This window comes from Pseudomonas sp. URMO17WK12:I12, assembly GCF_000514395.1.
Classification (GTDB): Bacteria; Pseudomonadota; Gammaproteobacteria; order Pseudomonadales; family Pseudomonadaceae; genus Aquipseudomonas; species Aquipseudomonas mucoides.
The window spans coordinates 227,018-283,723 of the sequence record NZ_KI911392.1; the positions used below are offsets into that span (position 1 = coordinate 227,018).

Consider the following 56,706-nt stretch of genomic DNA (forward strand, 5'->3'; position numbering starts at 1 on the left):
GGACAATCGCGCTGCCGATCAGGCCGCCAAACGCCTGGTCGAGACCGAATGCGCTTTTAACGATGGTCATCAACATCGCCGGCACGTGATCGAATTGCAGCACGATCACGTAAATGGTCACGCCGATGTAGACCAGGGTTTTCACCGGCACCAACAGGTCGGCGACCTTGGCGATGCGCTTGATCCCGCCGATGAACACCAGGCCCAGCAATACCGCCAGCGCGATGCCGGTGTAAGTGGTGTCGAGGCCGAAGGCGTTGTTCAGCGAGTGGGTCACGGCGTGGGATTGCAGGCCGTTGAAGGCGAAGCCGAAGGTGATCAGCAGCAGGAACGCCATGATCATGCCCAGCCAGCGTTTTTGCAGGCCGTGCTGGATGTAATAGGACGGGCCGCCACGGTAGGTGCCGTCGGAGTCGCAGCGCTTGTAGAGCTGGCCGAGGGAACATTCGAAGAAGCTGCTGGACATGCCGACCAGCGCGGTCACCCACATCCAGAACACCGCACCGGGCCCGCCCAGGGTCACGGCAATCCCGACACCGGCGATGTTGCCCGCGCCGACGCGGCCGGCGAGGCTGAGCATCAAGGCCTGGAACGAACTGAGTTGCCCGGCGCTGCTTTTGAGGCTGTCGCCGAAGACCGCGAACATGTGGAAGAAGTGGCGCAATTGAACGAAACGCGAGCGGATCGTGAAGTAGCTACCGAGCCCGACAATGAGCACGATCAGTACTTTCCCTGAGAGGAAGTCGTTAATGACTTCGAGCATGGATTATTCCTCGCTGTTTTTTGTGTAGGCAAATGTTGGGCAGGCAGCAACATCGAGTTACACCGCTGTGCGCGTGGCACAACAGGTGAGGCGCGTGTTCGTCCCGGTCCCATTTCGCAGGTTTGTTATTAGTTCGGGTTTCGCATGGGTTTGGGCCTCGTTACCGACGACCGCTCATGCGAAGAGGGGCGGCACTATACCTAGGAGAGTGCCGTCCGTCTGCACAGTTGTGGTGCAAGCGATGACGAGAAGCCTTTGAAACACCTGACATTTTTGCGCCAGGCTTGTGTAGGCGTGAGCCTGCTCGCGATGCAGACACTGCGGTATTTCAGTGACACCGCGTTATCGTTCATCGCGAGCAGGCTCACTCCTACAGAAGACGGTTGTTCTTTCAAAAGTTAAAAAAAAGGGCCTGGGGAAATATCCCCAAGCCCTCAAAAGGTGAGAGGTGTCTAGTCCCTCGACCTGGTGAGCGGTGCTACAAGTAACGCGTCCGTTCAGGCTTTAAGCGGAACCAGACGCGGAGCAATCATGTTTTCCGGGCGCAGGATGTCGGCGAGCATGGCGTCGTCGAGCAAACCTTCTTCGCGCACCAGTTCCAGCACGCCGCGGCCGCTTTCGAGGGCGATACGGGCGATGCGGGTGGCGTTTTCATAGCCGATGTACGGGTTCAGTGCGGTGACCAGGCCGATCGAGTGCTCGACCAGTTCGCGGCAACGCTCTTCGTTCGCGGTGATGCCGGTGATGCAGTGCTCGCGCAGCATGTCCATGGCGCGTTGCAGCAGACGGATCGAGTCGAAGATCTTGAACGCGATCAGCGGCTCCATCACGTTCAGTTGCAACTGGCCGCCTTCGGCCGCGATGGTCAGCGCCAGGTCGTTACCGATGATCTGGAATGCCACCTGGTTAACGGCTTCCGGAATAACCGGGTTGACCTTGCCTGGCATGATCGAGCTGCCTGGCTGACGCGCTGGCAGGTTGATTTCATTGATGCCGGTGCGTGGGCCGCTGGACAGCAGGCGCAGGTCGTTGCAGATCTTCGACAGTTTGACCGCGGTACGCTTGAGCATGCCGGAGAACAGTACGAAGGCGCCCATGTCGGACGTGGCTTCGATCAGGTCGGCGGCCGGAACCAGCGGTTGACCGCTGATCAGGGCCAGGCGCTGAACGGCCAGGTGCTGGTAACGCGGGTCGGCGTTGATGCCGGTACCGATCGCCGTACCACCCAGGTTCACTTCGGTCAGCAGCTCGGGTGCCAGTGTTTTCAGACGCGCCAGGTCTTCGCCCAGGGTCGTGGCGAAGGCACGGAATTCCTGGCCCAGGGTCATCGGCACGGCGTCTTGCAGCTGGGTACGACCCATCTTCAGGACGTGGCTGAATTCTTCACCTTTGGCGGCGAACGACTGGATCAGGCTGTCGAGGCTGGCCAGCAACGCGTCGTGACCCAGCAGCAGACCCAGGCGGATCGCCGTCGGGTAGGCGTCGTTGGTCGACTGCGCCATGTTCACGTCGTTGTTCGGGTGCAGGTATTGGTATTCGCCTTTCTGGTGACCCATGGCCTCCAGTGCGATGTTGGCGATGACTTCGTTGGCATTCATGTTGGTCGAAGTGCCAGCGCCGCCTTGAATCATGTCCACCACGAACTCTTCGTGGAAATCGCCGCGGATCAAACGTGCACAGGCTTCGCTGATGGCAGCGTGCTTGGCTTCGCTCAGGTGACCCAGTTCGCGGTTGGCGTCAGCGGCGGCCTGTTTGACCATCGCCAGACCGACAACCAGCTTCGGGTAATGCGAAATCGGAACGCCCGAGAGGCGGAAGTTATTCACCGCTCGCAGGGTCTGGATGCCGTAATACGCTTGCGCAGGTACTTCGAGTACGCCAAGCAGGTCTTTTTCTGTGCGGAAAGATGCAGCGGAGGACATGATAGAAATCATCTCGATATGGACCCGGTCTGTGCCGGAACACTGCAAATGCTAGGCTTGTGGAGAATTTTCGGCCAATGCTGTTAAACACTGGCCTATGCACATTCGGCATAATGCCCATGTGACGCCGCGTCTGTGGCGAGCGTGTGACCTAAATTGGTGCGTGTCCGGGAGGGCGTGATGAATCTGGAAAGTAAATGGCTTGAGGACTTCAGCGCCCTGGCCGCCACTCGCAGCTTCTCCCAGGCTGCGGAACGACGCTTCGTGACGCAACCGGCGTTCAGCCGGCGGATCCGCAGCCTTGAAGCCGCGCTGGGGTTGCAACTGGTCAATCGCTCGCGCACGCCTATCGAGCTGACGGCGGCGGGGCAATTGTTTCTGGTGACGGCGCGGACCGTGGTCGAACAGCTGGGCGAAGTACTGCGCCATCTTCATCACCTCGAAGGCGGGCAGGGCGAAGTCATGCAAGTCGCCGCCGCTCACTCATTGGCGCTGGGCTTCTTTCCGCGCTGGATCGCGCAGTTGCGTAACGAAGGTTTGAACATCGCGACGCGTCTGGTCGCGACCAACGTCGGCGACGCGGTGCATGCCCTGCGTGAAGGCGGTTGCGATTTGATGCTGGCGTTCTACGACCCGGATGCGGCGTTGCAGATGGACCCGGAAATCTTCCCTTCGCTGCACCTCGGCCATACCGAAATGCTCCCGGTGTGCGCGGCGGATGCGGACGGCAAGCCGTTGTTCGATCTGGAAGGCGAGGGCAGCGTGCCTTTGCTCGCCTACAGCGCTGGCGCGTTTCTCGGTCGTTCGGTGAACATGCTGTTGCGCCAGCGGGCGCTGCGCTTCACCACTATTTATGAAACCGCCATGGCCGACAGCCTGAAAAGCATGGCGCTGGAAGGCTTGGGGATTGCCTGGGTGCCACAACTCAGTGTGCGCGCCGAACTGGCTCGGGGTGAGCTGGTGGTGTGTGGTGGCCCGCAATGGCATGTGCCGCTGGAAATTCGCCTGTACCGCTGCGCACTGGTGCGCAAGGCCAACGTGCGATTGCTGTGGCGCAAGCTCGAAGGCGGCGCCGCGCAAGGCACTTGAACACACCGACGCTCCCACAAGGGATTTGTGGTGTAGTTGGCTGACTCGCAAGTCAATAAAACCGGCCCTTTGCGCCGTATGACAGATGGTCGTTTCGGGGGCTGTTTATCTGTGTCATTACGGTATACTGCGCGGCCTTCGGCCGGTTCGCCCGGCCATAATTCGTACAATCAAGCCACGCATCCTGCGTGGCTTGTTGTTTTTTGACGCGCCTGCGGGCGCCCAGAGAGAAGAGGCACGACGATGAGTGCACTGGTTGGCGTGATCATGGGCTCCAAGTCCGATTGGTCCACCCTTAGCCACACCGCCGATATGCTGGAAAAGCTCGGCATCCCTTACGAGGTGAAAGTGGTCTCTGCCCACCGCACCCCGGACCTGCTGTTCCAGTACGCCGAAGAGGCTGAGGCCCGTGGCATTGAGGTGATTATCGCCGGTGCCGGTGGCGCAGCCCATTTGCCAGGCATGTGTGCGGCCAAGACCCACCTGCCGGTGCTGGGCGTGCCGGTGCAGTCGGCGATGCTGTCCGGCGTCGATTCGCTGCTGTCCATCGTGCAGATGCCGGCCGGCATCCCGGTTGCGACCCTGGCCATCGGCAAGGCTGGCGCGATCAATGCCGCACTGCTGTCGGCGAGCATCCTGGGCGCCAAGCACCCGCAGTTCCACGAAGTGCTGAAAACTTTCCGTGCTGAGCAGACAGACAGCGTCCTGGACAATCCAGACCCACGCATCGCCTGAGGTTGTTGACGATGAAGATCGGTGTAATCGGTGGCGGCCAGTTGGGTCGCATGTTGGCGCTGGCGGGCACCCCGCTGGGTATGAACTTCGCTTTCCTGGACCCCGCGCCGGATGCTTGCGCAGCCGCGTTGGGCGAACACCTGCGGGCCGATTACGGCGATCAGGATCACCTGCGTCAGCTCGCCGATGAAGTCGATCTGGTGACCTTCGAGTTCGAAAGCGTCCCGGCCGAAACCGTGGCGTTCCTCTCGCAATTCGTGCCGGTCTACCCGAGCGCCGAAGCCCTGCGCATTGCCCGTGATCGCTGGTTCGAGAAGAGCATGTTCAAGGACCTGGGGATTCCGACCCCGGCGTTCGCCGACATCCAGTCGCAAGCCGATCTGGACGCCGCCGTGGCTTCGATCGGTCTGCCGGCTGTGCTGAAAACCCGCACCCTGGGTTACGACGGCAAGGGCCAGAAAGTCCTGCGCAAACCGGAAGACGTGGTCGGCACCTTCGCCGAGCTGGGCAGCGTTGCTTGCCTGCTGGAAGGCTTCGTGCCGTTCACTGGCGAAGTGTCGCTGATCGCCGTGCGCGCTCGCGATGGCGAAACCCGCTTCTATCCACTGGTTCACAACACCCACGACAGCGGCATCCTCAAGCTGTCCGTGGCCAGCACCGATCACCCGCTGCAAGCCCTGGCGGAAGACTATTCCAGCCGCGTGCTCAAGCAGCTGGAGTATGTCGGCGTGATGGCGTTCGAATTCTTTGAAGTCGACGGGGGTCTCAAGGCCAACGAAATCGCCCCGCGCGTACACAACTCCGGGCACTGGACCACCGAAGGCGCCGAGTGCAGCCAATTCGAAAACCACCTGCGCGCCGTTGCCGGTCTGCCGCTGGGTTCGACGGCCAAAATCGGTGAGAGCGCGATGCTCAACTTCATCGGCGTTGTACCGCCGGTGGAGAAGGTGATCGCGATTGCCGATTGCCATCTGCACCACTACGGCAAGGCGTTCAAGGCCGGTCGCAAGGTTGGTCACGCCAACCTGCGCTGTGCAGACCGCGAGACACTGGCGGCACAGATCCTCAAGGTCGAAGCGCTCATCGCCGAATAAGATAGTTTCATGTGGCCGCGGCGGAACCATTCTGGGGCCGCCGTTCTCTCATGGCAGGATGCCAAAGTCTGACTAGGCTTTCGCATAACCAACCAATCAGAGGGAAATGCCATGGGAATTATCGGAACCATCTTTATCGGCTTGATCGTTGGCCTGCTGGCTCGGTTCCTGAAACCGGGCGATGACAGCATGGGCTGGATCATGACCATCCTGCTCGGTATCGGCGGTTCGCTGGCGGCCACTTACGGCGGCCAGGCTCTGGGCATCTACCACGCGGGCGAAGGCGCTGGTTTCATCGGTGCGCTGGTTGGCGCGGTGGTGTTGCTGGTGATCTACGGTTTGATCAAAAAGAACTGATCCAAAGCGACAAAGCCCCCTCTGCGCCGCACGCAGAGAGGGCTAGAATGCTCGGCGACTTATCGCCTCTCCCTTTACCGAGCACCTCAATGCGCCGTCTTCTGTTGACTCTCTTTTTTCTGGGCAGTGGTTTGGCCCATGCCGGCGAACTGCCGGAAACCGACTGGCTGGAACTGATGCCCAAGTCGGACCAGAAAGCCCTCGAAGCCATGCCCGAAATCGACCACAACTCCCCTGAAGGCGATGGCACCTTTACTGCGAAAGGTGGCATGAAGCAGAGCAAAGGCTTGCCGGCGGTGATGTATTCGACCAAGACCGTGCCGTCGATGAACGACAAGAACATCCGCATCGGGGGTTACCCGGTGCCGCTTGAGTCCGACGCCAAGGGCCGCAGCACGCTGTTCTTCCTCGTGCCTTACCCGGGCGCCTGCATCCACGTGCCGCCACCGCCGCCGAACCAGTTGGTGCTGGTGCGTTATCCGAAGGGGTTGAAGCTGGATGACATCTATACACCACTGTGGGTAACCGGCACGTTGAAGATCGAGAAGGTCAACAACGACCTGGCTGATGCGGCGTATGCGCTGGATGCGGCGAAGGTGCGGGTAGTAAAAGAATCGGATCTGTAGGTGATCAAAATGTAGGAGTGAGCCTGCTCGCGATGGCGGTGTAACAGTCAACATTGATGTTGGATGTTATGGCTTCATCGCGAGCAAGCTCGCTCCCACATTGTTTTGCAGTGTTAGAGGGATTTGCTGGCGATGCTTACGCCCAAGGTATGGCTGGCACCCGGTGCCAGTGTCACCACATCACCCATCACATTCGCCGTCTCGATGCACAGCATCCGCTGCCAGCCATCGTCGGCCATGTCGCTGAACGCTGCCGCACGCTCGATCCACGGGTTCCAGATCACCGCTGCGCGCGACCCGCTGCTGGTCAGCTCGATGCGTCGCTCCCACGCCGGATCGACAATGCTCAGCGTCGTCGGGGGATCGAGGTAAATGCGATCAGTCTCGCCGGTAAACTGCAGGTCACCAGACTGAGTGACGGTTTTCCAGTCATCCAGCGTCTCGATGTAGCTCAAGCCATCCAGCCCTTCAACCTGCACGTTGCGTACATCGCTGACCGCGAAATAACTGTGCAGCGCCTGGCTGAGGGTGACGGTATCCGTGCCCTGGTTATGGCTGGTCAGGCTGATGTGTAGTTGCTCATCCAGACGAATGCTCAGCTTCAAATCCACCTGATGCGGCCACTGCGCAAAGCCACCTTCAGGGTAGGGCAGGACAAATTCCACCTTGAGGCTTTCGCCTTCGGCCTCAATGCCGCCCAACTCCCAATCCATTGCCCGGACAAAACCGTGGGCGCTCGGCGCTTCATGGCTGACGCGCATCGCCTGAACGCTCTGCGGGTTGCGTGCAAGGTTGCCGAACCACGGCCAGCACACCGGCACGCCGGCGCGGATGCTCTTGCCGGTCTTGAACACGGCCTCATCGTTGAGCCAGATCAGCGGCGGTTGGCCGGCCAGTTGATAACTGAGGATGTGCGCGCCTTGCTGGGCGACCAGCAATTCAGCCTGACCGTGGCGGATGCGCCAGCAGTTCAGTTCATCCAGTTTCACGGCTTCAACGTTGGGCGTGTTCATGGGACAACTCTCGATCGGGAACAATGACTGCAATGGACCGCAAAACCGCCTCAGCGTTTAACGCGCGCGGGGCGGAACCGAGCGAGTACGGCCGCTGCCGTCGATGGCGACGAACACAAACACCGCTTCAGTCACTTTACGCCACTCGCTGGACAGCGGATCGTCGCTCCAGACCTCGACCATCATCTTGATCGAGCTGCGGCCGATTTCCAGGGCCTGGGTATAAAAGGAGAGCTGGGCGCCCACCGCCACTGGAACCAGGAACGCCATGCGATCAATCGCAACGGTGGCAACACGCCCGCCAGCAACCTTGCTGGCCATGGCGGTGCCGGCCAAATCCATCTGCGCCACCAGCCAGCCGCCGAAAATATCGCCGAAGCCGTTGGTTTCGCGAGGAAGCGCGGTGATTTGCAGGGCCAGATCGCCTTGCGGGATTGGATCTTCTTGTTCGAGCTCTATCATGCCGGGGGTGCCTCTGACCCGTGACTCTTCGTTGGTACTTCAGGTGAATAGCCGCTTTCAAGAAAAACGATTCAGCCCCGAACATACTACGTTCGTCACGTTTTTCGTAAGGCGCCTAAAGGGAAACTCTGCGAAATCGACTGGTAGAGCCAGCAGCGTCTTCGCACAGCAACCCTTTCAAACTGTTGCAAGATCCCGAGTATATCGGTCGGTAGACTCCGAGACGACCGCCGGGTTCTCATTTTGACCGTCAAAAACGCACCTCTATGTGCTTTTTCGAACAATTTGTTATGGTGCCGGACCTGCCCAAGCCTCCGCCAGCGTTGTTGAGGTTGCAGATTCGACTATAAGAGAAGCCCTTGCCATGACCACAGCGCCCTCGAGCATCGCGCAGCCGACTCAACCCGCACGTCCCTTGACCCGCAACGACTACAAGACTCTATCGCTGTCTGCCCTGGGCGGTGCGTTGGAGTTCTACGACTTCATCATCTTCGTGTTCTTCGCCACGGTGGTGGGCAAACTGTTCTTCCCGGCGGACATGCCCGAGTGGCTGCGGCTGATGCAGACCTTCGGCATTTTCGCTGCCGGCTACCTGGCGCGCCCGTTGGGCGGCATCGTCATGGCGCACTTCGGCGACCTGCTGGGACGCAAGAAGATGTTCACCCTGAGCATCTTCATGATGGCGGTACCGACCCTGATCATGGGTTTGCTGCCGACTTATGCGCAGATTGGCATGTGGGCACCGATCCTCTTGCTGCTGATGCGGGTGATTCAAGGCGCAGCGATTGGCGGTGAAGTGCCCGGCGCGTGGGTCTTCGTTTCCGAACACGTGCCGCAACGGCATATCGGCTACGCCTGCGGCACCCTGACCAGCGGTCTGACGGCAGGCATTCTGCTGGGCTCGCTGGTCGCCACGGCGATCAACAGCATCTACACCCCCGTGGAAGTCTCGGATTACGCCTGGCGGATCCCGTTCCTGCTCGGTGGTGTGTTCGGCCTGTTCTCGGTGTACCTGCGCCGCTGGCTGCACGAAACCCCGGTGTTCGCCGAACTGCAACTGCGCAAGGCCCTGGCTGAAGAAGTGCCGCTACGCGCCGTACTGCGTGACCATCGCGGGGCGATCCTGATTTCCATGCTGCTGACCTGGCTGCTGTCCGCCGGCATCATCGTGGTCATCCTGATGACCCCGACCGTGTTGCAGACCGTTTACCACTTCTCGCCGACCACGGCGTTGCAGGCCAACAGCCTGGCGATTGTGTTCCTCAGCCTGGGCTGTGTGGCGTCCGGTGCGCTGGCGGATCGCTTTGGTGCCGGACGGGTGTTCGTGTTTGGCAGCGCCGCGTTGCTGATCAGCTCGTGGACGTTCTATCACAGCCTGTTCAATCACCCGGACTGGCTGTTTCCGATGTATGCCTTGACCGGTTTGCTGGTGGGCACCATCGGCGCGGTGCCGTACGTGATGGTGAAGGCCTTCCCGGCGGTGGTGCGGTTCAGCGGGTTGTCGTTCTCGTACAACCTGGCCTACGCGATTTTCGGTGGTTTGACGCCGATGGTGGTGACGTTGCTGCTGAAGGAGAGCCCGATGGGGCCTGCCTATTATGTGGCGATCATTTGCGGGGTCGGGATTGTGGTGGGTGGGTATCTCTGGAAGAAGGGGCGCTAACCGTCGCCATCAAGGCTTTCGCCAGCGCGAAAGCCTTGCCTCACACTCGCCTCACGGTAAACGTGCTCCGCGCATAAGCATGTCCTCCAAAGCATCCGCAGCCTGCTGCAATCCAACAACCTGGCAGTCAACCATCAGGTCCAGCAGCCAAAGTGCACCGTGTACCTGTAGCCCATCCTTTTGTGCCTGCTTTCTAAGTTTGCCGTCCCCCGTCAATAACGGTCGACCTGTTTGCTGAGCCAGTAGATAGCAGGAAACGTCTGCCAGAGAACTGTTGTTATGTTCGATTTTCAGACTGAACAACCGTGCCACTTCCGGACCCTCGAATGATTCGACAATTAACCCGTGGGCTAGCAATTCGTCGTGCGGAAAATCTTCGAGCTCGTGCAGTACGAAATCTGTGCAGCAAAGAGTGAAGGCAGTCTGAACATCTGTTCCAGCAGCCCTGCATTCCTGAAATCGATCCAGATATTCGTATCGCTGATGTAGATCGGAGTCATGCACTCTCCAGTGAGCCCAGGAAGTTGGGATCTAAAGCGCTCACTGGTTTGCGTAGAAGTTCAGCTGCACGGGATTTGGTGATCAATCCTTCGGCCAATCCCCAAAACACCAACGACTCAAAACGTTGTGGAGGTTTGCACGGCAATGGCTCTGGCTCGGCCTTGCGCCAGCCGTTCGAGCTGAATTGAATGGTGAGGGATTTGTAACCGCCGTCGCTGAGAAGATTTAAATCCTTGAGACGCCGCAGTGCTGCGTGCATCGAAATTCCATATTGGCGCTTGGCGATGAGCAGTTCCCGGGGATGAACCCTGGTGCGAGGGTGGTTACCAAAGTCACTGGTGACACCTTTGGCTGGATAGAGGAAGGCCCCCGCAAAACGATGGCAGCAGTTTTCCTTTTCTCTTTCGGGCATTTCTTCGGGTAACTGCATGACCCAATGACCCAGCTCATGGGCAGCGGTGAAGCGTATGCGTTCGTCAGGACGCTCGGCGTTGAGCGCGATCAGGACATGACGACCGTCACCGGTAGCGGCGCAGGCCCCATCAAAGTCATCTGGCCCCATGAGCATGGCTACCTTGATGCTGTGCTCTTCCAATTGCTCGGTAAGATTGGAGATGGGATCACTGCCGATCTTCCAGAACTCACGCAGTTGTTCGGCCGCGCGTTCTGCTTCCTCTATAGAGGAAACCGGTAGCATTTGCGCTGGGGTGGCCGGAGTATGGATGTCTGCCGGGTCGAAGCAATCCTCCAGAGCGATGTAGCGCTCGAGATGCTCACGAATCTGTTCTCGTGGTTGACAAGGCTGTCTTCTAGTTATGATTTGTCAACCTGCGCTGCAAGGCTGGATGTATCCGGCACTCGAATGCTGGCCTTTCATCCAATTGTCATATTTCAGCCATAGAGTGTTCACACGGCCTGCTGATACTTGGCCCCGACTTAACACACCCTATCTGCTAGGAGTAAGGCATGAAACTGAAGCGTTTGATGGCGGCAATGACTTTTGTCGCTGCTGGCGTTGCGACTGCCAACGCGGTTGCCGCTGTTGACCCTGCTATCCCGAGCTACACCAAGACCACTGGTGTGTCGGGCAACCTGTCCAGCGTCGGCTCCGATACCCTGGCCAACCTCATGACCCTCTGGGCTGAGAACTACAAAAAAGAATACCCGAACGTCAACATCCAGATTCAGGCCGCGGGCTCCGCCACCGCGCCACCTGCGCTGACTGAAGGTACCTCTAACCTGGGCCCGATGAGCCGCAAGATGAAGGACACCGAACTGGCTGCCTTCGAACAGAAGTACGGCTACAAGCCAACCGCTATCCCGGTTGCCGTGGACGCCCTGGCTGTCTTCGTTCACAAAGACAACCCGATCCAGCACCTGACCATGGAACAAGTCGACGCGATCTTCTCGTCCACTCGTCTGTGCGGCGCTAAAACCGACGTCAAAACCTGGGGCGACCTGGGCGTGACCGGCGACCTGGCCAACAAGCCGGTTCAACTGTTCGGTCGTAACTCGGTATCCGGCACCTACGGCTACTTCAAAGAAGAAGCCCTGTGCAAAGGCGACTACAAGCCAAACGTGAACGAACAACCTGGCTCGGCTTCGGTCGTGCAGTCGATCAGCTCCTCGCTGAACGGCATCGGTTACTCGGGCATCGGCTACAAAACGGCTTCCGTGAAGACAGTGGCTCTGGCCAAGAAGGGCAGCACTGAGTTCATCGAAGACAGCGAAGAAAACGCACTGAACGGCAAATACCCGCTGTCGCGTTTCCTCTACGTTTACGTCAACAAAGCCCCGAACAAGCCTCTGGCCCCGCTGGAAGCCGAGTTCGTGAAACTGGTTCTGTCCAAACAGGGCCAGGAAGTTGTAGTGAAAGACGGTTACATCCCACTGCCAGCCAAAGTCGCAGCCAAAGCACTGGCTGACCTGGGTCTGTCGGAAGGCGGCGCTGAAGTCGCAAAAAAGTAACAAATTGATTCGAGGTTAACCTCGGATCCTGTGGGAGCGTGGCTTGCCCGCGATGGCCGTAACCCGGTCTCCCGGCAAGCCAGGGCTCTTGCTCCCACACCCCCAAATTTCCGGTCCTCTGCCAGTTCCCGCTGGCGGCGGACTTGTTGCGTCACTGCATTGTCATCTTTCTGTCATACAGGATCGCTAGGGTGTGCGCATGAATGATCTGGCCAATTCCACCATGACTACGAATCCCCCCAAGCGAATTGATTTCAATACGCCTGAGCTGCAACGCAAGCGCCGCATTCGCGCGCTCAAAGATCGCCTGACCCGTTGGTACGTCCTTGTTGGCGGCCTCGCTGTCCTCGGCGCGATCACGCTGATTTTCTTCTTCCTTGCCTACGTCGTCGCGCCCCTGTTCCAGGGTGCCAACCTGACCGCCAAGGACGCCATCACGCCCGCCTGGATGCAAGACGCCGGCAAGCCGTTGATGATCTCCCTCGAAGAACAGAACCAGGTCGCCATGCGGGTTTCCGACAAGGGCCAGGCGCTGTTCTTTGATATCGACAGTGGCGCTGAACTCAAGCGATTCGATCTGCCGTTGCCCGCCGGTGTCAGCGTGACCTCCATCGGTGAAGACCAACCGGGCCATCCATTGGTGGCTGTGGGTCTGTCCAACGGTCAGGCACTGGTGTTCCGTCACACCTATAAAGTCAGCTACCCGGACGGCAAGAAAACCATCTCGCCGGCCATCGAATACCCGTATGGCCAGACGCCGATTGCCCTGAACGAAGCGGGCGGCGCGCTGGAGCACATCAGCCTCAACGCCAACGATTCGACGCTGATGCTGGTCGGCGCAACCGGTTCGCAACTCAATGTTTTGTCGCTGACCAGCGAAGAAAACATGATGACCGGTGAAGTCACCAACGAGCAGAAGCGTATCGACCTGCCGCAGATGACCGAGGCGGTGAAGAACATCTTCGTCGACCCGCGTCAGCAGTGGCTGTACGTGATCAACGGGCGTGCTCAGGCCGACGTGTTCAGTCTGCGCGACAAGAGCCTCAACGGTCGCTACAAACTGCTTGAAGACGGCGAAGCGCAAATCACTGCCAGTACCCAACTGGTGGGCGGTATCTCGCTGATCCTCGGCGACTCCAAAGGTGGTCTGGCCCAGTGGTTCATGGCGCGCGACCCCGACGGCGAGCTGCGCCTGAAGCAGATTCGTACGTTCCAGATGGGCACCACGCCAATTGTTGAAATCAGCGCTGAAGAACGTCGCAAAGGCTTCGTCGCCCTCGACGCCTCCGGCAAACTCGGCGTGTTCCACAGCACTGCTCACCGCACCTTGCTGGTGGATCAGGTCGTGGAAGGCCAGGGCCTGTTCGGTCTGTCGCCACGCGCCAACCGCATCATTGTCGAAGCGGGCGGCAAGATTCAGCCGCTGCTGCTGGACAACCCGCACCCGGAAGTGTCCTGGAGCGCGTTGTGGAGCAAGGTCTGGTACGAGAACTACGACGAGCCTAAATACGTCTGGCAATCGACCGCCGCCAACACTGACTTCGAACCGAAGATGAGCTTGTCTCCGCTGACCTTCGGTACCTTGAAGGCCGCGTTCTACGCCATGCTGCTGGCGGCACCACTGGCCGTCGCTGCGGCGATCTACACCGCGTACTTCATGGCCCCGAGCCTGCGCCGCAAGGTCAAGCCGGTGATCGAACTGATGGAAGCGATGCCGACGGTGATCCTCGGTTTCTTCGCCGGCCTGTTCCTCGCTCCGTATGTAGAAGGGCATTTGCCGGGCATCTTCAGCCTGCTGATGCTCCTGCCGATCGGCATCCTGGTCGCCGGTTTCACCTTCAGTCGCCTGCCTGAGTCGATCCGCCTGAAAGTGCCGGACGGCTGGGAAAGCGCGATCCTGATCCCGGTGATCCTGTTTGTAGGCTGGCTCTCGCTGTACATGAGCCCGTACATGGAAACCTGGTTCTTCGGCGGCGACATGCGCATGTGGATCTCCCACGACCTGGGCATCACCTACGATCAGCGCAACGCACTGGTCGTCGGCCTGGCCATGGGCTTCGCGGTCATCCCGAACATCTACTCCATCGCCGAAGACGCCGTGTTCAGCGTACCTCGTGGCTTGACCCTCGGCTCCCTGGCCCTCGGCGCCACGCCGTGGCAGACCATGACCCGCGTGGTGATCCTCACCGCCAGCCCGGGCATCTTCTCGGCACTGATGATCGGCATGGGCCGTGCGGTCGGTGAAACCATGATCGTGTTGATGGCCACCGGTAACACCCCGGTCATGGAAATGAACCTGTTCGAAGGCCTGCGCACCCTGGCGGCCAACGTTGCGGTGGAAATGCCCGAATCGGAAGTCGGCGGCAGCCACTACCGCGTGCTGTTCCTCTCGGCGCTGGTGCTGCTGTTGTTCACCTTCATCATGAACACCCTCGCAGAACTGATTCGTCAGCGTCTGCGCAAGAAATACTCGTCGCTTTAAGAAAGGTAGAAGTCTGTGAAACAGAACTCCCTGAATGGATGGTTCAAGAGCGGCGCCCCGGGCGTCTGGATCAGCGGTGGCGCGGTGTCCATCGCGGTCATCATGACCATTGGCCTGCTGGCCGTGATTGCCGTGCGCGGCCTGGGTCACTTCTGGCCGGCGGATTTGATTCACGCCAGCTACGACGTGCCGGGCCAGGCCAATCACCTGGTCATCGGCGAAGTGGTACAGAAGGAAGAAGTGCCGCGTGAGCGCCTGAAAAGCGCTGGCCTGCCGGTACCCGATCAAGGCCCGGAGTTCATGACCCGCGAGCTGATCAAAGTCGGTAACCGTGACTTGAACGGCAACGACTTCACCTGGATCGTCGGCGAGTGGCTGACCAACCAGAAAAACCCGCCTGAGCTGATGACCATCGAGCGTCGCGAGTGGGGCAACTTCTACGGCTACCTGGTCAACGTCAAACAGGACGGCAAAGTCATCGCTGAAGGCGAAGCGGCCTGGCCGGAACTGCAGGCGCGTGTTGATCGCGTGAACAAGCTCGCGGCACAGCTCAAGACCCTGGAAAAGGTCGACATCGGCGCCATCAACTCGGGTCTGGAACGCATTCGTCTGCACGGTCGCAAACTGGAACTGGCCGGCAAACTCGACGCCGCCGCGCAAGCGGACATGGATGCCGAGCGCGCCGAGCTGAATGCACGTTATCAAGACATCGAAGCCCGTCTGAATGACCTGCACGCCCAGTTCAACCGCGACAGCCTCACGGCCCGCGATGCGAACGGCAAGGAAGTCGAAATCAGCATCGGCAAGGTGGTTCACGCTTACCAGCCGAACGCCATGGGCACGATGACCAAGGTCGGTTTCTACTTCAGCAAGGTCTGGGAATTCCTGTCCGACGACCCGCGTGAAGCGAATACCGAGGGCGGGATTTTCCCGGCGATTTTCGGCACCGTGATGATGACGTTGATCATGGCGATGATCGTGACGCCATTCGGCGTGCTGGCAGCGGTTTACCTGCGTGAATACGCCAAGCAGAACACGTTGACCCGGATTATCCGCATCGCGGTGAACAACCTGGCGGGCGTACCGGCCATTGTTTACGGCGTGTTCGGTCTGGGGTTCTTCGTTTATGTACTGGGCGGCTCGGTTGACCGGTTGTTCTTCCCTGAAGCCTTGCCGGCACCGACCTTCGGTACACCGGGTCTGCTCTGGGCCTCGCTGACCCTGGCACTGCTGGCCGTACCGGTGGTGATCGTGGCCACCGAAGAAGGCCTGGCGCGGATTCCTCGCACCGTGCGTGAAGGCTCGTTGGCCCTCGGCGCGACCAAGGCAGAAACCTTGTGGAAGATCGTGCTGCCGATGGCCAGCCCCGCGATGATGACCGGCATGATCCTCGCCGTGGCGCGTGCCGCCGGTGAAGTGGCGCCGCTGATGCTGGTGGGTGTGGTGAAACTGGCGCCGTCGCTGCCGCTGGATGGCAACTACCCGTACCTTCACCTTGACCAGAAGATCATGCACCTGGGCTTCCATATTTATGACGTCGGCTTCCAGAGCCCGAACGTCGAAGCCGCGCGGCCGCTGGTATACGCCACGGCACTGCTGCTGGTACTGGTGATCGCCACGCTGAACCTGTCGGCCGTCTACATCCGGAACCACCTGCGCGAGAAATACAAAGCGCTGGATAGCTAAGTTAATTGGTCGCCGCTGTCCCTTGTGGGAGCTGGTGTCAGACAGAGATTTTGAGTAAGCCGCTGGCCCGAATACCAAGCCAGCGGTTCAACGAACCGAATTTGTTAGCACAGGGAGCCTCCCATGCAGCACGAAACACATACCCACGGCATCAACATGTCGGCGTTGGGTCGCGACAAACAGAGCCTGAGTCTCGAGCAGGAAACCGTGGCCATTGAAGTGCCGGGCCTGAGCCTGTTCTACGGCGAGAAACAAGCGCTGTACGACGTCAGCATGAACATCCCGAAACAGCGTGTGACCGCGTTCATCGGCCCGTCCGGCTGCGGTAAATCCACGCTGCTGCGGACCTTCAACCGCATGAACGACCTGGTGGATGGCTGCCGTGTCGAAGGCGCGATCAACCTCTACGGCAACAACATCTACCGCAAGGGCGAAGACGTGGCCGAACTGCGTCGTCGCGTGGGCATGGTGTTCCAGAAGCCGAACCCGTTCCCGAAAACCATCTACGAAAACGTTGTGTATGGCCTGCGCATCCAGGGCATCAACAAGAAGCGCATCCTCGACGAAGCCGTTGAATGGGCGTTGAAAGGCGCGGCGCTGTGGGACGAGGTCAAGGACCGTCTGCATGAATCGGCACTGGGTCTGTCCGGTGGCCAGCAACAACGTCTGGTCATCGCGCGCACCATCGCCGTGGAACCGGAAGTGCTGCTGCTCGACGAACCGTGCTCGGCACTCGACCCGATCTCCACGCTGAAAGTCGAAGAGCTGATCTACGAACTGAAATCGAAATTCACCATCGTCATCGTGACCCACAACATGCAACAGGCCGCGCGGGTTTCCGACTACACGGCGTTCATGTACATGGGCAAACTGGTGGAATTCGGCGACACCGACACCCTGTTCACCAATCCGGCGAAGAAACAGACCGAAGACTACATCACGGGGCGGTACGGCTAGCCGTACAGCTGCAAGCCGCAAGCTTCAAGCGGCAAGAAAGAAGCGGTGCGATATCAGGACTTATACATAACTGCTTGAAGCTTGCAGCTTGAAGCTTGCAACTTTCGCGGAGCGAAACAGATGATTAGTAAAGAAGGCCTTACCCACCACATTTCCGCGCAGTTCAACGCCGAACTGGAGGAAGTGCGCAGCCACCTCCTGGCCATGGGCGGGTTGGTGGAAAAGCAGGTCAACGACGCGGTGACCGCGCTGATCGAAGCCGACTCCGGTCTGGCCCAGCAGGTTCGCGAGATCGACGACCAGATCAACCAGATGGAACGCAACATCGACGAAGAATGCCTGCGCATTCTGGCCCGTCGTCAGCCGGCAGCGTCTGACTTGCGCCTGATCATCAGCATCTCCAAGTCGGTCATCGACCTGGAACGCATCGGTGACGAAGCGACCAAGATTGCCCGCCGCGCCATTCAGTTGTGCGAAGAAGGCGAAGCGCCGCGCGGTTACGTCGAGGTTCGCCACATTGGCGATCAGGTGCGCAACATGGTGCGCGATGCGCTGGACGCGTTTGCCCGTTTCGACGCCGACCTGGCGCTGTCGGTGGCGCAGTACGACAAGATCATCGACCGCGAATACAAGACCGCCCTGCGTGAGCTGGCGACCTACATGATGGAAGACCCACGCTCTATCTCGCGGGTCTTGAGCATTATCTGGGTGTTGCGTTCGCTGGAACGGATCGGCGACCACGCGCGCAATATCTCGGAACTGGTGATTTACCTGGTGCGCGGCACCGACGTGCGTCACCTGGGCCTCAAGCGCATGAAAGAAGAAGTTGAAGGAACAAGCGGTGAAACCGCTAATGTTCCGGGCAAAGCTGACGATAAGTAAGACTGCCCAAGAAAAACGCCCGGTCCTTTGGCCGGGCGTTTTTGTGTGTGGTTTTCGACGTTACTAGCAGCACCCGCGAACGAAAAGTCCCGGCGTGACTGAAGGTTTTTGGCAATGTGCCATCAGCAAAACGGTATGCTTGCCGGGATTTTTTCGAGGGGTGATGGATGAGCAAGATCAGCGTGTTGGTGGTGGACGATGCAGCGTTCATTCGTGACCTGGTAAAGAAAGCCCTGCGCAACTACTTCCCGGGCATTCGCACGGAAGACGCGATCAACGGCAGAAAGGCTCAGGCCATGCTGGCCAAGGAGACGTTTGACCTGGTCCTGTGCGATTGGGAAATGCCGGAAATGTCAGGCCTGGAACTGCTGACCTGGTGTCGCCAGCAGGACCACCTCAAGACCATGCCCTTCGTGATGGTCACCAGCCGTGGCGACAAGGAGAACGTGGTCCAGGCGATTCAGGCCGGCGTTTCCGGCTACGTCAGCAAGCCCTTCACCAACGAACAACTGCTGACCAAGGTCAAGCAGGCGTTGAACAAGGTCGGCAAACTGGACGCCCTGATGAGCGGCGCGCCGGCGAAAATGAACTCGGCCTTCGGCAACGATACCCTCAGCGCCTTGACCGGCGGCAAACCGGCCGTGGTCGCACCGACGCCAGCTGCCGCCCCGTCTCGTGGTTTGCTCAACAGCCCACCGGTCAAGGCCCCGGCTGCCGTCGCGCCTGCCAGTGGTCGTGGTCAAGGCCAGCTGCGCTTGCCGAGCGGCATCCAGCAATGCGTGATCAAGGCCTTGAGCATCAAGGAAGCGCTGCTGGTGGTTAAGCGCACCGACACGCTGCCACAAATCCTCGACAGCGCGGTGCTCGACCTGGAGCAGGGCGAGAACGCTGAAATCGCGCGCCTGAACGGTTACCTGCACGCTGTCGTCGCCCATGAGCCGAAACCGGACAGCGACTGGTTGCAACTGACCTTCCGCTTCGTCGACCAGGACGCGCAAAAACTCGACTACATCTCCCGCCTGATTGCTCGTGGTACGGCACAGAAGCACTTCATTCCTGGCGCGTAATCTTCGTCGCCTGACAGTCCGCTTTCGCCAGCAGGCTCCCACACCGGAATGCATTCCCCTGTGGGAGCGAGCTTGCTCGCGATGGGGCCCTCAAAATCACCACATAGCTGGAGCGTGGGAACGATCATTTGAAACATCTGCCGACTCCTTGGGTCCATTGCAGCTGCTAGGCTCACCCCAAGGCCTTACTCGACAGAACCCTGCCCATGCTCGCGCGCCTGCTGTTTTTCTGTGGTCTGTTCATGGCCGCCACTTCGGCGATGGCCGTGACGGTCTACAAGTCCACCGACGCCAATGGCGTGGTCTCCTACAGTGACCGCCCCACGAAAGGCTCCGAGGTGTTCGTTTTTCGAGATCGCATGGATGAGCACCTTGAGCGTCAGGTGTACCTGGTTTTCCTGAAGAAGGACGGCGAGCACAGCGTGTACGTGCGCAATAACCTGTACGCGCCAGTGGAGATCGGCTTGAGTTTCGCCGGGTTGAAAAACGTCAGCGGCGCGCCGGGTAAACCGATTCGCAAGGTATTGCCGGCGCGCAGCAGCGTCCGTGTCGCAGTGCTCACCGCGACTCAGGCCGGAAGGCCGCTCGTGTACACCCCGAAGTTCAAATACGCCTTGGGCAACCCCTCAGGGTCTGCCATGGCCTATCGATACCCGTTCCCCTGGCGAGGCGGTCCGTTTCATGTGAGCCAGGGTGCCGAAGGCGCCTACAGCCACTTCGGGCCGAAGAGTCGCTACGCGATCGACATCGCCATGCCTGAAGGCACGCCGATCATCGCTGCGCGTGGCGGGGTGGTGGTGAAAACCGAGAGCGGGCAAACGGGGCGTGGCACCAATCCGTCGGGCAATTTCGTGCGGGTGCTGCACGATGACGGGACCATGGGCGTGTACCTGCACCTCAAGCAAGGTTCGGTCTGTGTTCGTGAGGGGCAGCGGGTGTCGGTGGGCAGTGCGTTGGCGCTGTCGGGCAACACCGGCAACAGCACCGGGCCGCACCTGCATTTTGTGGTGCAGCGCAATACGGGACTGGGGCTGGTGTCGATTCCGTACCAGTTCAAACAACCGATGGGGGTGTTGCCCAACTTTGTGTTGGGCAAGCAGTGATGTGTTGCCTGTACTGACGCCTTCGCGAGCAGGGTCGCTCCCGCAGGTTTTGTGGTTTAGTCGAGCATTAACACCTTGGCCAGAATGATCTTCGGCCCTTTCATCTTCTTGATGATGATCCGCAAACCTTCGACTTCCAGCACTTCTTCCTCTTCCGGCACCCGCTTGAGGCTTTCGTAGACCAGCCCGGCGAGGGTTTCGGCTTCGACGTGATCCAGGTCGATGCCCAACAGGCGTTCGACCTTGAACAGCGGTGTATCACCGCGCACCAGCAGTTTTCCAGGCTGGTACGCGAGGATCCCGCGCTCGGCCTTGCGATGTTCGTCCTGAATGTCGCCAACCAGCACTTCCAGCACGTCCTCCATGGTCAGGTAGCCAATGACGTTGCCATCGGCCTCTTCCACCAGGGCGAAGTGCGAGCCGCCCTTGCGAAATTGCTCCAGCAGCTGCGACAACGGCATGTGCCGCGAGACGCGTTCCAGCGGCCGGGTCAGCTCAGCCAGGTTGAACGACTCGGGGATGTGATCCAGCGCCGCCAGCTCCAGCAGCAGGTCCTTGATGTGCAGCAGGCCGACGAACTCCTGTCGCTCGCTGTCGTACACCGGGTAACGGCTGAACTTGTGGCGACGGAACATCGCCAGGATCTCTTTCAGCGGTGCGTTGAACTCCAGCGTCACCAAGTCTTCCCGGGAATTGGCCCAGTCGACCACTTCCAGCTCGCCCATTTCCACAGCCGAGGCCAATACGCGCATGCCTTGGTCGCTCGGGTCCTGGCCACGGCTGGAGTGCAGGATCAGTTTCAGTTCTTCACGGCTGTAATGGTGCTCGTGATGCGGGCCGGGCTCACCCTGGCCGGCGATGCGCAGGATGGTGTTGGCGCTGGCGTTCAGCAGGTAGATCGCCGGGTACATGGCCCAGTAGAACAGGTACAGCGGCACGGCAGTCCATAGCGACAGCAGTTCCGGTTTGCGGATGGCCCAGGATTTCGGGGCCAGCTCGCCGACCACGATGTGCAGGTACGAAATGACGAAGAACGCGGCGAAGAACGAGACGCCTTTGATCACTTCGGCCGACTGCACGCCAACTGCTTCAAGCATCGGCTCGAGGATGTGCGCGAACGCCGGTTCACCGACCCAGCCAAGGCCGAGGGAGGCGAGGGTGATACCTAACTGGCACGCCGAGAGGTACGCATCGAGCTGACTGTGAACGGTGCGCAGGATATGTCCGCGCCAGCCGTTTTTATCGGCGATGGCCTCGACTCGCGTCGAGCGCAGTTTGACCATGGCAAATTCCGCCGCAACGAAAAATCCGTTGAGCAACACCAGGATCAGAGCAAAGAGAATCATGCCGAAGTCGGCGAATATTGTTGCGAGGGTCAAGCCAGGGGAAGGGTCCATGATGGGGTTTTGCGGGTTCCGTCTATTCAAAAAAAGGGGAGTAATGCGGTGCCTGAAGGGCAGGCACAAGTCAGCCAATGTAGCGGCTGACTCGGTGATTGCCTAGTGGCGCGTGCTGGCCGGTATCAGTCAGCGGTTCTCAGGACTTGGGATTTGGCCACCTGAGCCGGGGCAAAGTGGCAGGTGAAGGTGCTGCCGTGGCCTGGCACGCTGCTGATTTCCATCCGCGCGCGGTGGCGCAACAACACGTGTTTGACGATAGCCAGGCCCAGGCCGGTGCCGCCGGTGTTGGAATTGCGGCTGGAGTCGACGCGGTAGAAGCGTTCGGTCAGGCGCGGCAGGTGTTTGCTGTCGATGCCGATCCCGGAATCCTGCACGCTCAGGTGCGCGCCTTGCTCATCGGCCCACCAGCGAATGCGGATATTGCCTTCGGCCGGGGTGTATTTCACTGCGTTGAACACCAGGTTGGAAAACGCACTGCGCAGTTCCGCTTCGCTGCCCTTGAGCATGATCGTCGGGTCGGCTTCCAGGGTGATGCGCTGGTTTTTCTGCCCGGACAGCTGCTGAGCGTCGCTCTTGATCGACTGCAACAGGCTGTCAACGACCACGGGCTGGTTGTCCGACGGGTAATCGGTGGCTTCCAGCTTGGCCAGCAACAGCAAGTCATTGAGCAACGTCTGCATGCGACCGCCCTGTTGCTGCATCTGCTGCAAGGCACGGGTCCAGCGTGGGTTCACTTCATCGACGTTGTCGAGCAGGGTTTCCAGATAGCCACAGATCACCGTCAGCGGCGTGCGCAGCTCATGGGAGACGTTGGCGATGAAGTCTTTGCGCATCTGTTCCAGCTGATGGATACGCGTGACGTCGCGCACCAGCATCAAGTGTTCATTGTTGCCGTAGCGGGTGATGTACAGCTGAATGCGCACGCGATCATTGGTCGGCGACGGGATTTCCAGCGGTTCGGCGTAGCTGTCCTGCTCGAAATATTCCTTGAAGCGCGGGTGGCGCACCAGGTTGGTGACCGGCTGACCGCTGTCTTGCGGGGTCTTGAGGCCGAGCAGGGTTTCGGCGGCGAGGTTCCACCATTCCAGGTTGCCGTCGCTGTCGAGCATGACCACCGCGTCTTTCAGCGCGGCGGTTGATTCCTGGATCCGGTCGATCACCGCTTGCAGACGCCCGCGTACCCGTTGGTCGCGACGTTGCAGGTGATAGATGCTGTCGAACACCTCGCCCCACAGGCCATAGCCATCGGGTGGTGCTTCATCGGCTGAGTGCAGGCGTAGCCATTCGTGCAAACGCAGCAGTTGCTTGAGGGTCCAGGCCAGGTAAAGGCCCAGCCCCGCGGCCAGGCTCCAGCCGTAGTAGCCGGTAATCAGGCCGATCACCAGGCAACCGGTGACCAGTAACAGCATGTGGCGAATCAGGGTGCCATGCCAGTTTTGGTTCACGGAAACGTGCGTCCTTGTCAGCTTGTCGGGCGGGTAAGGGCAGGGTCAGGCTTTGGTGGAAAAGCGGTAACCCGTGCCACGCACGGTTTGTACCAGATTTTCGTAGGCATCGCCGAGGGCCTTGCGCAGACGACGGATGTGCACGTCGACGGTACGCTCCTCCACATACACGTTGCCGCCCCAGACCTGATCCAGCAACTGGCCACGGGTGTAGGCGCGTTCCTGATGAGTCATGAAAAATTGCAGCAGGCGGTATTCGGTCGGGCCCATTTCGGCCGGTTTACCGTCGATGGTCACGCGGTGACTGATCGGGTCCAGCAGCAGGCCGCCGACTTCAATCGGCGCTTCGCCATCGGTTGGGCCGGCACGGCGCAACACGGCTTTGAGGCGGGCGACCAGCTCTCGCGGGGAAAACGGTTTGGTGATGTAGTCGTCGGCGCCGACTTCCAGGCCCTGGATCTTGTTGTCCTCTTCGCCCTTGGCGGTGAGCATGATGATCGGGATGTCCCCGGTCAGCTCATCGCGCTTGAGGCGGCGGGCCAATTCGATACCGGAGGTGCCGGGCAGCATCCAGTCGAGCAGGATCAGGTCCGGCTTGCGGTCAACGATGATGGCATGGGCCTGCTGCGAGTTCTCGGCCTCCAGGCAGTCATAGCCGGCCATCTCCAACGCAACGGCGATCATTTCGCGAATGGGCGCTTCGTCGTCGACGATCAGAATGCTCCTGCCAACCATGCCTTAATCCTCTTGTCATTTAACTGTCTTGCGCCGCATTAGATAACGGAATTATTGCAGTCGTGTGACAGTATTTTAGCTGCCCGGCGATTGTCATGATCCTGAACTAAGCTCTAAGTCCGAATCCTGACAACCACAAAAGGAAGGTTTCCATGAAGCAAATCTCACATTCCTTTAAAGCCCTGCTGTTGGCGGCTGCGTTCTCCTTGCCGGGCATAGCCTTCGCGGCTGAGCCGGGCATGATGAAAGGCGACATGATGGTCGACCACAAGGGCATGACCTTGTACACGTTCGACAAGGACACGGGCGGCAAGTCGGTGTGCACCGGTGAATGTGCCAAAAACTGGCCGCCGCTGGAGGCAAAGGCAGGCGACAAGGCTGAAGGGAAATGGACCATTATCAAACGTGACGATGGCATGATGCAGTGGGCGTACAACGGCAAGCCGCTGTATTACTTCATGAAGGATAAGGCTCCCGGAGATATGACGGGCGACAAGATGAAAGACGTCTGGCACGTCGTTCGCGAGCATATGTAGAGATGGTGTAGCCCTGTAGCAGCTGGCGTAGCCTGCGTCCGGCTGCGCAGCAGTCGTAAATCCTGAGTGTGCGGTCCATCTGATACACCGCGTGAGCAGACTTTACGACGGCTGCGCAGCCGGACGCAGCCTTCGGCAGCTGCTACATAAAGCGTGTCCGTCAGCGCAGTGCGTAATCCAGCACGATCCCGACAAAAATCGCCAACCCGGCCCAGTGGTTGTGCAAAAACGCCTTGAAGCAACGCATCCGGTCCTTGTCACGGGTGTACCAGAATTCCCACGCGAAACAGCCTGCCGCCGCCAGCAAACCGAGGTGGAACCAGCCACCGAGCTCGAATGTCGACCCTGCCAGCAACAGGCAGCCCAGCGCCAACCCCTGCAACGTCAGGATGATCACCCGATCCGCATCGCCAAACAGAATCGCCGTGGATTTCACGCCGATCTTGAGGTCATCGTCACGGTCAGTCATCGCGTAATACGTGTCATAACCCACGGTCCAGAGCAGGTTGGCGATCCACAGCAACCACGCCGTCGCCGGCAGTTCACCGGTTTCGGCGGTGAACGCCATTGGCATCCCCCAGGAAAACGCCGCGCCCAGCACCACTTGCGGGTAATAGGTGTAGCGCTTCATGAACGGGTAACTGAACGCCAGCGCCAAACCGCCGAACGACAGCCAGACCGTCGCCGCATTGGTGCACAACACCAGCAGAAAACTCACGCCCATCAACAGCGCGAAGAACACCAGGGCTTCTTTGGAACTGATCCTGCCGCTGACCAAGGGGCGTTGTTCCGTGCGTTTCACGTGGCCATCGACCTTGCGATCCGCCCAGTCATTGATCACGCAACCCCCGGCGCGGGTCAGAATCACGCCCAAGACAAAAATCACCACGTTGGCCAGCGACGGCGAGCCTTTGCCGGCAATCCACAGCGCCCACAGCGTCGGCCACAGCAGCAGATAAATGCCGATCGGTTTGTCCATGCGCGTCAGTTGAATGAAATCCCAGGCCCTAGGGTTCAAACGGTTCAAGGACTTGAGCAGGCTCTGGTACATCAGCAGTTCTCCGGATGGGCGCGAGTGGCGCTCCACAACGTCGGCAGGAAGATTTCGGCCACCAGCACGCTCAGGGCGCCACGGTCGAAACGCGAGCGCCGGCCCCACAGTTCCGATGTCCGGCACTCCATTGGCAACCAGGCTTGAGGGTAGTGACACACCTCGATAGCGCGACGCTGGAACGCATGATCGCAAAACAGCAATTCCCCCAGGGAACGGCTGCCCAGTTCGTCCATGTGCAACCCGTCACCCTGCAACGCGCTGCGAGCTGCAACGCTGCGGGCAAACACCCATGCCTCGCCGTGACCGCGCAAATACACCTCGCGCACCCAGCCCTCGCTGCCCTCGGCCAGGTCCAGTGCAGCACATTCGTCGGCGCGCAGTGGTTGCCAGCCTTCGAACAGTGGCGTGACGCTGAAGCGGTCATTCGACAAACGGATCAACCGTCGGGTCAGGGAGCCTTCGTCGAACAGCCAGTCGAGGGTAGACGCGTCGGGGAGGGGCGTGAGTTGGCTTTGGGGGAGCCACAGCGGGGCGTTTGAGTGCGGCACAGTGAGTCATTATTGGCAGCAAATGAGGCGGCGAGCTTACCATGTCAGCCGGCGATTTTGATTGACCGGCCTGCCGTTGCGCCGAACAGGCTTGCATCTGTCGGGCCCGATCAGTACAAAACGCCCTGAGCCGGACGGCAACGCTGCAACCATCGACCGTTCGTGCCGGCAATACGCCTGAATCCTGAGGAAGTAACTGAATGAAAAAGTGGCAATGTGTGGTCTGCGGCCTGATCTATAACGAAGCCGACGGCTGGCCGGACGACGGTATTGCGGCGGGCACGCCGTGGCAGGACGTGCCGGAAGATTGGCTGTGCCCGGACTGCGGCGTGGGCAAGATGGATTTCGAAATGATCGAAATCAACTAAGAATCCAAGGAGTAAGGAATGAACGCACCTGTCGTCATCGTCGGTACCGGGCTGGCTGGCTATAACCTGGCCCGGGAGTTTCGCAAACTCGATAGCGACACCCCGTTGCTGTTGATTACCGCCGATGACGGGCGTTCCTACTCCAAGCCGATGCTCTCCACCGGTTTCGGCAAAAACAAAGACGCCGACGGCCTGAGCATGGCCGAACCCGGCGCGATGGCCGAACAGTTGAAGGCTGAAGTGCGCACCCACACACGCATCAGCGGCATCGATCCGGGCCACAAACGCTTGTGGATCGGTGAAGAGTCGGTGATGTACCGCGACCTGATTCTGGCCTGGGGCGCGGAAACCGTGCGCGTGCCCATCGAAGGTGACGCGGCGGATTGCGTGTTCCCGATCAACGATCTGGAAGATTACGCGCGCTTTCGTGCAGCGGCGGCCGGCAAGCGTCGGGTGCTGTTGCTCGGCGCCGGCCTGATTGGCTGCGAGTTCGCCAATGACCTGAGTCTGGGCGGTTACGAGGTGCAACTGGTTGCACCGTGCGAGCAGGTGATGCCAACCCTGTTGCACCCGGCTGCGGCGGCTGCCGTCCAGGCCGGGCTGGAAAGCCTCGGTGCGCGATTCCATCTCGGGCCGGTGCTCAATCGCTTGCAACGCGTGGCGGATGGCCTGGAAGCGCATCTGTCCGATGGCCAGGTGATCCCTTGCGACGTTGTGGTGTCGGCCATTGGTCTGCGTCCGCGTATCGATCTGGCCGCGGCGGCCGGTGTGCAAGTCAACCGTGGCGTGGTGGTCGACCGTCATCTGAAAACGTCCCATGACAACATCTACGCGCTAGGCGATTGCGCCGAGGTCGATGGGCTGAATTTGCTGTACGTCATGCCCCTGATGAGCTGTGCGAGAGCGCTGGCCCAGACCCTGGCCGGAAACCCTACGCCCGTGAGCTACGGCCCGATGCCGATCACCGTGAAAACCCCGGTGTGTCCGTTGGTGGTCTCGCCGCCGCCACGGGGCAGCGAGGGCGTCTGGACGGTCGAAGGGCAGGGCGGCGACATCAAGGTGTTATGCCGCGATGCCAGCGGAAAACTGCTCGGTTATGCCCTGACAGGCACCGCCGTGATGGAAAAACTGGCCCTCAACAAAGAGCTTCCGGCACTGCTGGCGTAAATACCGGTCGTTCTGTCGGAATCACCCCTCTTTTGCCCCTACAAAGCACGCGCCGAGACTGGCGCGGCTCTTCCTTGCGTGCCATCCTCACTCCCGTCTGCCGCAGAGTAGAGCACCTGCGGCGCTTTGGGCGCTGCTCCACAGAGAGCAGCACGGACATAACAACAAAAAACCGTCAAAGGGGCTTCACTAATATGCGTAAACCAGAACTCGCCGCAGCAATTGCTGAAAAAGCAGACCTCACCAAAGAGCAGGCCAACCGCGTTCTTAACGCCGTTCTCGAAGAAATCACCGGCGCTCTGCATCGCAAGGACAGCGTCACGCTGGTGGGCTTTGGTACCTTCCTGCAACGCCACCGCGGTGCCCGCACCGGCAAAAACCCGCAAACCGGTGAGCCCGTCAAAATCAAGGCCAGCAACACTGTTGCGTTCAAGCCAGGCAAATCGTTGAAAGACAGCGTCAATCCGTAATACGCACCGACTGCCCGCGTCGCGGGAGAGCGGGATAAAAAATGGGCACGCCAACGAGGTTGGGTGCCCATTTTTTTATGTGGCGGATCAACTGGCCCGGCTGTGGTTCCTGGCGTGAATCGCCGCCATTTCTGGCTCTGAATACAAGGCGCTGATGGTTTCAGTGCCTTCGAAGGCCAGCACTTTGAAATCGTTGCGAACCGTCGGGATCACAAGGGTGAATTGAGAGGCGTTAGCGGGTGCGAACATGCGCTTATCCTTTTGCTTTTTTAGCTCATCCTTGAGCTGAGAACGGAGAATCTTGTGCTGTCAGAGACGTGTTTGGTCGGCGTAGGCACCTGCACGCTATCAACGCATCAGAAGGGTGGATGTAGGGCGCAGCCGGAAGCATTGTCCGAAACTTCCTTATTTCGGAATATTGCGCTGCAGTTGCGAGCGAAGTTCATGCAATTGCCCGGTGTATTGCCGAACTTGAGTATCTGCTCCAATTGAAAGTGCTATCGGTTCGATGGCACTTTTTTGTGTATCCATTGTCTGATCGAGTTTTTTTTAAATTTCGGAAACATTTCAGAGCTTTCCTACATTCATCCTTGCTGATTGTTGGCATGCTGCACACCTTCTGCGGGGCGATGGCAGCCAATAATCTGCGTCAAGGTCAACGAGCCGCTCTACCTCAATGGTTTCATGGGTATCACATGAAGGCTTGAATATTAAAACGACATCAGGGGATCCCCCTACACATATAGGGATTTCTCCTACGGTCAATAAACAACACTTCGTCTTGTTGTTTAATCAGATGCTTGCTAGTGGCCATCATTGTGATTACGATGCGCGCACTTGAAAGAGCACGAACTCAATTGGATGAGACTCATCGCAGCTCTTTGATACTGTCCCGCGCCGCTGGAATACTCTTTTGGCGTATGACTGTAATCCTAAATAAAGGCCATGGATGTCCTACTCGAGCAAACTTTCCGCGCATTATCTCGAACTCGCAAAAGTCTCTGTTTCCAAAGAGAATTTCGCGGGCGAGGACGTTCGCTTTTCAAGCGAATATGAAGCCCTGGAAAGCGAGCTGGCGAAAGCCTCGTCCATGCACGAAAGCGGTCAAATCGACTGGCTGAAAATCCGCGAAAACAGCGAAAACCTGCTGCGTACCCAGTCCAAGGATTTGCGCGTTGGTGCCTGGCTGACCTGGGCGTTGTACCAGCGTGAATCGTTTCAAGGACTGCTGGCCGGCCTCGGTTTGCTGCACCATTTGTCAGAACATCACTGGGCCGAAGTCCACCCGAACAAGGCCAGAACCCGCTCCGCCGCGATCAGTTGGCTAGTGCCGCGTCTTGAGCAGGTGCTGACCGAAAACATCGCGATCAAAGAGCAGTTACCGATGTTCCGGCGGCTGGTCGAGCACCTTGAAGGCCTCGATGCCGCTTGCACCGAGCACTTGGGCGACGACGCGCCGTTGCTGCTGCCGATCTCCCGCCGCCTGAAAAACATGGTGCAACGCGCCGCCGACAACCAGCCGGAACCCGGTGTGGTCGGCGCCGCCGTCGCCCAGGTCAAACAAGCTGCTACGCAGTTGTTCACCCCCGGCGCACCGATCGATAACGAAAAAGAAGCCCACAAGGCCCTGCGCGCCCAGCAAGAGAGTGCGCGGCCGTTGTGTGCCTGGTGGTTGAAGCAGAAAGCCACCGACCTGCGCGCCTTGCGCCTCAATCGCACGTTGCTGTGGTTGCCCATCGACGCCGTCCCCGAGCGTAACGCCGAGCAAATCACCGTGCTGCGCGGCTTGCCAGCGGACAAGCTCAAGGCCTATCAGGACCGTTTCGACCAGGCGAAATACGCCGACCTGCTGGTGGAACTGGAGGCGAGCCTGGCGAAGGCGCCGTTCTGGTTCGATGGCCAGCGAATGGCCTGGGAATGCCTTCAGTCCTTGAACGCCGAAATGGCGATGCGCGAAGTGGAAATCCACTTCGCGCTTTTGATTCAGCGCCTGCCCGGCATTATCGAATTGCGTTACCACGACGGTGCGCCATTCGCCGATCCGGCCACCCGCGCCTGGATCAGCGCCCACGTCATGCCGCACCTGCAAACCGCCAGTGCGCCGCGCAAGGTCGAAGTGGCTGACACGCAGCCGGCGTGGGAACTGGCCCTCGAAGAAGTCCTGCCGATTTTGCGCAAGGACGGCCTCAAGGCTGCCGTGCAAATCCTCAAGCAGGGCCTGCAAAGCGCCCAGGGCGGGCGCGTTCGATTCTTCTGGCAGTTCGCCCTCGCGCGGCTGTGCTTCATGGCCAAGAAATACGAACTGGCCAAGACCCAGTTAGAGACCCTCGACCAAACATTACAGGACTCAGGCCTGAACGCCTGGGAGCCCGATCTTGCGCTGGAAGTGCTGCATTTACTGCATAGCTGCTGCGAGTTGTTGCCGCAGAACCATGCCGTACGTGAACGCAAGGAAGAGATTTATCGCAGGCTGTGCCACCTCGATCTCGAAGTGGTACTCGAATAGGCCCCCGGGCCACAACCGCAAGGAGAAAAGCCATGGCCAAAGAAGGCTCGGTAGCCCCCAAGGAACGCATCAACGTCACTTTCAAACCTGCCACCGGTGGTGCCCAGGAAGAGATCGAACTGCCGTTGAAACTACTGGCAATCGGTGACTACACCCACCGCAAGGACGAACGCAAAGTCGAAGATCGCAAGCCGATCAGCATCGACAAGATGACCTTCGACGAAGTGCTGGCCAAGCAAGAGCTGAGCCTGACACTGAGCGTACCGAACCGTCTTCAGGAAGAAAGTGACACTGAAGAACTGGCCGTGAAACTGCGCGTCAACTCGATGAAGGACTTCAACCCGGCCAGCCTGGTCGAGCAAGTGCCTGAGCTGAAAAAACTGATGGAACTGCGCGACGCGCTGGTGGCCCTCAAAGGCCCGCTGGGTAACGCACCTGCGTTCCGCAAAGCCATCGAAGGCGTGCTCGCCGACGACGAATCCCGCGGTCGCGTATTGGGTGAGCTGGGCTTGAACGCCGCCGCCCAGGACGCCTGAGCCCCCATCAGCCAAGGAAGCCAAGACAATGAGCACTAGCGCAGCACAGCAAAAGAGTAACGAGAACGGCGAATACAGCATTCTCGACAGCATCATCGCCGAAACCCGCCTGACCCCGGACGACGAAGCCTACGACATCGCCAAGCGCGGTGTGTCGGCCTTCATCGAAGAGCTGCTCAAGCCGCAGAACAACGGCGAGCCGGTCAAGAAAGCCATGGTTGACCGCATGATCGCCGAGATCGATGCCAAGCTCAGCCGCCAGATGGACGAAATCCTGCACCACCCGGACTTCCAGTCGCTGGAATCGTCATGGCGTGGCCTGCAGTTGCTGGTCGACCGCACCAATTTCCGCGAAAACATCAAGATCGAAATCCTCAACGTCTCCAAGGACGACCTGCTGGACGACTTCGAAGATTCGCCGGAAGTGATGCAGTCGGGCCTGTACAAGCACATCTACACCGCTGAATACGGTCAGTTCGGTGGTCAGCCGGTGGGCGCGATCATCGCCAACTACTTCATGTCCCCGAGCTCGCCGGACGTGAAACTGATGCAGTACGTGTCCAGCGTTGCCTGCATGTCCCACGCGCCGTTCATTGCCGCGGCCGGCCCGAAATTCTTCGGCCTGGAAAGCTTCACCGGCCTGCCGGACCTGAAGGATCTGAAAGATCACTTCGAAGGCCCGCAATTCGCCAAATGGCAGAGCTTCCGCCAGTCGGAAGACTCCCGTTACGTTGGCCTGACCGTGCCGCGTTTCCTGCTGCGTAACCCGTACGACCCGGAAGACAACCCGGTCAAATCGTTCGTGTACAAGGAAACCGTCGCCAACAGCCACGAGCACTACCTGTGGGGCAACACCGCCTACGCGTTCGGCACCAAGCTGACCGACAGCTTCGCCAAGTTCCGCTGGTGCCCGAACATCATCGGCCCGCAGAGCGGTGGCGCGGTGGAAGACCTGCCGTTGCACCACTTCGAAAGCATGGGCGAAATCGAAACCAAGATTCCTACGGAAGTATTGGTTAGCGACCGTCGTGAATACGAACTGGCCGAGGAAGGCTTCATTTCCCTGACCATGCGCAAAGGCTCCGACAACGCGGCGTTCTTCTCCGCGAGCTCGGTGCAGAAGCCGAAGTTCTTCGGCATCAGTGCAGAAGGCAAGGCGGCAGAGCTGAACTACAAGCTCGGCACCCAACTGCCGTACATGATGATCGTCAACCGTCTGGCTCACTACTTGAAAGTGCTGCAGCGCGAGCAACTCGGTTCGTGGAAAGAACGCACCGACCTCGAGCTGGAACTCAACAAGTGGATCCGCCAGTACGTGGCCGACCAGGAAAACCCGAGCGCCGAAGTCCGTGGCCGTCGTCCGCTGCGTGCCGCCCAGATCATCGTCAGCGATGTCGAAGGCGAGCCTGGCTGGTACCGCGTCAGCCTGAACGTGCGCCCGCACTTCAAGTACATGGGTGCCGATTTCACCCTGTCGCTGGTTGGCAAGCTGGACAAAGAGTAAACGGAGCTAACTCATGACTGGATACGGCAGCCTTTTCGAACGCCTGGGCGGCGACGCGGACAAACGCGTCGGCTGGAGCCGCGAGGTTTCCGCCATGGCGTCCGTGGCTGCCCATCTGGCCAAGATGCTCAGCACCCGTGCGGGCAGCGTGCAAACGCTGTCCGATTACGGGCTACCCGATCTCAATGACATGCGTCTGAGCCTGCACGACTCCCTGAGTCAGGCCCGTCTGGCCATCGAAAATTTCATCGAAGCCTACGAGCCACGCCTGAGCAATGTGCATGTCATCTCCCTGCCGCGTGACCACGATCAGCTTCGCCTGTCCTTCAGCATCGAAGGCCTGCTGGAAGTTGATGGTTTCAAGCGTCAGGTCAGTTTCGCCGCGCGCCTGGATGGCAGCGGTCAAGTGAAGGTCAACTAAGGAGATTCGTATGTCCGGCAAACCCGCAGCCCGCGTATCCGACCCCACCGCTTGCCCGCTCCCCGGCCACGGCACCAACCCGATCGCCGCCGGTTCCGGCGACGTGTTCTTCGACGGCCTCGCGGCCGCCCGCCAAGGCGATGCCTCGGCGTGTGGTGGTGCGATGGTCGGCGACCTTGCAACGACTGTTTTGATCAACGGTAAACCGGCGGCCACTGTGGGCTCCGTTGGTACTCATGGCAACAAAGTTACGGCTGGGTCCGGGACGGTGATTATTGGGAATTCGCATTCGCCGGCGCCGTTTGTTCCGCCGTTGCCGGTGGAGATTCAGTGGCCGTTTAACGAGCACTTTGTGATCAATTGCCAAGAAAGCGGAAAGCCGCTCGCCGGAGTGGAATACACGCTTAAAACTGCCTCGGGGAAGATCATTAACGGTGTGACGGGGGCGGACGGAAAAACGCAAACAGTTTTCTCAGCTACTGCGGAGGCGGTTGAGTTGGTCATTGAACCCCAAGCCAGAGTTGTACTCGCTTAGTTATTTGCTTTTCGCCACCAGTGACAATCGGATCCTGGAGTAACTGTTAGAGGGATATGGAAATGGCAGCAACAACAGTGGCAACGACCATGACTCCGGCAAGTAATAAAGTCGGACAGTCTGCGACTGCGCGTCAGTTCAAGATCACTGATATTCCAGATACGATGAAAAAAATGAAATGGCCAGTTGCCGCAGACCTTATGAACCATTGGTTCAGTGGTAAGCCATGGCCAACTGGTGATGGTGGGATGGATGATAAAGTAAAGAAGCATGATGTTTTCGCGCCCAAGGAATACATAGAAGAATCCATCGTTAAAATGAGTTGGGTTTCCGGTTTTGAACGTGCAAATTCTGCGATAAAGCATTTGAGGGGGACCTGGAATAGTCCAGCTGGAGTCACTCTGATCAAAAGCAGGCTCCGTCGAGCGTTTTCCGGTAAAGCCTCTGGGTGTTATCCGGTTGCGTTTAATGGTGTTGCCAGTGCTGCTGAGAAATTTGGTTATTCAAATAACAAAGTAGTCGAGTTTGAGCAGGCAGGCTCTGATGAGGTGAATGAGCTTCGAGCGGCACTGGCTAATTTCAACATGCGAGCTATTGCTGAAGGTGTCGTCGTTGTAACGGATAAGAGTATCGTATTTACCCCGTCGAAATTGGGCTTTTATATCGAGGATTCCTACGATTTCAACGATGGCGTAGCTCTGTTCAGTCAGATTCTTGGCTACTGGAATTTTGATAAGTTAGTGACGGACCCCGTTGAGGGAGCAAAAGCTAACGCGAAACTGGCTGCCCAAATGAATGCCGTTATGGCGGAGTCGCAATATCAGGGTGTGAGAGGACAGCAAAGCACACAGCAAAAAGATGAGGCCGTACGTCGATATCGAGAGCTCGAAGGCAAACACTACATGCTCGTTCAAAACAGTGATTTTCGAGACTATCGTGATCTGAATGAGAAGGGCGGCGATTTTCGCGTGTATTCGGACATTATGTACGAGCCCGTAACGTCTGCACCTATTGAGATATCTGCTAAATGAAGATCGGACATAAGTACGCCATAAGCTTGGCTGTCTTGTTGTGTAGCTTGTTGATGGCTAGTGCAATCATTGTGGTTGAAGTTTTAGGTCGTGCGCCAGACTATTCGAAAAAAAGTCCGTCTGGGCAATACCTTATCGAGTCTGTTCCTGCAAGCTCGCTTTTGACCCCGCGAGACTTTGTTTATCTGCGATTCACCGATTTAAACAACCCCAGTCAGGTTTACCGTACACCTCTTTTTTCCGAGTTGGAGTTGGATATGCGCGCCGATGAAGATGAAAAAACAGTGGGTGTTGTATTTATAGAATTTGATAAGTCGAGCAAGGCTTTTACGTTGGGGCTTTCCAGCCCGAAAAAGCACTGGTTGAATTTTTTTATCAGCAATACGCCTTACAGGGTTCTGGAAAATTGATGCTGGGTTCAGTGACCGGGATGCTCTTTGCAAGACCACGAAAAAGCACTTGTGGCATCAGCACGGCGATTACGCCTGAAAAAATGAGAGAGCGGTAATCATGAGCGCAATGGATTTGCAGGGGTATCTGGCCCCTCGCGCTCTACAGGATTTTTTTTGATGAGTTCCACTACCAGGCAGGTAACCCGTGTCCTTTAACCACTACTACCAAAGCGAACTCACCGCACTTCGCCAGTTAGGTCGTCGTTTCGCCGAGCGTAGCCCGGCGTTGGCGCCTTTCCTCGGCCAAGCCGGGCGGGATCCCGACGTGGAGCGGTTGCTGGAAGGTTTTGCGTTCCTGACCGGTCGCCTGCGTCAGAAGCTCGATGACGAATTGCCCGAACTCAGCCATTCGCTTATGCAACTGCTGTGGCCCAACTACATGCGGCCGCTGCCGGCGTTCAGCATTTTGCAGTTCGACCCGTTGAAACGTTCCGGCCCGGCGCTGAAGGTCGATCGCGATACACCGATTGAAAGCGTTCCGATTGAAGACGTGCGTTGCCGTTTCCGCACGTGCTACCCGACCGAAGTCCAGGCGCTGGATCTGGCCGCGCTGACGTACTCGGTGAAAGGCGACGGTTCGCTGTTGAGCCTGCGCCTGGAGATGAGCGCCGACGGTCACCTCGGTGAGCTGGAATTGAGTCGTTTGCGCCTGCACTTCGCCGGCGAGCGTTACATCAGCCAGATGCTGTACCTGAGCCTGTTGCGCAATCTGGAAGGCATCGAGTTGATCCCGCTGGATAGCGCCGGCAAGCCGATCAATGGCGTCAACGGCACCCCGATGGCGTTCAAGATGCCCGGCGACCGGGTGCAGCCGGTGGGTTTTGCCGAAGAAGAAGCGTTGATTCCGTATCCGCTGAACACCTTCCGTGGCTACCGCTACCTGCAAGAGTATTTCGCCTTCCAGGACAAGTTCCTGTTCGTCGACGTCAACGGTCTGGACATTCTCAAGGCGCTGCCGGAAAACACCCTCAAGCAGATGCGTGGTCTGGAGTTGCGCTTCGATATTCGCAAGAGCGGCATCCTGCGCATGCGTCCGACCCTGGACAACGTGAAGCTGTATTGCACGCCCATCGTCAACCTGTTCAAGCACGACGCACTGCCGATTCGCCTCGACGGCAAGCAGGACGAATACCTGCTGTTGCCTGCCGAATACGACCTGGAAAACTGCGGCGTGTTTTCCGTGGAAAGCGTCACCGGCTGGAAGCCCGGCGGTCTCGGTTATCAGGAGTACGTGCCGTTCGAATCCTTCGAGCACGACCCGAGTTTCGACGTGCCCACCAGCCGTCCGCACTACAGCATTCGCCAGCGTTCATCGCTGCTGCACGACGGCCTCGACACTTACTTGAGCTTCGGCATCCGCCATACCGAAGCCCACGAAACCCTGTCGATCGAGCTGACGTGCACCAACCAGAACCTGCCAAAAAAACTCAAGCTCGGCGACATCTGCCAGGCCTGTGAAGAGACGCCGGAGTTTCTCAGTTTCCGCAACATCACCCCGGCTACCCCGAGTTATGCGCCGCCGCTGAATCGCGACTTCCTGTGGAAGCTGATCAGCAACATGTCGCTTAACTATCTGTCATTGGCCGACGTCAATGCGTTGAAGGTGATTCTCGAAACCTACGACCTGCCGCGCTACTACGACCAGCACGCGGAGAAGGTCAGCAAGCGCCTGCTCGGCGGGCTCAAATCGATCAAACACCAACACGTCGACCGCCTGCATCGCGGCTTGCCGGTGCGCGGGTTGCGCACCGAGCTGACCATCGACCCGGAAGGCTACATCGGCGAAGGCGACCTGTTCGTGTTCGCTTCGGTTCTTAACGAGTTTTTCGCGCTTTACGCCAGTCTCAATTCGTACCACGAGCTGCGGGTAAAAAGCACACAGGGAGAGGTGTACCAATGGACACCACGTATGGGCCTTCAGCCGCTGCTTTAAGCGGTCTGACCCGAGGAATACGCGAGTACTCGCTGTTTCAGGCCGTGCTGCTGGTGGTTGACCGGCTGCGCGAGGCCCACCCGCACCTGAGTCAGGACGATTTGTACGACCAGCTGGAATTCCAGGCCAACCCGAGCCTGGGTTTCCCTGGCAGCGATGTCGATCGCGTGGAGTTTTTCCACGAGCACGGGCAGATGCGCGCGCGCCTGCGTTTCAACCTGATCGGCCTGGTCGGTTCCGGTTCGCCGCTGCCGGCGTTCTACGGCGAACAGGCCCTGGGCGACAGCGAAGACGGCAATCCGACCCGCAACTTCCTCGACCTGTTCCACCATCGCCTGCAACGGCTGATGCTGCCGATCTGGCGCAAATACCGCTACCGCGCCAGCTTCGAGAGCGGTGCGCTCGACCCGTTCTCCTCGCAATTGTTTGCGTTGATTGGCCTGGGCGGCGAAGAGATCCGCAAGGCCGGCGAACTGAACTGGAAACGCCTGCTGCCATACCTCGGCTTGCTCAGCTTGCGCGCGCACTCGGCGGCGCTGATCGAAGCGGTGCTGCGTTACTACTTCAAGCACGCCGAGCTGACCATCGAGCAGTGCATCGAGCGCCGCGTGGAAATTCTCGACGAGCAGCGCAATCGTTTGGGTCGCGCCAACAGCCTGCTTGGCGAAGACCTGGTGCTGGGCGAACACGTGCGCGACCGCAGCGGCAAATTCCGCATTCACATCCGCGAACTCGACTGGCAACGCTTTCACGAATTCCTGCCCATCGGTTTCGGCTACCAGCCGTTGTGCGCGCTGGTGCGCTTTACCCTGCGTGACCCGCTCGATTACGACATTCGCCTGGTGTTGCGCCACGAAGAAATCCCGGAACTGCGCATCGGTGAGCAGAACGCCTGTCGCTTGGGTTGGACCAGTTGGCTGGGCCGCGAAAAAGCGGACGGCGTGGTGACCCTGGGCAGCAAAATTCATTAAGGACAGATGACCAATGATCAACGTAGACCTGCAACAACTTATCCAGGCGCTGGACGCCGAAACCCGTCGTGACCTGGAAAGTTCTGCCGAACGCTGCGTCGCCCGTGGCGGCAGCAAGATCCTCGTCGAAGACTTGTTGCTCGGCCTGCTGGAGCGCCCGCAAGGCCTGCTCGCCCGCGCGCTGCAAGATGCCGAAGTGGATGCCGGTGAACTGAGCGCGGCCCTGCAATCGCGGGTCGAACACAGCGCTTCGCGCAACCCGGTGTTTGCCCCGGAACTGGTGCAATGGCTGCAGGATGCCTTGCTGGTGGCGAACCTCGAACTGGGCCAGACCCAGGTCGAACAGGCCGCGCTGATCCTCGCCTTGCTGCGTAACCCGATGCGTTACGCCGGCAGCCGTTACCAGGCGTTGTTGGCCAAACTGAACATTGATCGCCTGAAAGAATTCGCCCTGTCGCAGAAAGAACAACCGGCCACCGGCAAACCCGCCGTGGCGGGCGAATCGCTGTTGCAACGCTTCACCCACAACCTGACCCAACAGGCCCGCGACGGCAAACTCGACCCGGTGCTGTGCCGCGATGGTGCGATCCGGCAGATGATCGACATCCTTGCCCGTCGCCGCAAGAACAACCCGATTGTGGTCGGTGAAGCCGGTGTGGGTAAAACCGCGATCGTCGAAGGCCTGGCCTCGCGCATCGCCGCCGGTGAAGTGCCTCAGGTGCTCAAAGGCGTCGAGCTGCTGTCGCTGGACATGGGCCTGCTGCAGGCCGGTGCCAGCGTCAAAGGTGAATTCGAACGTCGCCTCAAGGGCGTGATCGACGAAGTCAAAGCCTCGCCGAAACCGATCATCCTGTTCATCGACGAAGCCCACACGCTGATCGGCGCGGGCGGCAATGCCGGCGGTTCCGACGCGGCCAACCTGCTGAAACCGGCGCTGGCCCGTGGCGAACTGCGCACCATCGCCGCCACCACCTGGGCCGAGTACAAAAAATACTTCGAGAAAGACCCGGCGCTGGCCCGTCGTTTCCAGCCGGTGCAACTGCACGAACCGACCGTCAGCGAAGCGGTGACCATCCTTCGTGGTCTGGCTCAGGTGTACGAGAAGAGCCACGGCATCTACCTGCGCGATGACGCCGTCGTCTCCGCCGCCGAACTGTCCGCCCGTTACCTCGCCGGTCGCCAACTGCCGGACAAAGCCGTCGACGTGCTCGACACCGCGTGCGCCCGCGTTCGCATCAGCCTCGCCGCCGCTCCGGAAAGCCTTGAACGCCTGCGTGGCGAACTGGCTGAAGGCGGTCGTCAGCGTCAGGCCCTGCGCCGTGATGCGGAAGCCGGTTTGCTGATCGATCACGAAGCGCTGGAAGCACTGGAAGCGCGGCTGGAAGAAGCTGAAGACGAAAGGGCGGCGCTGGAAATCCTGTGGACCGAACAGAAGGCATTGGCCGAACGCCTGTTGGACCTGCGCCAACAACTGGCCAAAGCGCGTGAAGCCGCTGCCGTCGAACCCATCGTCACGGTTGAAGAAGACGCCGAAGGCACCGTGATCGAAACCCTGCCGGTGGACGAAGCGCACAGCGTCGAAACCCTGGAAGCGGCACTCAACGAAACGCACAAAGCGCTGACCGAGCTTCAGGTCAAAGAACGCCTGGTGAGCTTCGAAGTCTGCCCGCGTCTGGTCGCCGAAGTGATCAGCGCCTGGACCGGCGTGCCCTTGGCGCAACTGGCCCGCGAGCACAATGCCAAGGTCGCGAGCTTCGCCACCGACCTGCGCACGCGCATCCGTGGTCAGGAACAAGCCGTTCACGCCCTGGACCGCTCGATGCGCGCCACTGCTGCCGGCCTTAACAAACCGGACGCGCCGGTCGGCGTGTTCCTGCTGGTCGGTCCGAGTGGTGTCGGCAAAACCGAAACCGCGCTGGCCCTGGCGGATTTGCTGTACGGCGGTGATCGTTTCATCACCACCATCAACATGTCCGAGTTCCAGGAGAAACACACCGTCTCGCGCCTGATCGGCGCGCCGCCGGGCTACGTCGGTTATGGCGAGGGCGGCATGCTCACCGAAGCCGTGCGCCAAAAACCGTATTCGGTGGTGCTGCTCGATGAAGTCGAAAAAGCCGACCCGGACGTGCTCAACCTGTTCTACCAAATCTTCGACAAAGGCGTGGCCAACGACGGCGAAGGGCGCGAGATCGACTTCCGCAACACGTTGATCCTGATGACCTCGAACCTGGGCAGCGACCGCATCAGCGAACTCTGCGAAAACGGCGCGCGGCCGACCGCCGAAGTCCTTGAAGAAACCATCCGCCCGGTGCTCAGCAAACACTTCAAACCGGCGCTGTTGGCGCGCATGCGCGTGGTGCCTTACTACCCGGTGGGCGGCCCGGTGCTGCGCGAGCTGATCGAAATCAAGCTCGGCCGTTTGGGCGAGCGCCTGAACCGTCGTCAGCTGGACTTCACTTACTCCCAGGACCTCGTCGATCACTTGGCCGAACGCTGCACCCAAAGCGACAGCGGCGCACGCCTGATCGACCATTTGCTCGACCTGCACGTGCTGCCGCTGGTGGCCGACCGCTTGCTCGACGCGATGGCCACCGGTGAAAGCCTCAAGCGTGTGCATGCCACGCTCGACGGTGACGCCAGCGTGACCTGCGAGTTCGCCTGAGGTGGGTGTGATGTTCACTCAAGTGCCGCAACCGCTGGTCTATGCCGAAGCCTTGCTGGCGCAGTTCGCCAGCCTGTCGCGGGCGGCGGACGGGGCTGCGCTGCTGGGTGACTTCGTGCGCGGTCTGGCCGAGCTCAGCGGTTGCGAACTGACGCAGCTGTACTTGCTGGACGCGACCCACACCTGCCTGGGCATGAACGCCGAATGCCTGAACGGCATCCTGCAACCCCGGGAAGCGGCGAGCCTGCCGGCGGATTACAACGGTGAACAACTGCTGCAGTTCGCCCTGTGCCAGAACCGTGTGGTGAGCCTCAGCGAGCTGAGCGGCAGCCTGCACGAAACCAGTTTCCTGCCGCCCCAGGCCACGCCTTGGCAGTCGCTGTTGTGCGTGCCTTTGGTCAATCAGCAGAAGTCGGTTGAAGGCTTGCTGCTGTGCGCCAGTCGCCGGCATATCGACCTGCAAGGCTTTGCCGACTCCCTCGGTCAGCTGGGTTCGTTCGTGCTCGGCCAGTTGCACCTGCTGCAACGGTTGCGTCAGCCGAGCGGTGTTTCGCGGCCAGCGCCGGTCAGTGTGCCGAGCGCCAGCGGTTACGGTTTGATCGGTAAAAGCTCGGCCATGCGCCAGACCTATTCGCTGATCAGCAAAGTCCTGCACAGCCCATACACCGTGCTGTTGCGCGGCGAAACCGGCACCGGCAAGGAAGTGGTCGCCCGGGCGATTCACGATTGCGGGCCGCGCCGCTCCCAGGCGTTCATCGTGCAGAACTGCGCGGCGTTCCCCGAGAACCTGCTGGAAAGTGAACTGTTCGGCTACCGCAAAGGCGCCTTCACCGGCGCTGATCGCGACCGCGCCGGGCTGTTCGACGCGGCCAATGGCGGCACCTTGCTGCTGGATGAAATCGGCGACATGCCGTTGTCGCTGCAAGCCAAGTTGCTGCGCGTGTTGCAGGAAGGCGAGATCCGTCCGCTGGGTTCCAACGATACCCACAAGATCGACGTGCGCATCATTGCCGCGACGCACCGGGATTTGTCGGTGCTGGTCAGCGAAGGCAAATTCCGCGAGGACTTGTACTACCGCCTCGCGCAATTCCCGATCGAGTTGCCGGCCCTGCGCCAACGTGAAGGCGACATCCTCGACCTGGCCCGGCACTTTGCGGAAAAGGCCTGCTCGTTCTTGCAACGCGATGCGGTGCGTTGGTCTGACGCGGCGCTGGATCACCTGTCCGGTTATGCCTTCCCCGGCAACGTGCGCGAACTCAAAGGCCTGGTCGAGCGCGCCGTTTTGCTGTGCGAGGGCGGCGAGTTACTGGCCGAGCATTTCTCCCTGCGCATGGAAGCCATGCCGGAAGACAACAGCCTGAACCTGCGCGAACGCCTGGAGCAGGTCGAACGCAGCCTGCTGCTCGATTGCCTGCGCAAAAACGACGGCAACCAGACCCTCGCCGCCCGCGAACTCGGCCTGCCACGACGCACGCTGCTGTACCGCCTCGGGCGCCTGAATATCAACCTGGGTGACTTCGATGGGTAGGTCAATGACCGTCGATTTCACCTCATTCGCTTCTGATAGCGCCGCCCAATCGGGCCGGCGCTTTGTGCTTTGTCTATCCCTGGAGACCCTCTGATGCCTGTTCGTCACTGGCAAGCCGTCCTGCTGACCCTCGTCGTTCTATGCGGCCTCGGCGGCTGTAGCGGCAATTACAAATACAACGACAACACCTATCGCCCATTGGGTGATCCGCAGGCGGTCAATCGCGGCAAGTGACCGCAAGGAGTATCACCATGGAACTGGTTTTCGAAATGCTCAACACCAAGCAATTCGTGCCCACGGACTTGTGCCAAAAGACCTTTAAACAGGCTGGGGGCGTGATTGGCCGGGGCGAGGATTGCGACTGGATCATTCCAGACCGCAAGCGCCACCTGTCCAACCACCACGCGTTGATCAGCTACCGCGAAGGCACGTTTTTCCTGACCGATACCAGCAGCAACGGTATCCAGAACAGCGAAAGCGGCGCACGCCTGCGCAAGGGCGAAGCCATGCGCATCGAACACGGCAGTGTCTATGTGCTGGGTGATTTCGAGATCCGCGCGCGGCTGGTGCGGGACCCCGCGACCTTCGACGTCGAAGTTGGCCGTCCGCAAGCGGCCGGCAGCATCATTCCGGATGACGCGTTCCTCGACCTCGACCCGCTCAATGCACTGGATCAGCAAGAACGTGTGTATTCGGAAATCGAGCAATTGATCTCCCCGAGCACCGCCATCGAAGACACCCGTCAGCGCGCCGACTACGCCCGTATCGACATGGAAAGCCTGATGGTCCCGGAGCTGATCAATGCCCCGGCCGAACCCGCTCCGGCCCCACCGCCGAAAGCGGTCGAACGTCAGAGCGAAGGCTTCTGGGAGCATTTCGGTGCCGCGCTGGGCGTGGACCTCAAAGGCCTCGACCACGACGCCCGCGAAGCGCTGGCGCTGAACGCGGCCCGCTTGCTCAAGCAAAGCGTCGGCGGTTTACAGCAGAGCCTGCGCACCCGCAGCGAACTGAAAAACGAACTGCGCCTGGCCCAGACCACCGTGCAAGGCTCGCAAAAGAACCCGCTGAAATTCGCCGTCGATGCCGGTGAAGCACTGGGCATTTTGTTGCAGCCGAACAAGCCGGGCCAGTTGCCGGCAGAACAAGCGATCTCCCGCGCGTTCCGCGATTTGCAGGCGCATCAGGTGGCTTTGCTGACCGCCAGCCGCGCCGCCGTTCGCGGCACGCTGGAGCACTTCTCGCCACAGCAATTGACCCTGCGTTTCGAGCGCGACAACAAGCCGTTGCTCGCCACCTCGGGCAGTCGCTGGAGAGCCTACGGTCGTTATCACCAGGCCCTGCGTCAGGACGATGACTGGAGCGAGCGCCTCTTGGCCCGTGACTTCGCTCAGGCCTACGAAGAGCAGATCCGCCTGATTTCCACCCTACACACCGACCACCAAGGATGATGCGCATGTCTCGCTGCTCGACCGCTTTTTTCAAGACGCTGACGGCGCTCATGGCCCTGGTGCTGTTGGCCGGCTGCTCGTCGCTGTCGCCGTATTCGAAAGTCACCAAGCTCAACCTGAAACTGACCGCCAGCGATCAGCTGAACCCGGACCTCAACGGGCGTCCGTCGCCGATTGTCGTGCGCCTGTTCGAGCTCAAGCACCCGGTGACGTTCGAAAACGCCGACTTCTTCAGCCTGTATGAACGCGCCAAGGAATCCCTGGCCCCAGACCTGGTGGCCAGCGAAGAACTCGAGCTGCGCCCCGGCGAAACCGTTGAGCTGAAACTCAGCGTGGAGGAGGGCAGCCGCTACGTTGGCGTGCTCGCCGCTTACCGCGACCTGCCGGAAACCAAATGGCGCTACACCGTGCAAATCACCCCGGTGGAAGTCACCGACGCTGACCTGACGCTCGATCAGGCCGGTATCCGCAATAGCCTCGAAACGCTCGCCAAGGCGGATGACTGATCATGAATAACCATAAAGTCATTTGGCAGGAAGGCATGCTGCTGCGCCCGCAGCACTTCCAGCACAACGATCGCTACTACGATCACCAGATGAAGACCCGCACCCAGTTGCTGGGCAGTTACACCTGGGGTTTCCTGAACCTGGACATCGATTTGCAGTTCCTCAACATGGGCAAACTGGTGGTCAGCCAGGCCTCGGGGATTCTGCCGGACGGCAGCCTGTTCGAACTCGGTGGCAACACCGAACCGCTGGCGCTGGACGTGCCGCCGAACACCGGCAACACGCCGATCTACCTGGCGTTGCCGCTGGTCACCGGTAACCACATCGAGGCGCGCCGTCCGGAGCAATCCGACGTGCTGGCGCGCTACACCGCGTACGAAGCCGAAGTCGCCGACTCCAACGCCGGGGATGACTCCGCCAGCCAGGTGCGCTGCGGTCGCCCGGACTTCAAATTGTTGCTCGGTGAACAGCAGAGCGATCAGGCCTACGTGAAGCTGAAAATTTGCGACGTGCTCGACACCACGCCTGACGGCGTGATCAGCCTCGACCCGGATTTCGTGCCGACCTACATTCAGGCGCATGCCTCCAGCTACCTGCTGTCGTGCCTCAAAGAAGTGATCAGCATGCTCGGTCACCGTGGCGACACCATCGCCGAGCGCATCCGTTCCAACGGCAAGGTCGGTGGCGCGGAAGTCGGCGACTTCATGATGCTGCAACTGATCAACCGCACCGAACTGTTGCTGCGTCACTACCTCGGCCTGGAGCAGGTTCACCCGGAAGAGTTGTACCGCACGCTGCTGACCATGCTCGGTGACCTGGCGACCTTCTCCAGCGACAGCAAACGCCCGCGCCTGGACAGCCGTTACCAGCACAGCGATCAGGGCGCGAGCTTCCGCAAACTGATGGAAGCGATCCGCCAGGTGCTGTCGATGGTGCTGGAACAGCACGCCATCGAACTGATCCTGCAGGAACGTCAGTACGGGATCATCGTCTCGCCATTGCACGACCACAAACTGCTGGGCTCGGCATCGTTCGTGCTCGCGGCCAGTGCCAACTGCGACTCTGAAGAACTGCGCCACCGATTGCCGGCGCACCTCAAGGTCGGCCCGGTGGAGCGCATCCGCCAACTGGTCAACCTGCACCTGCCGGGCATCAAGGTCAAACCGTTGCCGGTGGCCCCGCGGCAGATCGCGTTCCACTCCAACAAAACCTATTTCATCCTCGAACTCAGTTCGGGAGACCTGGCAGACCTGGAGCGCTCCGGCGGCTTCGCGTTCCACGTTTCCGGTGAATTTGCCGAGCTCGAACTGAAATTCTGGGCCATCAGGAACTGACTGAAATGATTAAGGACATGGAACACCATCAGGACGATAAAACCGTCTTGCTCGACCGCCAGGGCCACGGCCCGGCGCAAAGTCCGCTGACCGATTTCGCTGCACCGCCGCGATTCGAGCAGCTCGAAGAACGCATGATCTACGCCGCGCGTTTGCGTCCGGCCGAAGCGTTCAACATCAGCCTCAATTCGCTGGTGGCCGCTGCGTCCGAGCTGCTCTCGGAAGTGGTGCGACTCAAGCACAGCGACACCCGCGAAGACATGTATGCGCTCAACGAGCGACTGACCGCCGGGCTCAAGCTGTTTGAAGTGCGCGCACTGCACAACGGCGCCGAAAGCAGCCAGGTGATGGCCGCGCGCTACGTGCTGTGCACCGTGGTCGACGAAGCCGTCGTGACCACGCCGTGGGGCAACGAAAGCGAGTGGTCGCAGATGAGCCTGCTCAGCAGCTTCCACAACGAAACCTTCGGTGGCGAGAAGTTCTTCCAGCTGCTGGATCGCCTGTCGAAAAACCCGGTCAAGCACCTGCCGATGCTGGAGTTGATGTACCTGTGCCTGTCCCTCGGTTTCGAAGGCAAGTACCGCGTACAAGCGCGCGGCATGCTCGAACTCGAAGGCATCCGCGATGCCTTGTACCGGCAGATCCGTCAACTGCGTGGCGACGTGCCGCGTGAGCTGTCGCCGCACTGGGAAGGCCTGAACGATCAGCGCCGCAGCCTGGTGCGCATCGTGCCGGCGTGGATGGTGGTGCTGTTCACCTTTGTCTGCCTGGTGGTGATGTATTCGGGTTTCGCCTGGGTGCTCGGCGAGCAGCGCGACACCGTTCTGCAACCTTTCCAGCCGCTAGATCCGGCCGCGGTCCAGCCGCAGTCACAGCCGTAAACAGGGACGTGTCATGAAAAAGTTTTTCAAGAAAGTCGGCGCATTCTTGCGCAAGACCTGGGTCTGGACCTTGCTGGTGGTGCTGTTTGTCGCGCTGCTGGTGTGGTTCGTCGGGCCGCTGCTGGCGGTGGATGACTACAAGTTCTGGGAAGGTTCGACCTCGCGCTTGCTGACCATCAGCGTGCTGTTCCTGATCTGGGGCCTGACCATGGTCTTCGTCAGCTGGCGCGCCGGTGTGCGTAAAAAAGCCATCGAAGACACCGAAGACGGCCAGGACCGTATCCGCCGCGAAGAGCTGATCGACGAAGAAGAGAAAGAGCTGAAGGTGCGTTTCAAGGACGCCCTGAAAACCCTCAAGACGTCGAGCCTGTATCGCGGTCGCAGCGAGCGCTGGCGCAGTGATTTGCCGTGGTACTTGCTGATTGGCCCACAGGGCAGCGGCAAGACCAGCCTGCTGGACTTCTCGGGCCTTGAGTTTCCGATCAACAAGATCGACCGCAAGCTCACCCGCGACACCCAAGGCACTCGTCATTGCGACTGGTATTTCGCCGACCACGGTGTGCTGATCGACACCGCCGGGCGCTACCTGACCCAGCCGGACGGCGAAGTCGACGGCAGCGCCTGGAGCACCTTGCTCGACCTGCTGCGCAAGCGTCGCCGCAACCGGCCATTGAACGGTGTGCTGGTGACCATTCCGGTGGAAACCCTGCTGTGCCCCGACGAGAAAGACCTCGACACCCTGGCCCGCCAGGTGCGTGCGCGCTTGCAGGACGTGCATCAAAAACTCCACGTCGACGTGCCGGTTTACCTGGTCCTGAGCAAGGCCGACAAGCTGCTCGGTTTCGACGAGTTCTTCGATCAACTGACCCGCGAAGAAAGCGATCAGGTGCTCGGCACCAGCTTCCGCAAAGAGCAGAGCGGCACCGACGTTGCAGTATTGCGCGCCGAGTTCGAAGAGCTGCTGCGTCGCCTGAACAGCCAGGTGATCATGCGCATGCATCAGGAGCGCGACACCCAGCGCCGTGGCCGCATCCTCGACTTCCCGCATCAACTGGGGCAGATCGGCGAGCGCCTGTGCCTGTTCGTCGACATGGCGTTCACTGGCAACCGCTACCAGCGTGTCAGCCAGTTGCGCGGTTTCTACCTGACCAGCGCACCGCACCTGACCCAGGAAATGGACCAGACCACCGCCGGCATCGGCGCCAATCTGGGCATGAACGCGGGCGTGCTGCCGACCTTGCGCAGCGGCCGTTCCCGCTTCATCCATCATTTGCTTAGCCGGGTGATTTTCCCCGAGGCCGATCTGGCCGGTCTGGACAAGCGCGAACGCAGCCGCATCCATTGGGGCCAACGTGCGCTGTATGTGGGCGCGCTGGCGGCATTGGCGCTGTTCGGCATGCTCTGGGCGGGCGGTTTCTCCGCCAACTACGAGCGTCTGGAAAACCTGCGTAACTTGGCCACCAACTGGACGCAACAGCGCTCGGCGCTGACCGCGCGCGATGATTCCATGGCGGTGCTCAAGCCGCTCGACACGGCCTACGCGGCGACTCAGGTCTTCCCGAAAAAAGGCGACGTGAGTTACCACGAGCGTGGCGGTCTGTATCAAGGCGAAGACGTCAATCCAGTGGTCAAGAACGCCTACGAGCGCGAGCTCGAAGCGCAATTGCTGCCGAAGGTCGCGACGCTGCTGGAAGGGCAGATCCGCGCCAACATGCACGACCGCGAACGCCTGCTCAACAGCCTGCGCGCGTACCTGATGCTGAACATGAAAGACCGTCGCGACGGCCCGTGGCTCAAGGATTGGGTTGCCACCGAATGGTCCCAGCGTTATGCCGGCAACACCGCCGTGCAGAACGGCTTGAACACGCACTTCGAGCGTTTGCTGCAGCAGCCGTTTATCTACCCGCTCAACGATCAACTGGTGGCACAGGCCCGTCAGGTCCTGCGCAGCGAATCGCTGGCCAACGTGGTTTACCGGATGCTGCGCGAGCAGGCCCGCAACCTGCCGGAATACCGTCTCAGCCAACACCTCGGCCCACAAGGTTCGCTGTTTGTCGGCACCGATTACGTGATCCCCGGCTTCTACACCCAGCAGGGTTATCAGCAGTATTTCTCGGTCCAGGGCAGTGCGCTGGTCACCGACATCCTGCGTGACAACTGGGTACTGGGCGAAGGCTCGGGCATCAGCGGCATGGACTTGCGTCGCCTGATGGTCGAACTGGAGCAACTGTACTTCCGTGACTACGCCAACTTCTGGAGCGAAGCAGTCGGCCAGGTGGCCTTGCCACCGATCAATGACGCGGGTGAGGGCGCCGAGCAACTGGCGGGCCTGACTTCGGCCAACTCGCCAGTCCTGCAACTGCTGGTGGAAGTGCGCGAGAATACGCGCTTCCCGGTGGCCGCTGACAGCGCTGAAGACGCCGCCGATGCAGCCGGGAAACTGGCAGAGAAGGGCGGCAAGCTCGGCAAACTCGCGGCAGCGGCGGCGGATAAAGCCGCTGACATGACCAAGAACCTGCCGGACACCGCGAAGAAATCACTGCAACGCCGCTTTGAACCGTTGCACCGTTTGCTGGACGACAACAACGGCCCGGCCGCTGATTTGACCCCGGCCCTGGCGGCGCTCAACGACCTGCAAATGCAGCTGGCGAGCCTGGCCCGTGCCAGTTCCCCGGAGCAGGCCGCGTTTGAAATGGCCAAGACCCGCATGAGCGGCCAGCGTGATGCGCTGAGCGCCCTGCGCAATGCTTCGAATCGTCTGCCGCGTCCGGTCAGTGTGTGGTTCAACGTGCTGGCCGAAGACACCTGGCGCCTGGTGCTCAACGATTCTTATCAGTACCTGAACCAGCGCTATCAGAGCGAGCTGTACAGCTTCTATGGCAAGGCGATCAACAAGCGTTATCCGTTCAGCGCCCACAGCACCAGCGACGTGGCGATCAGCGACTTCCGCGAGTTCTTCAAGGCCCAGGGCATCAACGATCGCTTCTTCGAGACCTACATGCGTCCGTTCGTCAGTGGCGATCCGGGTAACTACCGCCTGCGTAGCATCGACGGTCACAGCCTGCCAATTTCCAAGGTCTACCTCGACCAGATGGCCGCGGCCCAAGTGATTCGCCAGAGCTTCTTCTCGATCAACCCGGCCGAGCCGCAAGTGCAGTTCAAACTGGAGCCGTACACCCTCGACCCGGCCGTCAGCCGTTCCGAGTTCAAGTTTGGCGACAAGACCATCGAATACCGCCACGGTCCGATTGTGCCGGTGTCGTTCAAATGGCCGACCGACGCTGAAGACGGTCGCACCAGCCTGGTCCTCGACAAAATGGCCGGGCGCCCGATCGGTATTGAAAAGAACACCGGCCCGTGGTCGCTGTTCCGTCTGTTCGACCTGATGCAGACCGAGTACCTGAACGGTCGCGACGTGATGGTCCTGAAAGCTGACGTGGGTGGCCTGCGCGCCAATTACCTGCTCAGCAGCCAGCGCACACCGAACCCGTTCGACATGGGCGTGCTGCGCACCTTCCGTATGCCGGTGCAGCTCTGATGCTGGTTGCCAGTCCCTGGCGCAGCGCTGCGCGTACCGACGCCGGCAAGGTTCGGGCGCGCAACGAAGATGCTTTTCTCGACTGTCCACAGCAGGGGCTGTGGGTGGTCGCGGACGGCATGGGCGGTCATCAGGGTGGCGACATTGCCAGCCAGTTGATCGTCGCCAGCCTGGCGGAATTGCCGGTGCAGGATGATTTCGACGAACGCCTCAAAGGCATCCGCCAGTGCCTGCACTGGTTGAACCGCCGCTTGGGGCAGGAGTTGACCGTCACGGCCGGGCGCCACGACAGCATCATGGGCAGCACCGTGGTGGCGCTGTTGGTGGACGGCAATCGCGCGGCCTGCATCTGGGCCGGTGACAGCCGTTGCTACCTGTGGCGCGGCCAGCGTTTGTATCAACTGTCCAAGGACCACTCGCTGCAACAGCAACTGATCGACGAGCAAAACATGAGCATCGAAGACGCCAAGGCTCACCCTGCCGCCCATGCCCTGACCCGAGCGGTCGGGGCGGCCGAGCAATTGACCCTGGACGTGCTCGAACTCGAGGTTTACCCCGGCGATACGTTTCTGTTGTGCAGCGATGGTTTGTACAACGGGTTGAGCAGCGATGCCTTGGGCAACGCCCTGAGCCTGACCGCGCCGCACGTTGCGCTGGAGCGTCTGTTCGATGGCGCTCTGCGTGGCTCGGCGCGGGACAACCTGACTGCCGTGGTGATCCGCCAATGACCCAACTCATGCCGCCGCTCGACGACCTGCTGGTGACCGACGAGGAAGCCAATAACCTGACTTACTTCGCGTTCGCCAAGTCGCATAAAGCTGAGCCCGCGCTGGCGCCAACCAAGGCCAGCATCGGCGAAATGCCCGACGTGCTCGCAGGCCGTTACCGCATCGAGCGCCTGCTCGGTGCCGGCGGCATGGGCGCGGTTTACCGCGCACGGGACTTGCTGAGCGAACAGTTCGGCGATCCCGACCCTTACATCGCGCTGAAAATCCTCAGCGAGGAATTTGCCGAATCGCCGGACGCCAGCGCCTTGCTCTACAGCGAGTTCGCCCTGACCCGACGATTGCGCCACGACAACGTGCTGCGCTTGCACAGCTTTGAAGTGGACACCGATTGCCAGCGCGCCTTCATCACCATGGAACTCATGCGTGGGTTGACCCTGGACAAATTACTCTGCGAGCGGCCCCTGGGCCTGCCGTGGAAAGAACTGCGCGACATCGCGCTGCCGCTGCTCGACGCGCTGGCCTACGCCCACTCGCGCGGCGTGCTGCACGGCGACATGAAGCCGAGCAACGTGATGCTCAGCGAAGAAGGCGTGCGCCTGTTCGACTTCGGCCTCGGCCAGGCGGTGGAAGGCATTCTCCCCGGCCTGCCGCACCTGAGTCGCGACCGCTTCAACGCCTGGACCCCCGGCTACGCCGCCCCGGAACTGCTCGAAGGCCAACCGCTGACCGCCAGCGCCGATGTGTACGGCGTGGCCTGCGTGCTCTACGAACTGGCCGGCGGCAAACACCCGTTCCGCCGCTTGCCCTCGACCGAGGCCCGCGACGGCCAGCTCGAACGCGAGCTGCACCCGCCGCGAAACCTGCCCAAACACTGCTGGCCAGCCCTGCGAACGGCGCTGGCTTTCGATGCGGCCAAGCGCACCATCACCGCCGCCCAACTGCGTGACGCCCTGGGCGCCACATCGTCTTTGCTGCAACGCCTGCGATTGAAGGCGTAACGGATGACCACCGAACAGGGAGCAAGCAATGTTCAACCTCGCTAACGAAACACATTTCACTCTGACGGTTGAAGACTACGTCGGCGACCTGCAAGTGCTGTCGTTCACCGGCACCGAAGGCATCAGCCAGCCGTATCGCTTCGACCTCGAACTGGTCAGCGAAAACCCCGATCTGGACCTGGAAAAACTCCTGCACAAACAGGCGTTCCTGGCGTTCGATCCACAGGGTTCCGGCATCCACGGCCAGATCTACCGCGTCGCCCAAGGCGATGCCGGCAAGCGCCTGACCCGTTACAAAATCTCCCTGGTGCCGCACCTGCAATACCTGCATCACCGCACCAACCAGCGCATTTACCAGCAGATGTCCGCGCCGAAAATCATCGCGCTGATCCTCGAAGAGCACGGCATCAAAGGCAACGCCTACCGCTTCCAGCTCAGCCAACCGTGCCCGGACCGCGACTACTGCGTGCAGTACGACGAAACCGACCTGCACTTCGTCCAGCGCCTGTGCGAAGAGGAAGGCATTCACTACCACTTCCAGCACAGCGACAAAGCCCATCTGCTGGTCTTCGGCGACGACCAGACCGTGTTCCCGAAACTCGGCCAGCCAACCGCGTATGTGCAAGGCAGCGGCATGGTCGCCGACGAGCCCGTCATCAAAGGCTTCAAACTGCGCCTCGAAACCCGCACCGGCCGCGTCACGCGCCGCGACTACGATTTCGAAAAACCACGGCTGCAACTCGAAGCCGCCTACAAACCCGACGGCGAAAGCACCGAACCGGATCTGGAAGATTACGACTACCCTGGCCGCTTCCTCGATCGCGCGCGCGGCAAGTTCCTCAGCCAACGCGCCCTCGAACGCCACCGCGCCGACTACCAGCAAGCCGAAGGCCACGGCGACCAGACCAGGCTGATCAGCGGCCACTTCCTGGAAATGTCCGACCACCCGCGCACCGAGTGGAACGACCTCTGGCTGCTCACCGAAATCGTCCACGAAGGCAAACAACCGCAAGTCCTCGAAGAGTCCGTGACCAGCGACACCACCGACAACAAAGACGACTTCCACCAGGGCTACCGCAACCGCTTCCTCGCCACCCCGTGGAACGTCTTCTACCGCCCCGCGCTGGAACACCCGAAACCCCGCGTCCTCGGCAGCCAGACCGCCATGGTCACAGGGCCCAAGGGCGAAGAAATCCACTGCGATCAGTACGGCCGCATCAAAGTGCAATTCCACTGGGACCGCGAAGGCTTGGCCGACGACAAAACCAGCTGCTGGATGCGCGTTTCTTCAAGTTGGGCCGGGGATCGCTATGGCGCCATCGTCATTCCCCGCATCGGCATGGAAGTCCTCGTCACCTTCCTCGAAGGCGACCCCGATCAGCCGTTGGTGACCGGTTGCCTGTACCACAAGGAAAACCAGGTCCCCTACGAATTGCCGGCGAACAAAACCCGCACCGTCTTCAAAACCCTCAGCTCCCCCGGGGGCGGTGGGTTTAATGAACTGCGGATTGAAGACAAGAAAGGTGCGGAGCAGATCTTTATTCATGCCCAGCGGGATTGGGATGAAAACATTGAGCATGATCAGAAGATTCGCGTTGGCAATGAACGGCATGACACGGTGGTGAAGAACACCTACACCGAGCTGAAGGCGGAAGAGCATCGCACCACGATTGCGGATCGCAAGGTTGAAACGCGGCTGGATGATCACCTGACGATTGGGCAGAACCAACATGTGAAGCTCGGGACGGCGCAGCTGACCAGCGTTGGGAAAGAGATTCACCTGAAGGCTGGGGCGAAGATTGTTATCGAGGCAGGGTCGGAGCTGACCATCTTGGGTGGTGGCAGCTTTATCAAGCTGGATGGCGGTGGCGTGACGGTTGTTGGGCCGGTGGTGAAGATCAATGCCGGTGGTTCGGCGGGCAGCGGCACGGGGATTGGCATCAAGCCTCCGCGTCTGCCGGGCGCTGCGGATTCAGACATCGCTGGCGCGGTGCCGCCACAGGCGCTCGGCAATGCGCCGATGCCGCCACCGCCAGTCTGCAAGGAATGTCTGGCCCGGGCCAAACGTAACGCCCAAGCTCTGGCCGCGAGATAAAGGACGACTTTATGTACACAAGCAACGTGCACTGGCTCGACGAGTTATGGGTCAACGCCCAGCAACTGCAACACCAGCACCTCGACCTGCTGATCGACGCCACCAGCCTCGACTACCCGCTGCTGCAAGAACTGGTGGAGCAACCCGAAGCGGCCAAACTGGCCAAGCTGTTCGAAAACACCCCGGAAGTCGCCATCGCCGATTTCGGCCCGTTGCTACTACGCGTAGACAACGCCCAACGGCCCTGGCTGAAAACCTTCATCAGCGCCGTCGACTGCAACAAACACGTCGTCGCCCTGTTCAGCCCTTGGGCATTCGAAGCGCTGGCCGATCATCTGCGAGGCTTCCTCCAGGCGCAATGGAATCAGGGTCGCTCCGAAGGCGTTTTGCGTTACTACGATCCGCGCATGCTGCTGCCGGTCGCCGAAACCCTGACCCCCGCGCAAAGCAACGCCTTCCACGCCGCCGTGATTTCCTGGCACTGGCTCGACCGCGACCAACACCCACAAAGCCTGCCCGGCAACTACGTGCGCCACGCACCGAAACCGGCCAGCGGCCCGGTCATGTTCGACCACCCGCAAGTGGCCAACCTGCTTGCCTGGACAGAGGCTGATGCTTACCGGGTTGATCGCTGCGCCGTGCCGCAGAACTATGGCTTGAGCCGTAATGAGAGCCTTATTCGTCATTTGTATAGAAGCCAATTGGCGGCGAATCAGAAAGGATTGAAAGAGCCGGAGGAGCGGGAGCCGTTTATTGAACAGTGGTTGGTGGAGAACTCGCCGTTTGTGATTGATGAGCCGGTGAGGGCGTTGATTTGAATTTCCTCCGAGGTCCTGAATTCTTAGCACTTGTCGGGAGGACATTATCTTCTGGGTGGAGGCTTGCGGGGATTATGTTGGTTTTGGTGGTATTGAGCGGTTGCCATGCAGGCCCTGAAATGGTGTCAGCACCTGTAACGGCCTTCAATCACACATCAGCCAGCATTATCCGATTCACCATTAACGGTGCCGGCGGACCGCACACTCCTCCGCATCAAGGCGGAGAGGCTGAAGTTTGTTGCAGCATACTGCCTGTTCAATGGAATTCAGGCCTCAGAGCAAATGTTGAGTGGGACAAAGATCCAAACCCATACGAAAAACTCGAGCGTGATCAAAATGGCCAAATTGTAGAAGAGGCTGCTGTTAGTCACGCTGCTGGTTATTCTCATCATACGGCGACAGTTGAAATTCCTGCATACGCTAAGGGGTTGTGTGCTTTACAAGTTCACTTTTTGTCGTGCGACCAAGTAAGGGTTTCTACTACTTGCTTTACTCCAAGTCATCCGAACTATCCAGATAAAGCATATTTTCAGGTTAAGGAGCCGACGTCATGTCTGATTCTTTGACCCTGCACAAGCGTCAATTCCGGTTTTCCGGATGTTTAATTAATTACCCCGATGAATATGGAGCGGCCAAATATATGTCTAGGCGTATAAGTAAGGAAAGCAGTCTGCGATTTTTCACGGCGTTGATGCTAAGTTTTTTCTCTCGAGGTTATAGCTTGATCGCTCAATATTTACCCAGCATTAGGTTCTCTAACAACCACCGATTGGCCAATGTATTTTTGTTGTTTTTTGGTGTGTTGAACTTAGGTGCATGTCAAGCACAGTCTGAGATGCTAGGCACCCCGGTCTCGGGCTATAACCATACATCGAGCAACATCAACCGATTTACCGTGAATGGCGCGGGAGGACCTAATATAGGCCCGTATCAAGGAGGGTTGAGTTCACAAACCTGTTGTACCTCGCTACCTCGAAGCTGGAATCCAGGACTAAAAGCCATTGTTGAGTGGGAAAGTGATCCGGCCCCGCGTGCTGCTATAAAACGTGATAAATACGGTCAAATCGAGTCTGGCGATTACAGTCGCCATACCGCTAATTACACTCATCACAAGGCAATCGTTGATATTCCTAAATATGACGATAAATTTTGTGCTTTGCAGGTTCATTTCCTGTCTTGCGACAAAGTTCGAGTTTCTACTACGTGCTATACACCGGAACATCCAGATTATCCAGATAGAGCTTATTTCAATTCAAAGGAGTCCTCCGTATGTCCGAGTTTTTGAGTTCAGGAGGCGCTCCTAAACCTGCTAGCGCATTCGCTGCGCCAAGCTTCCCGTTGGCTCGACGGTTGCCAAGAGAGCCGGGTCAGTTAGCAAAAAATATTAAATTGCAAAAACGTGATGAAACCGCGTTTGGAAATCAGCAGCGAAAGTTGGTACAGGCTAAAGGCAATATTCAGAGCGGTCCGCCTTGCAGCAAGTCCCTGCATATCACCATTGCATTCGATGGTACCAACAACAATGACCAGGCAGATGGCTCATCGATACCGTCCTCGCGTAGCAATATTGCTCGAATGTTTCATGCCAGTATTGGCGGAATCAGCTCTGCTCAGGAGCAAGGATACTTCCGCTACTACAGCCCCGGAGTAGGCACAGTTTTCCCTGACATACTCGAATACACGCCTAGCGATGGTGGGCTTATGTTTGCTAGTGGGGGGGAGAACCGAATCAACTGGGGACTTACTCGATTGCTCGATGCGTTGAAGCAGACACTGGAATCGACCGCTCTCAGCGTACCTGAAATGCGCGGACTGATAGATGCCATGTCTACCGGACTAGTGACTGCGCTCACTGGTGGTCTCTTGGCCAACGGAGAAAAAAAGCGCGAAGCAGCAATGCGACCTGAGATTCAGAAGCTAGAAGATGCGCTGAAAAAACGCGTCGATGCCGAAGTCAAACCTCATATTCTCGCTATGCGATTGTATGTGTATGGATTCTCGCGTGGTGCCGCGCAAGCCCGTACATTCGCCAATTGGCTACAAACATTAACGCGTTGCACTGGTAGCGATGGCCAAACTGAATATCGTTTTGCCGGACTGCCTATTTCTATAGAATTTCTGGGCATCTGCGATACCGTTGCAGCAGTGGGTATGGCGGATAGTATGCCCTTTGCCGCAGGCCACATGG

The 56,706-nt window shown here is 59.6% G+C and carries 53 protein-coding genes (2 of these 53 only partly in view); 41 read left to right on the forward strand and 12 right to left on the reverse strand.

All coding sequences use genetic code 11. From position 1 onward, the window contains the following. Together D882_RS0127970 and aspA are read right to left on the reverse strand one after the other, a co-directional pair. A protein-coding gene (locus D882_RS0127970; RefSeq protein WP_027926287.1) for a sodium:alanine symporter family protein crosses the window boundary here: on the reverse strand, window positions 1-763 show its 5' portion. The gene continues 689 nt to the left of window position 1, outside the view; only the first 763 of its 1,452 coding nucleotides appear in the window; its start codon is at window positions 761-763; the stop codon falls past the left edge of the window. 497 nt (window positions 764-1,260) lie between these two features. Continuing rightward, entirely contained in the window at window positions 1,261-2,685 is a 1,425-nt protein-coding gene (gene aspA, locus D882_RS0127975) for an aspartate ammonia-lyase (protein WP_027926288.1), read from the reverse strand. A 180-nt stretch (window positions 2,686-2,865) separates the two neighbouring features. On the opposite strand from aspA, the gene D882_RS0127980 reads away from it, so the two are divergent. The 5 genes from D882_RS0127980 to D882_RS0128000 all read left to right on the forward strand — a co-directional run bounded on the left by D882_RS0127980 (window position 2,866) and on the right by D882_RS0128000 (window position 6,586). Continuing rightward, complete coding sequence (locus D882_RS0127980) at window positions 2,866-3,774, forward strand: LysR substrate-binding domain-containing protein (RefSeq protein ID WP_027926289.1); 909 nt, start codon at window positions 2,866-2,868, stop codon at window positions 3,772-3,774. Window positions 3,775-4,017: 243 nt separating this feature from the next. Beyond that, window positions 4,018-4,509: a 5-(carboxyamino)imidazole ribonucleotide mutase gene (gene purE, locus D882_RS0127985; protein ID WP_008030713.1), complete on the forward strand. Its 492-nt coding sequence runs from the start codon at window positions 4,018-4,020 to the stop codon at window positions 4,507-4,509. Window positions 4,510-4,520: 11 nt separating this feature from the next. Next, window positions 4,521-5,603 carry a 5-(carboxyamino)imidazole ribonucleotide synthase gene (locus tag D882_RS0127990; protein WP_027926290.1) on the forward strand — a complete coding sequence of 361 codons (1,083 nt, stop codon included), beginning with the start codon at window positions 4,521-4,523 and terminating at the stop codon, window positions 5,601-5,603. 111 nt (window positions 5,604-5,714) lie between these two features. Next, window positions 5,715-5,960, forward strand: a complete 246-nt coding sequence (locus D882_RS0127995) for a GlsB/YeaQ/YmgE family stress response membrane protein (RefSeq protein ID WP_027926291.1) — start codon at window positions 5,715-5,717, stop codon at window positions 5,958-5,960. An 89-nt stretch (window positions 5,961-6,049) separates the two neighbouring features. Further along, window positions 6,050-6,586 carry a DUF3299 domain-containing protein gene (locus D882_RS0128000; protein ID WP_027926292.1) on the forward strand — a complete coding sequence of 179 codons (537 nt, stop codon included), beginning with the start codon at window positions 6,050-6,052 and terminating at the stop codon, window positions 6,584-6,586. Window positions 6,587-6,699: 113 nt separating this feature from the next. On the opposite strand, the gene D882_RS0128005 is transcribed toward D882_RS0128000, so the two are convergent. Further along, window positions 6,700-7,599, reverse strand: a complete 900-nt coding sequence (locus D882_RS0128005) for a D-hexose-6-phosphate mutarotase (RefSeq protein ID WP_027926293.1) — start codon at window positions 7,597-7,599, stop codon at window positions 6,700-6,702. Window positions 7,600-7,656: 57 nt separating this feature from the next. Further along, on the reverse strand, window positions 7,657-8,061 hold the full coding sequence (locus D882_RS0128010) for an acyl-CoA thioesterase (RefSeq protein ID WP_007942704.1): 405 nt from the start codon (window positions 8,059-8,061) through the stop codon (window positions 7,657-7,659). Between the two features lie 364 nt (window positions 8,062-8,425). On the opposite strand from D882_RS0128010, the gene D882_RS0128015 reads away from it, so the two are divergent. Beyond that, the gene (locus D882_RS0128015; RefSeq protein WP_027926294.1) at window positions 8,426-9,724 is read left to right on the forward strand and encodes an MFS transporter; all 1,299 of its coding nucleotides are present in this window, start codon (window positions 8,426-8,428) and stop codon (window positions 9,722-9,724) included. A gap of 51 nt (window positions 9,725-9,775) precedes the next feature. Here D882_RS0128015 and D882_RS01000000131525 read toward each other — a convergent pair whose 3' ends face one another. Both D882_RS01000000131525 and D882_RS01000000131530 read right to left on the reverse strand, forming a co-directional pair. Then, window positions 9,776-10,228, reverse strand: a complete 453-nt coding sequence (locus tag D882_RS01000000131525) for a type II toxin-antitoxin system VapC family toxin (protein ID WP_256218500.1) — start codon at window positions 10,226-10,228, stop codon at window positions 9,776-9,778. Beyond that, window positions 10,221-10,922 (reverse strand): ImmA/IrrE family metallo-endopeptidase, encoded by a 702-nt coding sequence (locus D882_RS01000000131530; protein WP_256218501.1) that lies wholly within the window; start codon window positions 10,920-10,922, stop codon window positions 10,221-10,223. The genes D882_RS01000000131525 and D882_RS01000000131530 overlap by 8 nt, the downstream gene beginning before the upstream one ends. Window positions 10,923-11,191: 269 nt before the next feature. Here D882_RS01000000131530 and D882_RS0128040 point away from each other — a divergent pair, with 269 nt between their 5' ends. From D882_RS0128040 to D882_RS0128070, 7 genes are all read left to right on the forward strand, one after another. After that, window positions 11,192-12,193: a phosphate ABC transporter substrate-binding protein PstS gene (locus D882_RS0128040; RefSeq protein ID WP_027926297.1), complete on the forward strand. Its 1,002-nt coding sequence runs from the start codon at window positions 11,192-11,194 to the stop codon at window positions 12,191-12,193. Window positions 12,194-12,392: 199 nt separating this feature from the next. Further along, a complete protein-coding gene (locus D882_RS0128045) occupies window positions 12,393-14,675 on the forward strand; it encodes an ABC transporter permease subunit (RefSeq protein ID WP_027926298.1) in 2,283 nt (760 codons plus the stop codon). 15 nt (window positions 14,676-14,690) lie between these two features. Then, window positions 14,691-16,361, forward strand: coding sequence for a phosphate ABC transporter permease PstA (pstA, locus tag D882_RS0128050; protein ID WP_027926299.1), 1,671 nt, complete (start codon window positions 14,691-14,693; stop codon window positions 16,359-16,361). A gap of 123 nt (window positions 16,362-16,484) precedes the next feature. Beyond that, complete coding sequence (gene pstB, locus D882_RS0128055) at window positions 16,485-17,318, forward strand: phosphate ABC transporter ATP-binding protein PstB (RefSeq protein WP_027926300.1); 834 nt, start codon at window positions 16,485-16,487, stop codon at window positions 17,316-17,318. A 120-nt stretch (window positions 17,319-17,438) separates the two neighbouring features. After that, entirely contained in the window at window positions 17,439-18,200 is a 762-nt protein-coding gene (phoU, locus tag D882_RS0128060; protein WP_008150055.1) for a phosphate signaling complex protein PhoU, read from the forward strand. Window positions 18,201-18,367: 167 nt separating this feature from the next. Beyond that, a complete protein-coding gene (locus tag D882_RS0128065) occupies window positions 18,368-19,267 on the forward strand; it encodes a response regulator (RefSeq protein WP_027926301.1) in 900 nt (299 codons plus the stop codon). Between the two features lie 206 nt (window positions 19,268-19,473). Next, on the forward strand, window positions 19,474-20,370 hold the full coding sequence (locus tag D882_RS0128070) for a M23 family metallopeptidase (protein ID WP_027926302.1): 897 nt from the start codon (window positions 19,474-19,476) through the stop codon (window positions 20,368-20,370). A 56-nt stretch (window positions 20,371-20,426) separates the two neighbouring features. Here D882_RS0128070 and D882_RS0128075 read toward each other — a convergent pair whose 3' ends face one another. The 3 genes from D882_RS0128075 to phoB form a co-directional block, all read right to left on the reverse strand. Next, window positions 20,427-21,767: a hemolysin family protein gene (locus D882_RS0128075; protein WP_027926303.1), complete on the reverse strand. Its 1,341-nt coding sequence runs from the start codon at window positions 21,765-21,767 to the stop codon at window positions 20,427-20,429. Window positions 21,768-21,892: 125 nt separating this feature from the next. Then, window positions 21,893-23,179 (reverse strand): phosphate regulon sensor histidine kinase PhoR, encoded by a 1,287-nt coding sequence (gene phoR / locus D882_RS0128085; protein ID WP_231986536.1) that lies wholly within the window; start codon window positions 23,177-23,179, stop codon window positions 21,893-21,895. A gap of 81 nt (window positions 23,180-23,260) precedes the next feature. Further along, window positions 23,261-23,950: a phosphate regulon transcriptional regulator PhoB gene (gene phoB / locus D882_RS0128090; protein ID WP_007896474.1), complete on the reverse strand. Its 690-nt coding sequence runs from the start codon at window positions 23,948-23,950 to the stop codon at window positions 23,261-23,263. A 152-nt stretch (window positions 23,951-24,102) separates the two neighbouring features. On the opposite strand from phoB, the gene D882_RS0128095 reads away from it, so the two are divergent. Beyond that, the gene (locus D882_RS0128095; RefSeq protein ID WP_027926305.1) at window positions 24,103-24,486 is read left to right on the forward strand and encodes a hypothetical protein; all 384 of its coding nucleotides are present in this window, start codon (window positions 24,103-24,105) and stop codon (window positions 24,484-24,486) included. A gap of 160 nt (window positions 24,487-24,646) precedes the next feature. Here D882_RS0128095 and ubiA read toward each other — a convergent pair whose 3' ends face one another. Continuing rightward, window positions 24,647-25,537, reverse strand: a complete 891-nt coding sequence (gene ubiA, locus D882_RS0128100) for a 4-hydroxybenzoate octaprenyltransferase (RefSeq protein WP_027926306.1) — start codon at window positions 25,535-25,537, stop codon at window positions 24,647-24,649. Further along, entirely contained in the window at window positions 25,537-26,088 is a 552-nt protein-coding gene (locus tag D882_RS0128105; protein ID WP_027926307.1) for a chorismate lyase, read from the reverse strand. The genes ubiA and D882_RS0128105 overlap by 1 nt, the downstream gene beginning before the upstream one ends. Window positions 26,089-26,288: 200 nt before the next feature. Here D882_RS0128105 and D882_RS0128110 point away from each other — a divergent pair, with 200 nt between their 5' ends. The 3 genes from D882_RS0128110 to D882_RS0128120 all read left to right on the forward strand — a co-directional run bounded on the left by D882_RS0128110 (window position 26,289) and on the right by D882_RS0128120 (window position 28,093). Next, window positions 26,289-26,456, forward strand: a complete 168-nt coding sequence (locus tag D882_RS0128110) for a rubredoxin (protein WP_027926308.1) — start codon at window positions 26,289-26,291, stop codon at window positions 26,454-26,456. An 18-nt stretch (window positions 26,457-26,474) separates the two neighbouring features. Beyond that, a complete protein-coding gene (locus tag D882_RS0128115) occupies window positions 26,475-27,623 on the forward strand; it encodes an NAD(P)/FAD-dependent oxidoreductase (RefSeq protein ID WP_027926309.1) in 1,149 nt (382 codons plus the stop codon). 194 nt (window positions 27,624-27,817) lie between these two features. After that, a complete protein-coding gene (locus tag D882_RS0128120) occupies window positions 27,818-28,093 on the forward strand; it encodes an HU family DNA-binding protein (protein WP_003213368.1) in 276 nt (91 codons plus the stop codon). Window positions 28,094-28,180: 87 nt separating this feature from the next. Here D882_RS0128120 and D882_RS1000000132795 read toward each other — a convergent pair whose 3' ends face one another. Next, entirely contained in the window at window positions 28,181-28,342 is a 162-nt protein-coding gene (locus D882_RS1000000132795) for a hypothetical protein (protein WP_155953757.1), read from the reverse strand. A gap of 700 nt (window positions 28,343-29,042) precedes the next feature. On the opposite strand from D882_RS1000000132795, the gene tssA reads away from it, so the two are divergent. The 24 genes from tssA to D882_RS1000000131705 all read left to right on the forward strand — a co-directional run. Continuing rightward, window positions 29,043-30,599: a type VI secretion system protein TssA gene (gene tssA / locus D882_RS0128130; protein ID WP_027926310.1), complete on the forward strand. Its 1,557-nt coding sequence runs from the start codon at window positions 29,043-29,045 to the stop codon at window positions 30,597-30,599. A 32-nt stretch (window positions 30,600-30,631) separates the two neighbouring features. Next, a complete protein-coding gene (gene tssB, locus D882_RS0128135; RefSeq protein WP_027926311.1) occupies window positions 30,632-31,135 on the forward strand; it encodes a type VI secretion system contractile sheath small subunit in 504 nt (167 codons plus the stop codon). A 28-nt stretch (window positions 31,136-31,163) separates the two neighbouring features. Continuing rightward, window positions 31,164-32,639: a type VI secretion system contractile sheath large subunit gene (gene tssC, locus D882_RS0128140; protein WP_027926312.1), complete on the forward strand. Its 1,476-nt coding sequence runs from the start codon at window positions 31,164-31,166 to the stop codon at window positions 32,637-32,639. Window positions 32,640-32,652: 13 nt separating this feature from the next. Beyond that, the gene (gene tssE, locus D882_RS0128145; protein WP_027926313.1) at window positions 32,653-33,060 is read left to right on the forward strand and encodes a type VI secretion system baseplate subunit TssE; all 408 of its coding nucleotides are present in this window, start codon (window positions 32,653-32,655) and stop codon (window positions 33,058-33,060) included. 10 nt (window positions 33,061-33,070) lie between these two features. Further along, window positions 33,071-33,595, forward strand: coding sequence for a PAAR domain-containing protein (locus tag D882_RS0128150; RefSeq protein WP_027926314.1), 525 nt, complete (start codon window positions 33,071-33,073; stop codon window positions 33,593-33,595). A gap of 62 nt (window positions 33,596-33,657) precedes the next feature. Next, window positions 33,658-34,626 (forward strand): DUF6402 family protein, encoded by a 969-nt coding sequence (locus tag D882_RS0128155; protein WP_027926315.1) that lies wholly within the window; start codon window positions 33,658-33,660, stop codon window positions 34,624-34,626. After that, window positions 34,623-35,036 carry a hypothetical protein gene (locus tag D882_RS0128160; protein ID WP_027926316.1) on the forward strand — a complete coding sequence of 138 codons (414 nt, stop codon included), beginning with the start codon at window positions 34,623-34,625 and terminating at the stop codon, window positions 35,034-35,036. The genes D882_RS0128155 and D882_RS0128160 overlap by 4 nt, the downstream gene beginning before the upstream one ends. A gap of 187 nt (window positions 35,037-35,223) precedes the next feature. Next, window positions 35,224-37,011 carry a type VI secretion system baseplate subunit TssF gene (gene tssF / locus D882_RS0128165; RefSeq protein ID WP_027926317.1) on the forward strand — a complete coding sequence of 596 codons (1,788 nt, stop codon included), beginning with the start codon at window positions 35,224-35,226 and terminating at the stop codon, window positions 37,009-37,011. Further along, complete coding sequence (gene tssG / locus D882_RS0128170; RefSeq protein WP_027926318.1) at window positions 36,975-37,982, forward strand: type VI secretion system baseplate subunit TssG; 1,008 nt, start codon at window positions 36,975-36,977, stop codon at window positions 37,980-37,982. Before tssF ends, tssG begins: the two co-directional genes overlap by 37 nt. 13 nt (window positions 37,983-37,995) lie before the next feature. Beyond that, a complete protein-coding gene (gene tssH, locus D882_RS0128175) occupies window positions 37,996-40,644 on the forward strand; it encodes a type VI secretion system ATPase TssH (RefSeq protein ID WP_027926319.1) in 2,649 nt (882 codons plus the stop codon). A 10-nt stretch (window positions 40,645-40,654) separates the two neighbouring features. Then, entirely contained in the window at window positions 40,655-42,172 is a 1,518-nt protein-coding gene (locus tag D882_RS0128180; protein ID WP_027926320.1) for a sigma-54-dependent Fis family transcriptional regulator, read from the forward strand. A gap of 93 nt (window positions 42,173-42,265) precedes the next feature. Then, the gene (locus D882_RS0128185; RefSeq protein WP_007894589.1) at window positions 42,266-42,406 is read left to right on the forward strand and encodes a hypothetical protein; all 141 of its coding nucleotides are present in this window, start codon (window positions 42,266-42,268) and stop codon (window positions 42,404-42,406) included. A gap of 17 nt (window positions 42,407-42,423) precedes the next feature. Beyond that, the gene (gene tagH / locus D882_RS0128190) at window positions 42,424-43,620 is read left to right on the forward strand and encodes a type VI secretion system-associated FHA domain protein TagH (RefSeq protein ID WP_027926321.1); all 1,197 of its coding nucleotides are present in this window, start codon (window positions 42,424-42,426) and stop codon (window positions 43,618-43,620) included. A gap of 5 nt (window positions 43,621-43,625) precedes the next feature. Continuing rightward, complete coding sequence (gene tssJ / locus D882_RS0128195) at window positions 43,626-44,126, forward strand: type VI secretion system lipoprotein TssJ (RefSeq protein WP_027926322.1); 501 nt, start codon at window positions 43,626-43,628, stop codon at window positions 44,124-44,126. 2 nt (window positions 44,127-44,128) lie between these two features. After that, window positions 44,129-45,460: a type VI secretion system baseplate subunit TssK gene (gene tssK, locus D882_RS0128200; protein WP_027926323.1), complete on the forward strand. Its 1,332-nt coding sequence runs from the start codon at window positions 44,129-44,131 to the stop codon at window positions 45,458-45,460. A gap of 5 nt (window positions 45,461-45,465) precedes the next feature. After that, the gene (gene icmH, locus D882_RS0128205; RefSeq protein WP_027926324.1) at window positions 45,466-46,341 is read left to right on the forward strand and encodes a type IVB secretion system protein IcmH/DotU; all 876 of its coding nucleotides are present in this window, start codon (window positions 45,466-45,468) and stop codon (window positions 46,339-46,341) included. Between the two features lie 13 nt (window positions 46,342-46,354). Further along, entirely contained in the window at window positions 46,355-49,879 is a 3,525-nt protein-coding gene (tssM, locus tag D882_RS0128210; protein WP_027926325.1) for a type VI secretion system membrane subunit TssM, read from the forward strand. Continuing rightward, a complete protein-coding gene (locus D882_RS0128215) occupies window positions 49,879-50,607 on the forward strand; it encodes a PP2C family serine/threonine-protein phosphatase (RefSeq protein WP_027926326.1) in 729 nt (242 codons plus the stop codon). The genes tssM and D882_RS0128215 overlap by 1 nt, the downstream gene beginning before the upstream one ends. Then, window positions 50,604-51,605, forward strand: a complete 1,002-nt coding sequence (locus D882_RS0128220; protein WP_027926327.1) for a serine/threonine-protein kinase — start codon at window positions 50,604-50,606, stop codon at window positions 51,603-51,605. The genes D882_RS0128215 and D882_RS0128220 overlap by 4 nt, the downstream gene beginning before the upstream one ends. 28 nt (window positions 51,606-51,633) lie before the next feature. Next, window positions 51,634-53,700 (forward strand): type VI secretion system tip protein VgrG, encoded by a 2,067-nt coding sequence (locus D882_RS0128225; protein ID WP_027926328.1) that lies wholly within the window; start codon window positions 51,634-51,636, stop codon window positions 53,698-53,700. A gap of 11 nt (window positions 53,701-53,711) precedes the next feature. Then, on the forward strand, window positions 53,712-54,518 hold the full coding sequence (locus tag D882_RS0128230; protein ID WP_027926329.1) for a DUF4123 domain-containing protein: 807 nt from the start codon (window positions 53,712-53,714) through the stop codon (window positions 54,516-54,518). 74 nt (window positions 54,519-54,592) lie between these two features. Then, entirely contained in the window at window positions 54,593-55,084 is a 492-nt protein-coding gene (locus tag D882_RS1000000132430; RefSeq protein WP_155953758.1) for a DUF3304 domain-containing protein, read from the forward strand. 125 nt (window positions 55,085-55,209) lie between these two features. Further along, a complete protein-coding gene (locus tag D882_RS1000000132435) occupies window positions 55,210-55,803 on the forward strand; it encodes a DUF3304 domain-containing protein (RefSeq protein WP_371258966.1) in 594 nt (197 codons plus the stop codon). Beyond that, window positions 55,788-56,706, forward strand: the start of a protein-coding gene (locus tag D882_RS1000000131705; protein WP_050590256.1) for a DUF2235 domain-containing protein. 1,697 nt of this gene lie beyond the right edge of the window; only the first 919 of its 2,616 coding nucleotides appear in the window; it begins with the start codon at window positions 55,788-55,790; the stop codon falls past the right edge of the window. Before D882_RS1000000132435 ends, D882_RS1000000131705 begins: the two co-directional genes overlap by 16 nt.

What these genes read in the sequence shown, in the direction of transcription:
- aspA (WP_027926288.1), bottom strand. Translation starts at nt 2,685, where the DNA reads ATGTCCTCCGCTGCATCTTTCCGCACAGAAAAAGACCTGCTTGGCGTA.
- D882_RS0127980 (WP_027926289.1), top strand. Translation starts at nt 2,866, where the DNA reads ATGAATCTGGAAAGTAAATGGCTTGAGGACTTCAGCGCCCTGGCCGCC.
- purE (WP_008030713.1), top strand. Translation starts at nt 4,018, where the DNA reads ATGAGTGCACTGGTTGGCGTGATCATGGGCTCCAAGTCCGATTGGTCC.
- D882_RS0127990 (WP_027926290.1), top strand. Translation starts at nt 4,521, where the DNA reads ATGAAGATCGGTGTAATCGGTGGCGGCCAGTTGGGTCGCATGTTGGCG.
- D882_RS0127995 (WP_027926291.1), top strand. Translation starts at nt 5,715, where the DNA reads ATGGGAATTATCGGAACCATCTTTATCGGCTTGATCGTTGGCCTGCTG.
- D882_RS0128000 (WP_027926292.1), top strand. Translation starts at nt 6,050, where the DNA reads ATGCGCCGTCTTCTGTTGACTCTCTTTTTTCTGGGCAGTGGTTTGGCC.
- D882_RS0128005 (WP_027926293.1), bottom strand. Translation starts at nt 7,599, where the DNA reads ATGAACACGCCCAACGTTGAAGCCGTGAAACTGGATGAACTGAACTGC.
- D882_RS0128010 (WP_007942704.1), bottom strand. Translation starts at nt 8,061, where the DNA reads ATGATAGAGCTCGAACAAGAAGATCCAATCCCGCAAGGCGATCTGGCC.
- D882_RS0128015 (WP_027926294.1), top strand. Translation starts at nt 8,426, where the DNA reads ATGACCACAGCGCCCTCGAGCATCGCGCAGCCGACTCAACCCGCACGT.
- D882_RS01000000131530 (WP_256218501.1), bottom strand. Translation starts at nt 10,922, where the DNA reads ATGCTACCGGTTTCCTCTATAGAGGAAGCAGAACGCGCGGCCGAACAA.
- D882_RS0128040 (WP_027926297.1), top strand. Translation starts at nt 11,192, where the DNA reads ATGAAACTGAAGCGTTTGATGGCGGCAATGACTTTTGTCGCTGCTGGC.
- D882_RS0128045 (WP_027926298.1), top strand. Translation starts at nt 12,393, where the DNA reads ATGAATGATCTGGCCAATTCCACCATGACTACGAATCCCCCCAAGCGA.
- pstB (WP_027926300.1), top strand. Translation starts at nt 16,485, where the DNA reads ATGCAGCACGAAACACATACCCACGGCATCAACATGTCGGCGTTGGGT.
- phoU (WP_008150055.1), top strand. Translation starts at nt 17,439, where the DNA reads ATGATTAGTAAAGAAGGCCTTACCCACCACATTTCCGCGCAGTTCAAC.
- D882_RS0128065 (WP_027926301.1), top strand. Translation starts at nt 18,368, where the DNA reads ATGAGCAAGATCAGCGTGTTGGTGGTGGACGATGCAGCGTTCATTCGT.
- D882_RS0128070 (WP_027926302.1), top strand. Translation starts at nt 19,474, where the DNA reads ATGCTCGCGCGCCTGCTGTTTTTCTGTGGTCTGTTCATGGCCGCCACT.
- D882_RS0128075 (WP_027926303.1), bottom strand. Translation starts at nt 21,767, where the DNA reads ATGGACCCTTCCCCTGGCTTGACCCTCGCAACAATATTCGCCGACTTC.
- phoR (WP_231986536.1), bottom strand. Translation starts at nt 23,179, where the DNA reads ATGCTGTTACTGGTCACCGGTTGCCTGGTGATCGGCCTGATTACCGGC.
- phoB (WP_007896474.1), bottom strand. Translation starts at nt 23,950, where the DNA reads ATGGTTGGCAGGAGCATTCTGATCGTCGACGACGAAGCGCCCATTCGC.
- D882_RS0128095 (WP_027926305.1), top strand. Translation starts at nt 24,103, where the DNA reads ATGAAGCAAATCTCACATTCCTTTAAAGCCCTGCTGTTGGCGGCTGCG.
- ubiA (WP_027926306.1), bottom strand. Translation starts at nt 25,537, where the DNA reads ATGTACCAGAGCCTGCTCAAGTCCTTGAACCGTTTGAACCCTAGGGCC.
- D882_RS0128110 (WP_027926308.1), top strand. Translation starts at nt 26,289, where the DNA reads ATGAAAAAGTGGCAATGTGTGGTCTGCGGCCTGATCTATAACGAAGCC.
- D882_RS0128115 (WP_027926309.1), top strand. Translation starts at nt 26,475, where the DNA reads ATGAACGCACCTGTCGTCATCGTCGGTACCGGGCTGGCTGGCTATAAC.
- D882_RS0128120 (WP_003213368.1), top strand. Translation starts at nt 27,818, where the DNA reads ATGCGTAAACCAGAACTCGCCGCAGCAATTGCTGAAAAAGCAGACCTC.
- D882_RS1000000132795 (WP_155953757.1), bottom strand. Translation starts at nt 28,342, where the DNA reads ATGTTCGCACCCGCTAACGCCTCTCAATTCACCCTTGTGATCCCGACG.
- tssA (WP_027926310.1), top strand. Translation starts at nt 29,043, where the DNA reads ATGTCCTACTCGAGCAAACTTTCCGCGCATTATCTCGAACTCGCAAAA.
- tssB (WP_027926311.1), top strand. Translation starts at nt 30,632, where the DNA reads ATGGCCAAAGAAGGCTCGGTAGCCCCCAAGGAACGCATCAACGTCACT.
- tssC (WP_027926312.1), top strand. Translation starts at nt 31,164, where the DNA reads ATGAGCACTAGCGCAGCACAGCAAAAGAGTAACGAGAACGGCGAATAC.
- tssE (WP_027926313.1), top strand. Translation starts at nt 32,653, where the DNA reads ATGACTGGATACGGCAGCCTTTTCGAACGCCTGGGCGGCGACGCGGAC.
- D882_RS0128150 (WP_027926314.1), top strand. Translation starts at nt 33,071, where the DNA reads ATGTCCGGCAAACCCGCAGCCCGCGTATCCGACCCCACCGCTTGCCCG.
- D882_RS0128155 (WP_027926315.1), top strand. Translation starts at nt 33,658, where the DNA reads ATGGCAGCAACAACAGTGGCAACGACCATGACTCCGGCAAGTAATAAA.
- D882_RS0128160 (WP_027926316.1), top strand. Translation starts at nt 34,623, where the DNA reads ATGAAGATCGGACATAAGTACGCCATAAGCTTGGCTGTCTTGTTGTGT.
- tssG (WP_027926318.1), top strand. Translation starts at nt 36,975, where the DNA reads ATGGACACCACGTATGGGCCTTCAGCCGCTGCTTTAAGCGGTCTGACC.
- tssH (WP_027926319.1), top strand. Translation starts at nt 37,996, where the DNA reads ATGATCAACGTAGACCTGCAACAACTTATCCAGGCGCTGGACGCCGAA.
- D882_RS0128180 (WP_027926320.1), top strand. Translation starts at nt 40,655, where the DNA reads ATGTTCACTCAAGTGCCGCAACCGCTGGTCTATGCCGAAGCCTTGCTG.
- D882_RS0128185 (WP_007894589.1), top strand. Translation starts at nt 42,266, where the DNA reads ATGCCTGTTCGTCACTGGCAAGCCGTCCTGCTGACCCTCGTCGTTCTA.
- tagH (WP_027926321.1), top strand. Translation starts at nt 42,424, where the DNA reads ATGGAACTGGTTTTCGAAATGCTCAACACCAAGCAATTCGTGCCCACG.
- tssJ (WP_027926322.1), top strand. Translation starts at nt 43,626, where the DNA reads ATGTCTCGCTGCTCGACCGCTTTTTTCAAGACGCTGACGGCGCTCATG.
- tssK (WP_027926323.1), top strand. Translation starts at nt 44,129, where the DNA reads ATGAATAACCATAAAGTCATTTGGCAGGAAGGCATGCTGCTGCGCCCG.
- icmH (WP_027926324.1), top strand. Translation starts at nt 45,466, where the DNA reads ATGATTAAGGACATGGAACACCATCAGGACGATAAAACCGTCTTGCTC.
- tssM (WP_027926325.1), top strand. Translation starts at nt 46,355, where the DNA reads ATGAAAAAGTTTTTCAAGAAAGTCGGCGCATTCTTGCGCAAGACCTGG.
- D882_RS0128215 (WP_027926326.1), top strand. Translation starts at nt 49,879, where the DNA reads ATGCTGGTTGCCAGTCCCTGGCGCAGCGCTGCGCGTACCGACGCCGGC.
- D882_RS0128220 (WP_027926327.1), top strand. Translation starts at nt 50,604, where the DNA reads ATGACCCAACTCATGCCGCCGCTCGACGACCTGCTGGTGACCGACGAG.
- D882_RS0128225 (WP_027926328.1), top strand. Translation starts at nt 51,634, where the DNA reads ATGTTCAACCTCGCTAACGAAACACATTTCACTCTGACGGTTGAAGAC.
- D882_RS0128230 (WP_027926329.1), top strand. Translation starts at nt 53,712, where the DNA reads ATGTACACAAGCAACGTGCACTGGCTCGACGAGTTATGGGTCAACGCC.
- D882_RS1000000132430 (WP_155953758.1), top strand. Translation starts at nt 54,593, where the DNA reads ATGTTGGTTTTGGTGGTATTGAGCGGTTGCCATGCAGGCCCTGAAATG.
- D882_RS1000000132435 (WP_371258966.1), top strand. Translation starts at nt 55,210, where the DNA reads ATGCTAAGTTTTTTCTCTCGAGGTTATAGCTTGATCGCTCAATATTTA.